This window comes from Nocardia sp. NPDC051981, assembly GCF_040680715.1.
Classification (GTDB): domain Bacteria; phylum Actinomycetota; class Actinomycetes; order Mycobacteriales; family Mycobacteriaceae; genus Nocardia.
This window is the reverse complement of sequence record NZ_JBFAXK010000001.1, coordinates 689,479-746,589: the sequence shown is the minus strand read 5'-3', so window position 1 is coordinate 746,589 and position 57,111 is coordinate 689,479. Positions and strand designations below refer to the sequence as shown.

The 57,111-nt window shown below is 67.4% G+C and carries 54 protein-coding genes (2 of these 54 cut by a window edge); 38 read left to right on the top strand and 16 right to left on the bottom strand.

Features of this window, described 5'->3' with window-relative positions; translation table 11 throughout:
- The 3 genes in view from AB0L60_RS03185 to AB0L60_RS03175 are tightly spaced (each overlapping or abutting the next) and all read right to left on the bottom strand, a layout consistent with a single transcriptional unit that may run on beyond the window.
- Positions 1-133, bottom strand: partial view of an acyl-CoA dehydrogenase family protein gene (locus AB0L60_RS03185; protein ID WP_364606319.1) — the start only. The gene continues 998 nt to the left of window position 1, outside the view; 133 of the gene's 1,131 nt are visible here — the first part of the coding sequence; its start codon is at positions 131-133; its stop codon lies beyond the left edge, outside the window.
- Positions 134-1,051 (bottom strand): enoyl-CoA hydratase, encoded by a 918-nt coding sequence (locus AB0L60_RS03180; protein WP_364606316.1) that lies wholly within the window; start codon positions 1,049-1,051, stop codon positions 134-136. It lies immediately after the preceding gene.
- A complete protein-coding gene (locus AB0L60_RS03175) occupies positions 1,048-2,595 on the bottom strand; it encodes a FadD3 family acyl-CoA ligase (RefSeq protein ID WP_364606313.1) in 1,548 nt (515 codons plus the stop codon). The genes AB0L60_RS03180 and AB0L60_RS03175 overlap by 4 nt, the downstream gene beginning before the upstream one ends.
- 71 nt (positions 2,596-2,666) lie before the next feature.
- Here AB0L60_RS03175 and AB0L60_RS03170 point away from each other — a divergent pair, with 71 nt between their 5' ends.
- The 8 genes from AB0L60_RS03170 (at position 2,667) to AB0L60_RS03135 (ending at position 11,673) form a co-directional block, all read left to right on the top strand.
- On the top strand, positions 2,667-3,887 hold the full coding sequence (locus tag AB0L60_RS03170) for an acyl-CoA dehydrogenase family protein (protein ID WP_364606757.1): 1,221 nt from the start codon (positions 2,667-2,669) through the stop codon (positions 3,885-3,887).
- Complete coding sequence (locus AB0L60_RS03165; RefSeq protein WP_364606310.1) at positions 3,884-4,678, top strand: SDR family oxidoreductase; 795 nt, start codon at positions 3,884-3,886, stop codon at positions 4,676-4,678. The genes AB0L60_RS03170 and AB0L60_RS03165 overlap by 4 nt, the downstream gene beginning before the upstream one ends.
- Before the next feature lie 366 nt (positions 4,679-5,044).
- The gene (locus AB0L60_RS03160) at positions 5,045-5,746 is read left to right on the top strand and encodes a hypothetical protein (protein WP_364606307.1); all 702 of its coding nucleotides are present in this window, start codon (positions 5,045-5,047) and stop codon (positions 5,744-5,746) included.
- Between the two features lie 47 nt (positions 5,747-5,793).
- Positions 5,794-6,402: a TetR/AcrR family transcriptional regulator gene (locus AB0L60_RS03155; protein WP_364606304.1), complete on the top strand. Its 609-nt coding sequence runs from the start codon at positions 5,794-5,796 to the stop codon at positions 6,400-6,402.
- A gap of 82 nt (positions 6,403-6,484) precedes the next feature.
- Positions 6,485-7,636, top strand: coding sequence for an acetyl-CoA C-acetyltransferase (locus AB0L60_RS03150; RefSeq protein ID WP_364606754.1), 1,152 nt, complete (start codon positions 6,485-6,487; stop codon positions 7,634-7,636).
- Between the two features lie 135 nt (positions 7,637-7,771).
- Positions 7,772-9,613 carry a multicopper oxidase domain-containing protein gene (locus AB0L60_RS03145; protein WP_364606301.1) on the top strand — a complete coding sequence of 614 codons (1,842 nt, stop codon included), beginning with the start codon at positions 7,772-7,774 and terminating at the stop codon, positions 9,611-9,613.
- Between the two features lie 67 nt (positions 9,614-9,680).
- Positions 9,681-10,088, top strand: coding sequence for a hypothetical protein (locus tag AB0L60_RS03140; protein WP_364606298.1), 408 nt, complete (start codon positions 9,681-9,683; stop codon positions 10,086-10,088).
- 205 nt (positions 10,089-10,293) lie between these two features.
- Entirely contained in the window at positions 10,294-11,673 is a 1,380-nt protein-coding gene (locus AB0L60_RS03135; RefSeq protein WP_364606294.1) for a solute carrier family 23 protein, read from the top strand.
- Here the strand turns inward: AB0L60_RS03135 and AB0L60_RS03130 are convergent.
- Positions 11,662-12,540: a metallophosphoesterase gene (locus tag AB0L60_RS03130; RefSeq protein ID WP_364606290.1), complete on the bottom strand. Its 879-nt coding sequence runs from the start codon at positions 12,538-12,540 to the stop codon at positions 11,662-11,664. The two genes, AB0L60_RS03135 and AB0L60_RS03130, sit on opposite strands and share 12 nt — an antisense overlap.
- Positions 12,541-12,625: 85 nt before the next feature.
- Here AB0L60_RS03130 and AB0L60_RS03125 point away from each other — a divergent pair, with 85 nt between their 5' ends.
- Positions 12,626-13,459 (top strand): SDR family oxidoreductase, encoded by an 834-nt coding sequence (locus tag AB0L60_RS03125; RefSeq protein WP_364606287.1) that lies wholly within the window; start codon positions 12,626-12,628, stop codon positions 13,457-13,459.
- Positions 13,460-13,560: 101 nt separating this feature from the next.
- Here AB0L60_RS03125 and AB0L60_RS03120 read toward each other — a convergent pair whose 3' ends face one another.
- Both AB0L60_RS03120 and AB0L60_RS03115 read right to left on the bottom strand, forming a co-directional pair.
- Positions 13,561-14,472 carry an SDR family oxidoreductase gene (locus AB0L60_RS03120; protein ID WP_354831218.1) on the bottom strand — a complete coding sequence of 304 codons (912 nt, stop codon included), beginning with the start codon at positions 14,470-14,472 and terminating at the stop codon, positions 13,561-13,563.
- A 28-nt stretch (positions 14,473-14,500) separates the two neighbouring features.
- Positions 14,501-15,289 carry an SDR family oxidoreductase gene (locus AB0L60_RS03115; RefSeq protein ID WP_354831648.1) on the bottom strand — a complete coding sequence of 263 codons (789 nt, stop codon included), beginning with the start codon at positions 15,287-15,289 and terminating at the stop codon, positions 14,501-14,503.
- 56 nt (positions 15,290-15,345) lie between these two features.
- Between AB0L60_RS03115 and AB0L60_RS03110 the strand changes: the two genes are divergently transcribed.
- From AB0L60_RS03110 to AB0L60_RS03080, 7 genes are all read left to right on the top strand, one after another.
- Positions 15,346-16,110 (top strand): enoyl-CoA hydratase family protein, encoded by a 765-nt coding sequence (locus tag AB0L60_RS03110; RefSeq protein WP_354831217.1) that lies wholly within the window; start codon positions 15,346-15,348, stop codon positions 16,108-16,110.
- Between the two features lie 15 nt (positions 16,111-16,125).
- Entirely contained in the window at positions 16,126-17,004 is an 879-nt protein-coding gene (locus tag AB0L60_RS03105; protein WP_354831215.1) for a CoA-transferase, read from the top strand.
- On the top strand, positions 17,004-17,762 hold the full coding sequence (locus AB0L60_RS03100) for a CoA-transferase (protein WP_364606282.1): 759 nt from the start codon (positions 17,004-17,006) through the stop codon (positions 17,760-17,762). The genes AB0L60_RS03105 and AB0L60_RS03100 overlap by 1 nt, the downstream gene beginning before the upstream one ends.
- A complete protein-coding gene (locus AB0L60_RS03095; RefSeq protein ID WP_364606279.1) occupies positions 17,759-18,838 on the top strand; it encodes a nitronate monooxygenase in 1,080 nt (359 codons plus the stop codon). Before AB0L60_RS03100 ends, AB0L60_RS03095 begins: the two co-directional genes overlap by 4 nt.
- A 574-nt stretch (positions 18,839-19,412) precedes the next feature.
- Complete coding sequence (locus tag AB0L60_RS03090) at positions 19,413-20,768, top strand: hypothetical protein (protein ID WP_364606276.1); 1,356 nt, start codon at positions 19,413-19,415, stop codon at positions 20,766-20,768.
- Positions 20,769-20,778: 10 nt separating this feature from the next.
- Entirely contained in the window at positions 20,779-21,291 is a 513-nt protein-coding gene (locus AB0L60_RS03085; RefSeq protein ID WP_354831205.1) for an ImmA/IrrE family metallo-endopeptidase, read from the top strand.
- Positions 21,292-21,310: 19 nt separating this feature from the next.
- Positions 21,311-22,342: a hypothetical protein gene (locus tag AB0L60_RS03080; protein WP_364606272.1), complete on the top strand. Its 1,032-nt coding sequence runs from the start codon at positions 21,311-21,313 to the stop codon at positions 22,340-22,342.
- 588 nt (positions 22,343-22,930) lie between these two features.
- On the opposite strand, the gene AB0L60_RS03075 is transcribed toward AB0L60_RS03080, so the two are convergent.
- Both AB0L60_RS03075 and AB0L60_RS03070 read right to left on the bottom strand, forming a co-directional pair.
- Entirely contained in the window at positions 22,931-23,347 is a 417-nt protein-coding gene (locus AB0L60_RS03075; RefSeq protein WP_011207048.1) for a helix-turn-helix domain-containing protein, read from the bottom strand.
- 358 nt (positions 23,348-23,705) lie between these two features.
- Entirely contained in the window at positions 23,706-24,872 is a 1,167-nt protein-coding gene (locus AB0L60_RS03070) for a steroid 3-ketoacyl-CoA thiolase (protein WP_364606269.1), read from the bottom strand.
- A 206-nt stretch (positions 24,873-25,078) separates the two neighbouring features.
- Between AB0L60_RS03070 and AB0L60_RS03065 the strand changes: the two genes are divergently transcribed.
- A complete protein-coding gene (locus tag AB0L60_RS03065; RefSeq protein ID WP_364606750.1) occupies positions 25,079-26,275 on the top strand; it encodes a cytochrome P450 in 1,197 nt (398 codons plus the stop codon).
- A gap of 118 nt (positions 26,276-26,393) precedes the next feature.
- Here the strand turns inward: AB0L60_RS03065 and AB0L60_RS03060 are convergent, their stop codons facing one another.
- From AB0L60_RS03060 to AB0L60_RS03045, 4 genes are read right to left on the bottom strand one after another with little or no spacing between them, the layout of a single operon-like run.
- Positions 26,394-26,810: a nuclear transport factor 2 family protein gene (locus AB0L60_RS03060; protein WP_364606266.1), complete on the bottom strand. Its 417-nt coding sequence runs from the start codon at positions 26,808-26,810 to the stop codon at positions 26,394-26,396.
- Positions 26,807-27,973 carry a thiolase domain-containing protein gene (locus AB0L60_RS03055; protein ID WP_354831192.1) on the bottom strand — a complete coding sequence of 389 codons (1,167 nt, stop codon included), beginning with the start codon at positions 27,971-27,973 and terminating at the stop codon, positions 26,807-26,809. Before AB0L60_RS03055 ends, AB0L60_RS03060 begins: the two co-directional genes overlap by 4 nt.
- Positions 27,970-29,004: a thiolase domain-containing protein gene (locus AB0L60_RS03050; RefSeq protein WP_364606261.1), complete on the bottom strand. Its 1,035-nt coding sequence runs from the start codon at positions 29,002-29,004 to the stop codon at positions 27,970-27,972. Before AB0L60_RS03050 ends, AB0L60_RS03055 begins: the two co-directional genes overlap by 4 nt.
- Before the next feature lie 17 nt (positions 29,005-29,021).
- On the bottom strand, positions 29,022-29,987 hold the full coding sequence (locus AB0L60_RS03045; protein WP_364606258.1) for an OB-fold domain-containing protein: 966 nt from the start codon (positions 29,985-29,987) through the stop codon (positions 29,022-29,024).
- 92 nt (positions 29,988-30,079) lie between these two features.
- On the opposite strand from AB0L60_RS03045, the gene AB0L60_RS03040 reads away from it, so the two are divergent.
- The 4 genes from AB0L60_RS03040 (at position 30,080) to AB0L60_RS03025 (ending at position 35,104) form a co-directional block, all read left to right on the top strand.
- Entirely contained in the window at positions 30,080-31,126 is a 1,047-nt protein-coding gene (locus AB0L60_RS03040; RefSeq protein WP_364606255.1) for an LLM class F420-dependent oxidoreductase, read from the top strand.
- 253 nt (positions 31,127-31,379) lie between these two features.
- Positions 31,380-33,029 carry an acyl-CoA synthetase gene (locus AB0L60_RS03035; RefSeq protein ID WP_364606252.1) on the top strand — a complete coding sequence of 550 codons (1,650 nt, stop codon included), beginning with the start codon at positions 31,380-31,382 and terminating at the stop codon, positions 33,027-33,029.
- A gap of 105 nt (positions 33,030-33,134) precedes the next feature.
- The gene (locus AB0L60_RS03030; protein WP_364606249.1) at positions 33,135-34,130 is read left to right on the top strand and encodes a sigma-70 family RNA polymerase sigma factor; all 996 of its coding nucleotides are present in this window, start codon (positions 33,135-33,137) and stop codon (positions 34,128-34,130) included.
- Between the two features lie 329 nt (positions 34,131-34,459).
- The gene (locus AB0L60_RS03025) at positions 34,460-35,104 is read left to right on the top strand and encodes a hypothetical protein (RefSeq protein WP_364606246.1); all 645 of its coding nucleotides are present in this window, start codon (positions 34,460-34,462) and stop codon (positions 35,102-35,104) included.
- A gap of 12 nt (positions 35,105-35,116) precedes the next feature.
- Here the strand turns inward: AB0L60_RS03025 and AB0L60_RS03020 are convergent, their stop codons facing one another.
- Both AB0L60_RS03020 and AB0L60_RS03015 read right to left on the bottom strand, forming a co-directional pair.
- On the bottom strand, positions 35,117-36,703 hold the full coding sequence (locus AB0L60_RS03020; RefSeq protein ID WP_364606243.1) for an acyl-CoA synthetase: 1,587 nt from the start codon (positions 36,701-36,703) through the stop codon (positions 35,117-35,119).
- Positions 36,704-36,772: 69 nt separating this feature from the next.
- On the bottom strand, positions 36,773-37,186 hold the full coding sequence (locus tag AB0L60_RS03015) for a VOC family protein (RefSeq protein ID WP_364606240.1): 414 nt from the start codon (positions 37,184-37,186) through the stop codon (positions 36,773-36,775).
- 94 nt (positions 37,187-37,280) lie between these two features.
- On the opposite strand from AB0L60_RS03015, the gene AB0L60_RS03010 reads away from it, so the two are divergent.
- Positions 37,281-38,477, top strand: a complete 1,197-nt coding sequence (locus tag AB0L60_RS03010; protein ID WP_364606237.1) for a glycosyltransferase — start codon at positions 37,281-37,283, stop codon at positions 38,475-38,477.
- Between the two features lie 75 nt (positions 38,478-38,552).
- On the top strand, positions 38,553-39,248 hold the full coding sequence (locus tag AB0L60_RS03005) for a maleylpyruvate isomerase family mycothiol-dependent enzyme (RefSeq protein ID WP_364606234.1): 696 nt from the start codon (positions 38,553-38,555) through the stop codon (positions 39,246-39,248).
- 123 nt (positions 39,249-39,371) lie between these two features.
- Here AB0L60_RS03005 and AB0L60_RS03000 read toward each other — a convergent pair whose 3' ends face one another.
- Both AB0L60_RS03000 and AB0L60_RS02995 read right to left on the bottom strand, forming a co-directional pair.
- A complete protein-coding gene (locus AB0L60_RS03000) occupies positions 39,372-40,499 on the bottom strand; it encodes an acyl-CoA dehydrogenase family protein (RefSeq protein WP_364606231.1) in 1,128 nt (375 codons plus the stop codon).
- Positions 40,500-40,519: 20 nt separating this feature from the next.
- Positions 40,520-41,713 carry an acyl-CoA dehydrogenase family protein gene (locus tag AB0L60_RS02995; protein WP_354831163.1) on the bottom strand — a complete coding sequence of 398 codons (1,194 nt, stop codon included), beginning with the start codon at positions 41,711-41,713 and terminating at the stop codon, positions 40,520-40,522.
- Positions 41,714-41,866: 153 nt separating this feature from the next.
- Here AB0L60_RS02995 and AB0L60_RS02990 point away from each other — a divergent pair, with 153 nt between their 5' ends.
- The 15 genes from AB0L60_RS02990 to AB0L60_RS02920 all read left to right on the top strand — a co-directional run.
- Complete coding sequence (locus tag AB0L60_RS02990) at positions 41,867-42,055, top strand: ferredoxin (RefSeq protein ID WP_040854753.1); 189 nt, start codon at positions 41,867-41,869, stop codon at positions 42,053-42,055.
- Positions 42,056-42,099: 44 nt separating this feature from the next.
- Positions 42,100-43,002, top strand: a complete 903-nt coding sequence (locus AB0L60_RS02985) for a 3-oxoacyl-ACP reductase (protein ID WP_364606228.1) — start codon at positions 42,100-42,102, stop codon at positions 43,000-43,002.
- A gap of 323 nt (positions 43,003-43,325) precedes the next feature.
- Complete coding sequence (locus AB0L60_RS02980; RefSeq protein ID WP_040854757.1) at positions 43,326-44,090, top strand: ABC transporter permease; 765 nt, start codon at positions 43,326-43,328, stop codon at positions 44,088-44,090.
- 4 nt (positions 44,091-44,094) lie between these two features.
- Positions 44,095-44,946, top strand: coding sequence for an ABC transporter permease (locus AB0L60_RS02975; RefSeq protein WP_364606226.1), 852 nt, complete (start codon positions 44,095-44,097; stop codon positions 44,944-44,946).
- 130 nt (positions 44,947-45,076) lie between these two features.
- Positions 45,077-46,210 carry an MCE family protein gene (locus tag AB0L60_RS02970; RefSeq protein WP_364606747.1) on the top strand — a complete coding sequence of 378 codons (1,134 nt, stop codon included), beginning with the start codon at positions 45,077-45,079 and terminating at the stop codon, positions 46,208-46,210.
- A gap of 23 nt (positions 46,211-46,233) precedes the next feature.
- The gene (locus AB0L60_RS02965; protein ID WP_364606223.1) at positions 46,234-47,241 is read left to right on the top strand and encodes an MCE family protein; all 1,008 of its coding nucleotides are present in this window, start codon (positions 46,234-46,236) and stop codon (positions 47,239-47,241) included.
- Positions 47,238-48,305 (top strand): MCE family protein, encoded by a 1,068-nt coding sequence (locus AB0L60_RS02960; RefSeq protein WP_364606220.1) that lies wholly within the window; start codon positions 47,238-47,240, stop codon positions 48,303-48,305. The genes AB0L60_RS02965 and AB0L60_RS02960 overlap by 4 nt, the downstream gene beginning before the upstream one ends.
- Positions 48,302-49,552 (top strand): MCE family protein, encoded by a 1,251-nt coding sequence (locus AB0L60_RS02955; protein ID WP_364606217.1) that lies wholly within the window; start codon positions 48,302-48,304, stop codon positions 49,550-49,552. The genes AB0L60_RS02960 and AB0L60_RS02955 overlap by 4 nt, the downstream gene beginning before the upstream one ends.
- Entirely contained in the window at positions 49,552-50,790 is a 1,239-nt protein-coding gene (locus tag AB0L60_RS02950; protein WP_364606214.1) for an MCE family protein, read from the top strand. The genes AB0L60_RS02955 and AB0L60_RS02950 overlap by 1 nt, the downstream gene beginning before the upstream one ends.
- Positions 50,787-52,196 carry an MlaD family protein gene (locus AB0L60_RS02945; RefSeq protein WP_364606211.1) on the top strand — a complete coding sequence of 470 codons (1,410 nt, stop codon included), beginning with the start codon at positions 50,787-50,789 and terminating at the stop codon, positions 52,194-52,196. Before AB0L60_RS02950 ends, AB0L60_RS02945 begins: the two co-directional genes overlap by 4 nt.
- Complete coding sequence (locus tag AB0L60_RS02940) at positions 52,193-53,149, top strand: hypothetical protein (protein ID WP_364606208.1); 957 nt, start codon at positions 52,193-52,195, stop codon at positions 53,147-53,149. Before AB0L60_RS02945 ends, AB0L60_RS02940 begins: the two co-directional genes overlap by 4 nt.
- Positions 53,146-53,634: a h domain protein gene (locus AB0L60_RS02935; protein WP_364606205.1), complete on the top strand. Its 489-nt coding sequence runs from the start codon at positions 53,146-53,148 to the stop codon at positions 53,632-53,634. Before AB0L60_RS02940 ends, AB0L60_RS02935 begins: the two co-directional genes overlap by 4 nt.
- A 397-nt stretch (positions 53,635-54,031) precedes the next feature.
- Positions 54,032-54,955 carry an acyltransferase domain-containing protein gene (locus tag AB0L60_RS02930; protein WP_364606202.1) on the top strand — a complete coding sequence of 308 codons (924 nt, stop codon included), beginning with the start codon at positions 54,032-54,034 and terminating at the stop codon, positions 54,953-54,955.
- Between the two features lie 3 nt (positions 54,956-54,958).
- Positions 54,959-56,185, top strand: coding sequence for a crotonyl-CoA carboxylase/reductase (gene ccrA / locus AB0L60_RS02925; RefSeq protein ID WP_364606199.1), 1,227 nt, complete (start codon positions 54,959-54,961; stop codon positions 56,183-56,185).
- Positions 56,182-57,111, top strand: partial view of a type I polyketide synthase gene (locus AB0L60_RS02920; protein WP_364606196.1) — the beginning only. Its footprint extends 4,065 nt past the window's final position; 930 of the gene's 4,995 nt are visible here — the first part of the coding sequence; it begins with the start codon at positions 56,182-56,184; its stop codon lies beyond the right edge, outside the window. Before ccrA ends, AB0L60_RS02920 begins: the two co-directional genes overlap by 4 nt.

Below are 57,111 nucleotides of genomic sequence, written 5' to 3'. Positions count from 1 at the left end.
CCCACGCGCGGTGCGCCTCGAAGCCCTCCTTGGTGTCCATGGAGGGCAGGGGAGTGGCGGGCACATTGGCCGCCAGGAACTCGCGCACCTCGGCGCGGAACTCCTCTGTCTTGGCGTCGAATTCGAGATCCACTTATTTCGCCCCGTCGTTGTTGGCGGATTCTTTTTCGCGGCCGGCGGCGGCGTCGGTCGCGGCGGCCTTCATGGACTTGGCGGTCATCCCGCCCAGCGAGTCCGCGCCGACCTCGGCATTGTGGGCGTGCGCGAAGTGGTGCAGCCCGAACACCGAGTCCATGCCGGCCCGCATGCCCATGAGGTCCTCACACTGGTTGACGGCCTTCTTGGTCAGCGCCAGCCCGAACTGCGGCATCTCCGCGATCTTGTCGGCCAGCGCGAAGGTCTCGGTCTCCAGATCCGAGCGCGGGACGACACGATTGACCATGCCCCACTCGTAAGCCTGTGCGGCGGTGAAGCGTTCGCCGGTGAACAGGATCTCCTTGGCGCGGCGCGGCCCCAGCACCCACGGGTGCGCGAAGTACTCGACGCCCGGAATACCCATGCGGACAACCGGATCGGAGAAGAACGCGTCCTCGGAGGCCACGATCATGTCGCAGGACCAGGCCAGCATGAGCGCACCGGCGATGCACGCGCCCTGCACCATGGCGATGGTCGGCTTGGGGATCTCCCGCCAGCGGCGGCACATGCCCAGGTAGACCTCGGACTCACGGGCGAAGCGCTGATCGCCGCCCGGGCGATCGGTGTGGTCCCACCACAGCGCGGCCTTGTTCTCGTACTTGATGTGGTGGTCGCGGCCCGGTGTGCCGATGTCGTGGCCCGCGCTGAAATGCTTTCCGGCGCCGCCCAGCACGATCACCTTGACCTCCGGATCCTCGACGGCCCGCACGAAGGCGGCATCGAGGGCGTAGGTCATGACCGAGTTCTGCGCATTGCGGTAGTCCGGCCGGTTCAGCGTGACGACCGCGATCGGCCCGCGCTTCTCGTAGAGGACGACCTCGCCCTCGTCCGGGATGGCACCCAGTTCCTGGCTCACGCCTTCTCCTCACGTAGTTGCCGCTTGAGAACCTTTCCTGCGGCGTTGTAGGGCAGCTCGTCGCGGAATTCCACGTACTTGGGCACCTTGAAGTTGGCCAGCTGCGCCTTGGCGTAGGCCTGCACGTCCTCGGCGGTCAGCTCCGAGCCGGACCGGCGCACCACGAACACCTTGCCGACCTCGCCCATGCGCTCGTCCGGCACGCCGATGACCGCGGTCTCGGCGACACCCTCGAGCCGGGCCATGGTCTGTTCCACCTCGGCGGGATACACATTGAAGCCGCCGGAGATGTACATGTCCTTGAGCCGGTCGGTGACCTTCATGTAGCCGCGGTCGTCGATGACGGCGACGTCACCGGTGTGCAGCCAGCCGTCGGCGTCGATGGTTGCGGCCGTGGCCTGCGGATCGTCGAGGTAGCCGCGCATCACCTGGTCGCTGCGCAGCAGCAGTTCGCCATTGTCGGCGAGCTTCATCTCGAAGCCCTCGATGGTGCGCCCGCAGGTAGTGGCGATGGTCTCGCTGGAGTCCTCGGGCCGGCACATTGTGCCGAACCCGCCGGATTCGGTCTGCCCGTACGCGGTCAGCACCACCTCGAAATCGAGTTCGCTGCGCATTCTTTCGATGAGCACGACCGGCACGGTGGCCGCGCCGGTGACCGCGACGCGCAGGCTGGACAGGTCCGCCCCGTCGCGCTCCGGGTGATCGAGGATGGTCTGGTGGATGGTCGGCGGACCGGTCAGCACGGTGATGCGCTCGCCCTGGATGAGCCGCATGGTCTCCCGCACGTCGAACACGGCCTGCGGAATCATGGCCGCCCCGGTGACCAGGCTGGCGATGATGCCCGCCTTGTACCCGAAGCTGTGGAAGAACGGCGGCACGATCAGATAGCGGTCGGTGTGGTTCAGCGTCGCGCAGTCGGCCCAGGCCCGGGCGCTGCTCAGCACCTGGTGGTGCGCGATGAGCACGCCCTTGCTGCGCCCGGTGGTGCCGGAGGTGAACAGGATGTCCGAAAGATCGTTCGGCGATACCGATTCCGCGCGGGCGATGACCTGCTCGAGGCTCACCGCCTCGGCCACCTTGCCCAGTTCCGACCAGACGATGGCGTCCTCGACGGGGGCCTCGCCCTCGACAGGGATCACGATGGTGGTCTCGATGCCCAGTTCCGGTGCGGCGGTCCGCAGTTCGGTCAGCCGGTCGCGCCCCAGGAATTCGCCCGTGATGAACAGCGCCTTGGCATGCACCCGGGACAGCACATCCGCCGCCTCGGCGGCCACGTACCGGGTATTGAGCGGAACGATCGCCGCACCCACGTAGTGGCTCGCCAGCACCGCGGTCACCCAGTGATGCGTGTTGGGCGCCCAGATGCCGATGCGGTCGCCGCGCTGAATGCCGCGCGCCATCAGCGCACGTGCGGTCTCACGCACCGAGTCCAGCAGTTGCGACCAGCTCAGTCGCACGGCACCGTCGCCGACCGCGGGCGCGTCACCGTAGGCATGCGCGGCCGCGTGCAGGGCGAGCGGTGTGGTCTGCGGAGGAGATGTCACAGGGCTTCCTCGCTGTCCGGGAATGGGTCTAACAAAGCAAGTGCTTGGTAGGTTACTCTACCGACGTGAGCATGATCCAGACCCCCGAACCGGCCAGCGGGATTGAGCCCCCCGAGGACGCCGAATTCCGTGCTGAGGTGCGTGAATGGCTGGCCGAGAACCTGAACGGCCAGTTCCGCGAGCTGCGCGGTCTGGGTGGTCCCGGGCGCGAGCACGAGGCCTTCGAGGAGCGGCTCGAATGGGATCGCGCCCTCGCCGCCGCCGGCCTGACCTGCCTGGGCTGGCCCAAGGAGTGGGGCGGCCGCGACGCGACCCTGCGCCAGCAGGTCATCTTCCATGAGGAATACGCCAAAGCCGATGCCCCGAGCCGGGTTTCGCACCTCGGCGAGGAACTGCTCGGCCCCACGGTCATCGCCTTCGGCACCGAGGAGCAGAAGAAGCGTTTCCTGCCGGGCATCCGCAATGTCACCGAGCTGTGGTGCCAGGGCTATTCGGAGCCGGGCGCGGGCTCGGACCTGGCCGCCGTCACCACCTCCGCCCAGCTCGAGGGCGACGAATGGGTGATCAACGGCCAGAAGATCTGGACCTCGCTGGCGCACCTGTCCGACTGGTGCTTCGTGGTCGCCCGCACCGAGAAGGGCTCGACCCGCCACCACGGCCTGTCCTACCTGCTCGTCCCCATGAAGCAGCCGGGCGTCGAGGTGCGGCCCATCATCCAGCTCACCGGGACCGCGGAATTCAACGAGGTCTTCTTCGACAATGCCCGCACCGCCGCCGATCTGGTGGTCGGGCAGCCCGGCGACGGCTGGAAGGTCGCCATGGGCACGCTCACCTTCGAGCGCGGCATCTCGACCGTCGGCCAGCAGATCCGCTACGCGCGCGAACTCGCCGACCTCGAGGCGGTGGCCCGGGAGAACGGGGCGATCGAGAACCCGGTTCTCGCAGACCGTTTCGACAAGGCGTGGGTCGGCCTGCGGGTGCTGCGCGCGCACGTGCTGCGCACCCTGGAGTCCGGCCACGACGGAGCCTCCGTGGATGCCCGCACCGCTGCCGGGCAGGCCTCGGTGACCAAGCTGCTGTGGGCCAATTGGCATCGCGGCCTGGGCGAACTGGCCATGGACGTGCTCGGCGCGCCCGGCCTGATCGCCGACGGCCCGGGCGACGACCTCAATGCCTGGCAGCGCATGTTCCTCTTCACCCGTGCGGACACCATCTACGGCGGTTCGAACGAAGTGCAGCGCAATATCATCTCCGAGCGCGTGCTCGGACTTCCCCGAGAGGCTCGACCGTGACCGATTTGTCCACCGCTCCCGAAATCACCCCCGGCCACAACCTGCTCGCGGGCAAGATCGCGGTGGTGACCGCCGCCGCGGGCACCGGCATCGGTTCGGCCACCGCGCGCCGCCTGCTGTCCGAGGGCGCGGACGTGGTGATCTCCGACTGGCACGAGCGTCGCCTGAAGGAGACCGAGCAGGCGCTGCAGGCCGAATTCCCGGACCGCCGAATCGCTTCCGTGCCCTGTGACGTCAGCTCGACCGAGCAGGTGGACGCGCTGGTCGCCGGTGCCGTCGCGGCGCTGGGCCGGATCGACATCATGGTCAACAATGCGGGCCTCGGTGGTGAGGTGCCGGTCGTGGACATGACCGACGAGCAGTGGGACAAGGTCCTCGACATCACGCTGAACGGGACTTTCCGCGCAACTCGGGCGGTGCTCAAGTACTTCCGCGAGGCCGGCCACCGCGGCGTCATCGTCAACAATGCCTCGGTCCTGGGCTGGCGCGCCCAGCACGGCCAGGCCCACTACGCCGCCGCCAAGGCCGGCGTCATGGCGCTGACCCGCTGCAGCGCGGTCGAGGCCGCCGAGTTCGGCGTGCGCATCAACGCGGTGGCCCCCTCCATCGCCCGCCACGCCTTCCTGGACAAGGTCACCTCGGCCGACCTGCTCGACCGCCTGGCCGCGGGCGAGGCCTTCGGCCGCGCCGCCGAGCCGTGGGAGGTGGCCGCCACCATCGCCATGCTCGCCAGCGACTACACCACCTACCTGACCGGCGAGGTGGTCTCCATTTCCAGCCAGCGCGCTTGACCGATATCCGATTCACTCGGAAAATTCTCCGGCCCGCCTGAAAACAGGCGGGCCGGATGTTTTTGCCAATTCTTGAATGCTCCGTCGATTGGTTCGTGGCGCGTCTCGTTCTGGACTGAGCGGAGGGAGGGAGGAACGAGACCTTCAGCGCCGCGACCGCCTCTACCTCCCTGCGGCTTGCCCGGAGCGGAGCGGAGGGCAAATTGCAGGGAGGTGGAGCGGAGGGCAAATTGCACCGAAAAATGGCTGGCGCGTCGAGGGTGTGGTTGTGCAATCCTGGTTTAGGCCGGTACCGCTAGTCGAAGGGCACGACCCATGGGTCCGGATCGCCGACAACATGCAGCCCCAGCACAGGCCCACGAGGAATTGGAACTCGAGCTGGTGCGTGAGGTCGTCCTAGCGCGCCGAAGACTCGACAATGTCGTTCTGGCCGCACTGACTTTGGGTGCGGAATTACTGGATCACGACTCCGAGTGCGCCACCGCGACGCGGGCGGCGCAGATTCTGGAACAACACGCCGTGGACGAAACCGACGTGACACGCGACCCTCGTGGCGCGTTGCGGCGGGACATGGTTCGTGATCGTGAGCGCGCCCGCCGCATCGGCCTGTCCCGGATCGGTTTTTCGGACAGCGAGGCGGATCGGCGTCGCCGCAAAAGGACGGCCCTGCTCTGCGAGGTCCGGGCGGATCTGCTGGAGGTGGTGCGCAACTGCCGCCGCCTGCGCTACGACCATGCCGCCTTCACCGACGGTATCGCGCAGGGATTATGCGCTGCCACAGACAAATTGGTGGTGGGCGCCGATATGGAGACCTATCGGGCCTGGCAGCGCGGGATGGTCCTCAAGCTCATCGAGGAACCCGGCCGCGACGGCATACCGCCGCGGGTCATGGCCACCGTGGACGCCGGGCCGGGCCGGGAGCCGCTGACCGTCGAATGGGACAGTCCCGAACGGCGGTTGGCGCTGGTGGCGCGGATGGCGCGGGCGGGGGTGTCACCCGTGATCATCTGCGATCGCCTGCTGGCCGACCTGTCGGTCTCGTCGCCGCTGCGGTATTCGATGCGCTGAACGGGAGGCAGGTGGACCAAGCAAATGCTTGGTTGTATATTGACGGGGTGACCCAACCTGACCCCTCCAAATCAGCACGTCGCACCGAGCTGCTCGGCCTGGCCGCGAATCTGTTCGCGGAACGGGGCCTGCGCGCCACCACGGTTCGTGACATTGCCGACGCGGCGGGGATTCTATCCGGGAGTCTCTACCACCACTTCGATTCCAAAGAAGCCATGGTGGACGAAATCCTGCGCGGGTTCCTCGACGACCTCTTCGGTCGCTACCGCGAAATCGTGGCGGCCGGCATCCCCGCCCGCGACACGCTGGAAGCCCTGGTCATCGCTTCCTACGAATCCTTCGACCAGTTCCACGCGGCCGTCGCCATCTACCAGGCCGAGGCCAAACGACTCAGCGGCACACCGCGATTCGACTACATCGCGAAATACAACAGCGAGTTCCGTGAGCTCTGGCACCAGGTGCTGACCAACGGCGTCGCCGACGGCAGCTTCCGGCCCGAGATGGACATCGAACTGGCCTACCGGTTCCTGCGCGACACCGTCTGGGTGTCGGTGCGCTGGTACCAGCCCGGCGGCCGGATCACCGTCGACAACCTCGCCAAGCAGTACCTGACCATCGTGCTCGACGGGCTCACCAGTCCCGAAAAGCGCACATAACCAACTCGCAGCGACAACTTCACCGCAGCAGCAGTCAGTAGGAGTTCCCATGTCAGCACCGTCCCGCCGTCAGTATTCGCCGATGCGTGAGGCGTATGTGATCGACGCCGTGCGCACGCCGGTCGGCAAGCGTGGCGGCTCACTGGCCGCCGTGCACCCGGCCGATCTGGGCGCCGCCGCCATCAAGGGGCTCATCGAGCGCACCAGCCTGGACCCGGCCGCGGTGGACGACGTGGTGTTCGGCTGCTGCGACACCATCGGCCCGCAGGCCGGAAACATCGCGCGCACCTCGTGGCTGGCCGCGGGCTACCCCGAGTCGGTGCCGGGCGTGACGGTGGACCGGCAGTGCGGGTCCTCGCAGCAGGCCATCACCTTCGGCGCCCAGGCCATCATGTCCGGCACCGCCGAGGTGATCGTGGCCGGCGGCGTGCAGAACATGAGCGCCATCCCGATCTCCGCGGCCATGCTGGCCGGGCAGGCCTACGGCTTCGACTCGCCGTTCGTCGGCGCGCAGGGCTGGGACCACCGCTACGGCACCGGTGAAGTGTCGCAGTTCAATTCGGCCACCATGATCGCCGAGAAGTGGGACATCTCCCGCCGCGATATGGAGGAGTGGGCGCTGCGCAGCAACGACCGCGCCCGCAAGGCCATCGTGGACGGCAAGTTCGACCGCGAGATCGTGCCGGTGGGCGACTTCTGGATCGACGAGTGCCCGCGCGAGACCACCCTGGAGAAGATGGCCGGGCTGCAGCCGCTCGCCGAGGGCAGCCGCATCACCGCGGCCCTGGCCAGCCAGATCTCCGACGGCTCCAGCGCCACCCTGCTGGCCTCGGACTGGGCGGTCCAGGAGTACGGGCTCACCCCGCGGGCGCGCATCCACCACGTGAGCGCGCGCGGCGCGGACCCGATCTACATGCTGACCGCGCCCATCCCGGCCACCAGGTGGGCCCTGGAGAAGACCGGTCTGACCATCGACGACATGGACGTCATCGAGATCAACGAGGCCTTCGCCTCGGTGGTGCTGGCCTGGATCAAGGAGACCGGCGCCAACCCCGACAAGGTCAATGTCAACGGCGGCGCCATCGCGCTGGGCCACCCGCTGGGCGCGACCGGCGCCAAGCTGTTCGCCTCCCTGCTCAACGAGCTGGAGCGGGTGAACGGCCGCTACGGTCTGCTCACCATCTGTGAGGGCGGCGGCACCGCCAACGTCACCATCATCGAGCGCCTGGGCTAATCCAGATACAGCGTTTCGGAAGCGGCACACCGAGTTTCGCGGCGCGGAGAGGCGGAGCCGCGCCGCTTTCGTATCCCGGGCCTGGCAATGTCCGCTATCGTCGGACGACAGACCGGTTGAAGGCGTAATTCCGGGGTGGGGACTGTGATGGAGGAGTACCTGCCGAGAAGAGGTTTCCTCCTGGGGGCCTTCGGTTTAGCGGGCATGGGCTACATGGCCGCTGCGGCCGCCGATCCGGTCCCCCTGCCCCCGCCGCCCGTGCCGCTGCCCCCGCTGCCCCCGCCGACGTTCACGCCGTTCAACTACCATTCGCCCGCGTTGCAGCCGTTCGTCGACGACCTGCCCATTCCCGAAACACGGCGGGCTGCAGGGGAGTTGGCGGCCATCTCGGGAACCCATCGCTATCACCGGGAACTGCCGGAGACCCGCAGTTGGGGCTTCGGGCAGCCGGTGCTCGGGCCGAACCTGGAGGCGCATCGGGATCAGGTGGCGCGTATCGGTTTTCGCAATGAGCTGGGCACCCATGTGCTGGCCCAGCATGTAGACCTGACCATGCACGGCGTCACCGAGCTGGATCGCACCGATCCGCGCTTCACCGTGCACCTGCACGGCGGCGCGAATTCCCCCGACTCCGATGGACATCCGCTCATCGGCTGGCGCAATGGCGGCGGGCCCAGCTTCGCGTACGGCAACCGGCAGGAGGCCGCGACCCTCTGGTACCACGACCACGCCATGGGGATCGCCAGGTTGAACATCCAGGCGGGGCTGGCCGGAATGTATTACCTGCGGGACGAATTCGACACCGGCCGCGACGACAACCCGATCGGGCTGCCCAGCGGCGAGTTCGAGATCTCGCTCATCGTGCAGGACCGGACCTTCAATGCCGACGGCAGCCTGCAACCCATGGTGGCCACCTATATTCCCCAGGGCTACAACCAATCCGGGCAGCTGGGGGACGTGTGCTGCGTGAACGGGGTGGTGTGGCCGCGGCTCGAGGTGCGGCGCACCGTGTACCGGTTCCGGCTGCTCAACGGCTCCAACTCGCGGCCCTACATCTTCGAGTTCTCCACCGGCATGCTGTTCTTCGCGATCGGCGGGGATCTGGGCCTGCTGGACCGGCCTGTGCCGACACCGTCGATCCGGGTGAGCCCCGGTGAACGGGTGGACCTGCTCGTCGATTTCAGTAGCCTCGGGGACGGCGAGACCGTCGACCTGATCAATACCGCCCAAAACGATTTCGGCAATGCCGTGTTCATGGCCCCCGAGCTGCGGCCCATCATGCGCTTCACCGGCGCGGGCGACGGTCCGGCCCACGACATCCCGCGACTGCTGCGGGGCGGCCCCGGCCTGCCGGACCCGCTGGAGCCCACCTACGGGCCGGGCTCGGTGCGCACGGTGACGCTGCTCGGCCTCAATGACGATTCCCGGGCCGCGGCGGTCTTCCCGACCATGATGTCGCTGAACAATCTGCCCTTCCTGAGCTCGGACATCGACACCGCGCGGGCCGGGACGGTGGAACAGTGGGACATTGTCAACACCACCCCGTTCGACCACCCCATCCACCTGCACCTGGCCCGGATGCGGGTGATCGGCCGCCAGCCCATGCTCACCTCGGCCTACTTCCTCGCCAACTACCCGCCGGCGTTCGGTACCCGCTGGGCGCCCTCGGCCGACGGGTTCGCCATCGGGCCCCAGCAGGGGCCGCCGCCCTGGGAGGCCGGGTGGAAGGACACCATCGAGTGCCCGACCGACACCATCACCCGGATTCTGGTGAATTGGCCGTCGGTCGAGGAGCTCGGCTTCGATCCCGAGGCGGTGGTCCCGGTGCCGCCCGACGCGGAGGCCATGGCGCCCACCGGTGCCGGCATGGCGGGCGGGATGGCGGACACCCCGGAGATCCACGGCTATGTGTGGCACTGCCACAACCTCGACCATGCCGACCACGACATGATGCAGCAGATTCGCGTCCAGCCCTGAACTCCACAGGGTGCGCGAAGTTGCCTGGATGCCACGGCATTTCGGCCGCGATTCCTACACTGCGTGCATGTCGAGATCGGTGGAGGGCCGGTTCGAGGAGATAGCCCGCAAGGCCCGGCGGGTACAGGACGCCATCGACGGCGTGCGGGCTCGCGCCGACGTGGACGGGGTGCGGATCGTGGTCGCACCGGACGGTCGCATCACCGCCCTGGAGCTACCGGATTCGCGGCTGGCACAGGTGATTTCGCGTGCTCACGAACAGGCGCTCGCGCACGCGCTCGACTGCGCCGATCGCCTGCGAGGTGAACTCACCGCCGATCCCGCGGTGGCGACCGCTTGGCGTCTGTTGATGCGACCGGTCCCGGAGTCGCCGAAAACTGCCGCGCCGCACGATAATTCGACCGCGTCGCAAGTGGATGCCCCGAACCCGTACGCCCTGCCCGCCGCCGTCCGGCGCCGATACGGCCTGCCCTGAACCGGTCGGCGGCCCCGCGTGCCGGGAGGGTTTGCGGGACATTGCCCGGAGGTGTGAGGACGGCCCACCGGGCGTGCCGCGCGGGCTGGCGCAGCACCGGCCGGGCTCCGCGGGCCCGGCGGGGAGCGCGCCGCGAGCTGGGGGTTTGCTCGGATTAGGATGGCCGCGGACTTGTTTCGGGCCTCAGGGAGAAAGCGGGCGGTTCATGGATCTGGGTGTCCGCTGGAAGGTGCACGGCGACGGGCGCTCGCCCGCGCCGGGGGCGGTGGTGCGGCCGGACGAGCGGCTGTCGTGGCCGCGCACCCTCGGGCTGGGCGCGCAACACGTGGTGGCCATGTTCGGCGCGAGTTTCGTTGCGCCCGTGCTGATGGGGCTCGATCCCAACCTCGCCATCATGATGTCGGGCGTCGCGACCGTGCTGTTCCTGCTCTCGACTCGCGGCCGGGTGCCCAGCTATCTGGGCTGCTCGCTGTCGTTCGTGGGTGTGGCCGCCGTGATCCGGGCGCAGGGCGGCAGTAGCGCGACGGTGACCGGCGCCTGCCTGGTGGTGGGCGCAGCGCTGTTCCTGATCGGCCTGGCCGTGCAGCGGTTCGGCGCGCGCATCATTCACGCCGCCATGCCTCCGGTGGTGACCGGCGCGGTGGTCATGCTCATCGGCTTCAACCTGGCCCCGGTCACCGCCTCGACCTACTGGCCGCAGGATCAGTGGACCGCGCTGCTGGTCATGCTGTTCACCGGGCTGGCCGTGGTGGGCCTGCGCGGATTCTTCGCGCGCATCGCGATCTTCCTGGGCCTGGTGTTCGGGTACGGGCTCTCATGGGTGCTGGATCGGGTGTTCGGGCAGATCCATTCGGCCGACGGCAGCGGCAAGGTCACCGATCACTGGCGGCTGGATCTGTCCGGTGTGGCCAAGGCGGATTGGCTCGGCCTGCCCAGCTTCCACGCCCCGTCCCTCCAGTGGTCGGCGGTGCTGGTGGCACTGCCGGTGGTGATCGCGCTGGTCGCCGAGAACGCCGGGCACGTGAAGGCGGTCGGCGAGATGACCGGCGCCAACCTGGACGACAAGCTCGGCACCGCCATCGCCGCCGACGGCGCGGCCTCCATGCTGTCCACCGCGGTCGGCGGCCCGCCCAACACCACCTACTCGGAGAACATCGGCGTCATGGCCGCCACCCGGGTGTACTCCACGGCCGCCTACTGGGCCGCCGCGTTCTTCGCGCTGCTGTTCGGCCTGTGCCCCAAGTTCGGGGCCATCGTCGCGGCCATTCCGGGCGGGGTGCTGGGCGGGATCACCGTCATCCTGTACGGCATGATCGGCCTGCTGGGCGCGCAGATCTGGACCAATGCCAGGGTCGATCTCCGCAATCCGCTGAACCTGGTGCCCGCCGCCGCGGGCCTGATCATCGGCATCGGGAATGTGAGCATGAAGTTCACCAGCAACTTCACCCTGAGCGGCATCGCCCTGGGCACCCTGGTCGTCATCACCGGCTATCACGTGCTGCGCGTCTTCGCGCCCGCGCACTTCAAGGGGGAGGAGCCGCTGCTCGACGAGGGCACCTCCTCCTACGACGAATCAGGCAGGTAGCGAACGGGGTTCGGCCGCGGCCGGTCCGTCCGCCCGCTCTCCGGCGTAGGGCAGCTGCAGCACGTACCAGGAGTGTTCGGACGAATACTGCAGGTATTGCGAGGCTTCCGGGTCGCAGGCCAGCCCTTCGATCCGGGTCCACTGCCCGTCACCGGAGGCGATGGTGTCGGTGTAGCGGACGTGCAGGTGGCCGTGGAACAGCACGCTGGGCCGCAGCGTCCGCATCACCCGCTGGATGCGGTCCTGGTTGGGATAGCACTCGTCCTTGTCCTTGCGATTCCACTTCGGCTGCGAGGCCCGCGGTTTGTCGTGGGTGAGCAGCACGTCCACCGGTGAGCTGTCGGCATCGAGCAGGCCAGTCAGCTCGGCGTCGGTCATCTCCTCCTCCGGAAACCACAGCATGCCCGCGGTCTGCGGCCGCTTCGAGGAGCCGTAGCCGCGCCGTTTGGCGGCCTGCTCGGCCTTGCGGGCCTCCCGGGCCAGCCGCCGGCCCTTGTCGGTGGAGCGGGCCCCGCCGAAGGCGGCGAAGCTGGTGCCCTCCCAGGTCCAGCGGTGCCCGCGCGGGGCGTACCGGAGGTGCTTGCGGCACATCAGGAATCCCTCGTCATCGGGATGCTCGTCGTAGAGTTCGTGCAGCAGCGAGCTCTTGTCGTGATTCCCGTCCAGGAAGTACACGGTGACCCCGGCGCGCTTGGCCGCCCTGTTCACCGCGTCGAAGTATCGCCGTCCCGAGTGCATGTGCTCCCACGCCCCGAAGTCCCCCACCGCGAACACTCGCTCGCAGTCATTCCGCGCCGCGACCCGTATCAATGCCAGCGCATGCGCGGTGTTCCCGTGCAGGTCTCCGGCGATCAGGACATTCCCCATCGCCACATGGTGGCACCCCCGTCCCCGCACGGCATCCGCAATTCCCGGACGCCGATTCCGGCCCGCCCGAATTACGCTGACCTCCATGAACTCTGTGTTGGTTACCGGCGCGGCGCGCGGCATCGGCAAGGCCGTCTGCCTGCGTCTGGCGCAGCAGAACTGGCAGGTCTACGCCGGCGTCCGCAAGCTCTCCGACGGTGAGGCGCTGGTCGCGGCGGATTCCCGCATCACTCCGGTCGTCCTCGATGTCACGAATCCGGACCACATCGCCGCCCTCGACGAGGTGTTGCCCGCCGACCTGACGGCCGTGGTCAACAATGCGGGCATCGTCGCCGACGGTCCCGTCGAGCTCCTCGATCTGGACACCCTCCGCAACCAGTTCGAGGTCAATGTCTTCGGTGCGGTCGCGGTCACCCAGGCCGTCCTGCCGCGCCTGCGCGCCACCCGCGGCCGCGTGGTCTTCATCTCCTCGCTGTCCGGCCGCATCTCCACCCCCGGGACCGGCGCCTACAACTCCTCCAAGTTCGCCCTCGAGGGCCTGGTCGACGCTCTCCGGGTGGAGCTGCGCCCCTGGGGAATCCACACGTCCCTGATCGAGCCGGGCCCGATCGCCACCGACCTCTGGTTCGGCGCGACCGACATGGTCGACACCACCACCGCCCACCTCACCGATGCCCAGCGCGAGCTCTACAGCGCCCACCTCGCGGGCCTGCGCAAGATGTCCCAGCAGGTCCCGAAGATCGCCGCCCCCGTCGACTCGGTCGTCAACGAGGTCGAAAAGGCTCTCACCGCGAAGCGCCCCAGGGCCCGCTACATCCCGGGCCTCGCCGGAAAGATCCAGGTGGTGGTCACCTCACTCACCCCGACCCCGATCCTGGACACCCTCTTCGCCCTGGTCTCCGGCATCCGCCGGCGCTGACATCCCTACCTGTTCGGACCCGGAGACCGTGTGCTGATATGACAACCGCCGGTGCCCCATGATCGGGGCACCGGCGGTGAAAAAGCCTCGAGCGGTGCAAATTACGCGCCGTAGACGGGCTCCGGGGTGGTGGCCTTGGACAGCAGGTCGCGTACGACCGGGCCCAGCTCGGCCGGCTCCCAGCGGGCGCCGCGGTCGATGGAGACGCCGTGGCGCCAGCCGTCTGCGACGGTCACCTTGCCGCCCTCGACCTCGAACATGCGGCCGGTGACACCGGCGGAATCGGCGCTGCCCAGCCAGACCACCAGCGGCGAGACGTTTTCCGGGGCCATGGCGTCGAAGCCGTCCTCGGGGGCGGCCATCATGTCGGCGAAGACCGTCTCGGTCATGCGGGTGCGGGCCGCCGGGGCGATGGCGTTGACGGTGATGCCGTAGCGCGCGAATTCGGCCGACGCGGTGAGGGTCAGGCCCGCGATGCCGGACTTGGCGGCGGAGTAGTTGCCCTGGCCGACTGAGCCGAGCAGGCCCGCGCCGGAGCTGGTGTTGATGATGCGGGCCTCGGGGGTGCGACCGGCCTTGGCCTCGTTGCGCCAGTACTCGGCGGCGTGCCGCATGGGCGCGAAGTGGCCCTTGAGGTGCACCTTGATGACCGCGTCCCACTCGTCCTCGCCGAGGTTGACCAGCATCCGGTCGCGGACGATGCCGGCATTGTTGACCAGCACGTCCAGGCGGCCGAAGGTGTCGACGGCGGTCTGGATCAGGCGGCGCGCGCCCTCCCAGTCGGAGATGTCGTCGCCGTTCACGATGGCCTCGCCGCCGAGCGCCTTGATCTCCTCGACGACCTGTGCGGCCGGGGAGTCCGGGCTGGGCGCGCCGTCGAGCTCGGCGCCGAGGTCGTTCACGACCACCTTCGCGCCGGCGGCGGCGAAGGCGAGGGCGTGGGCACGGCCGATGCCACGACCGGCGCCGGTCACGATGACGACGCGGCCGTCGCAGATCTTGTTGTCGGTCATATCGATTACCTCTTCGTGTTCGATCGGTCTAGTGGCCCGAGACGGCGGGGACGTCTGCGGTGGATGCTTCGAGGAAGGCGGGCTTCTCGCCACCGCCGTGCACCAGCAGCGCGCTGCCGGTGACGTATGCGGCCAGGGGCGAGGCCAGGAACGCGGCGGTGCGACCGATGTCCTCGGGCGTCGCCATGCGCTGCATGGGAACCGTTCGGCTCACCGAGGCGATGCCCTCCTCGTCGCCGTAGTGCAGGTGCGAGGACTCGGTGTTGACCAGGCCGCAGATGACGGAGTTCATCCGCACCTTCGGAGCCCACTCCACCGCGAGCGACGAAACCAGGCTGTCCACACCGGCTTTGGCCGCACCGTAGGCCGCCGTGCCCGGGGAGGGCCGATGCCCGGAGACGCTGGAGATCATCACGATCGATCCACCCGTCTCCTGCTTCTGCATGACCTCGTTGGCCACCTGTGAAACCAGCAGCGGCGCCAGCAGATTCAGCTGCACGATCTTGGCGTGGAAGTTGGCGCTGGCGTCGGCGGCCAGGGCGAAGGGCGCGCCACCGGCATTGTTCACCACGGTGTCGAGCCGCCCGTACTTCGCGACGATGGCCTCGATCAGCCCGCGCACCGAATCCGGGTCGCGCACATCGCACGGCAGGAAGTCGATACCGCGGCCATTGCTCTCGACGGGGGTGTCGCCGGGCCGTCGCGCGCAGGCCACCACGGTCGCGCCCGCGTCCAGGAAGACCCGGCTGATGCCGGCGCCGACGCCGCGCACGCCGCCGGTGACCAAGACGACCGAGCCGGACAGGTTTACTTCGATTCCCACCGTGATAACCTACCAAGCACTTGCTTGTTTTGCCAACGATGGGACATTCGATGGGGATCAACCGTCACACCGAAACCGAGGGCGTCGAAGTCGTCACTGTCGACTACCCGCCGGTCAACGCGCTGCCTTCCGACGGCTGGTTCGCCCTGGCCGACGCCGTCACCCAGGCCGGCCGCAACCCGGAGACCCGGGTCGTCGTGCTGCGGGCCGAGGGCCGCGGCTTCAACGCCGGCGTGGATATCAAGGAGATGAACGCGGACACCGGGCACACCGCCCTGATCCGCGCCAACCACGGCTGCTTCGCCGCCTTCGCCGCGATCTACGACTGCGAGGTCCCGGTCGTCACCGCCGTGAACGGCTTCTGCCTCGGCGGCGGCATCGGCCTGGTCGGCAACTCCGACGTCATCGTCGCCTCCGACGACGCGACCTTCGGCCTCCCCGAGGTCGACCGCGGCGCGCTCGGTGCGGCCACCCACCTGGCGCGACTGGTCCCCCAGCACCTGATGCGGACCATGTTCTACACCGCGGGCACCCTCACCGCGCAGCAGCTGCACCACTACGGCTCGGTCTTCAAGGTGGTGCCGCGCGCCGAACTCGACGCCGCCGCCATGGAGGTCGCCAAGAACATCGCCAACAAGGACGGCCGCGTCATCCGCGCCGCCAAGAAGGCGCTCAACGGCATCGACGTGCAGGATGTGCACCGCTCCTACCGCTTCGAGCAGGGCTTCACCATGGAGCTGAACCTCGCGGGCGTGGCCGACGAGATCCGGGCGCGCTTCGACGACGACCTGGCCGCTCAGAAAAAAGCAAAGTAGAAGGGGCGAAACACTATGCGCGACAAGCGAATGAGCCTCGACGAGGTCGTCGGCGAGCTCCGCAGCGGCATGACCATCGGCATCGGCGGCTGGGGTTCCCGGCGCAAGCCGATGGCCTTCGTGCGCGCCCTGCTGCGTTCGGACATCACCGATCTGACCGTCGTCACCTACGGCGGCCCGGATCTGGGCCTGCTGTGCTCGGCGGGCAAGGTGCGCAAGGCCTACTACGGCTTCGTGTCCCTGGACTCCGCGCCGTTCTACGACCCGTGGTTCGCCAAGGCCCGCACCGAGGGTGCGATCACCGTGCGCGAGATGGACGAGGGCATGGTCAAGTGCGGTCTGCAGGCCGCCGCGGCCCGCCTGCCGTTCCTGCCCATCCGCGCCGGATTGGGTTCTGCCGTCATCGATTTCTGGGAGGGCGAGCTCGAGACCGTCCAGTCCCCGTACGCTGATGCCGACGGCCGCCGCGAAACCCTCGTCGCCATGCCCGCTCTGAACCTGGATGCCGCCTTCGTGCACCTGGACCTGGGTGACAAGCACGGCAATGCCGCCTACACCGGCGTCGATCCGTACATGGACGACCTGTACCTGCTCTCCGCCGAGAAGCGCTACCTGTCGGTGGACCGTCTCATCGAGACCGAGGAACTGGTGAAAGCCGTTCCGACGCAGGCCCTCATCCTCAACCGCATGATGGTCGACGGGGTGGTCGAGGCCCCCGGCGGCGCGCACTTCACCTTCTCCGGCAGCTACGGCCGCGACGAGAAGTTCCAGCGCCACTATGTCGAGGCCGCCAAGACGCCCGAGTCGTGGGCCGAGTTCAAGGCTCGCTACCTGGACGTGTCCGAGGCCGAATATCAGGCCGCCGTCAAGGCTTTCGCCGAGGAGCAGAAGTAATGACAGACACCACCACGATCACTCGGGCCGAGATCTGCGTCGTCGCCGCCGCCGAGATCTTCCGGGGCGCGGGCGAGATCATGGCCTCGCCCATGTCCACCGTCACCACCATCGGCGCGCGGCTGGCACGGCTCACCTTCGAGCCGGACCTGCTGCTGTCCGACGGTGAGGCGCTGTTCTTCGCCGAGATCCCGCCGATCGGCGGCAAGGCGCCCATCGAGGGCTGGATTCCGTTCTCGAAGGTCTTCGATGTGGTGAATTCCGGTCGCCGCCATGTGGTCATGGGCGCCAACCAGATCGACAGGTACGGCAACCAGAACCTGTCCGCGTTCGGTCCGCTGCAGCAGCCGACCCGGCAGATGTTCGGTGTGCGCGGCGCGCCGGGCAACACCATCAACCACGCCACCAGCTACTTCGTGCCCAAGCACAATAGGCGGGTGTTCGTCGACCAGGTCGACATCGTCTCCGGAATCGGTTACGACAAGGTGGATTCCGAGAATCCGGCCTACCGCTTCCACCACCTGCACCGGGTGGTCTCGAACCTGGGCGTGTTCGACTTCAACGGCCCGGACCACACCCTGCGCGCGCTGTCGCTGCACCCGGGTGTGACCGCCGACGAGGTCGCGGAGAACACCTCGTTCGAGATCGCGGGGCTGGCCGAGGCGGGCGAGACCCGTTTGCCCACCGAGGAAGAGCTCACCATCATCCGGACCGTGCTGGACCCCAAGGGCTTCCGTGAGAAGGAAGTGACGGCATGACCGCGCAACGGCTCAAGACGCCGCTGACCGAACTGGTCGGCATCGAGCACCCGATCGTGCAGACCGGCATGGGCTGGGTCGCCGGTCCGGGCCTGGTCGCGGCCACCGCGAACGCGGGCGGCCTCGGCATCCTCGCCTCGGCGACCATGACCCTCGACGAACTCGAGGTGGCCATCGCCAAGACGAAGGCCAAGACCGACAAGCCCTTCGGCGTGAACATCCGCGCCGACCTGTCCGACGCGCCCGACCGCATCGACATGATGATCCGCGACGGCGTGAAGGTGGCCTCCTTCGCGCTGGCTCCCAAGAAGGAGCTCATCGCCAAGCTCAAGGACAACGGCGTGGTCGTCATGCCGTCCATCGGCGCGGCCAAGCACGCGGTCAAGGTCGCCTCCTGGGGCGCGGACGCGGTGATCGTGCAGGGCGGTGAGGGCGGTGGCCACACCGGTTCCGTCGCGACCACATTGCTGCTGCCGTCCGTCCTCGACGCGGTCGACATCCCGGTGGTCGCCGGTGGCGGTTTCTTCGACGGCCGCGGCCTGGCCGCCGCGCTGTCCTACGGCGCGGCCGGCGTCGCCATGGGCACCCGCTTCCTGCTCACCCAGGACTCGAGCGTCCCGGACTCGGTCAAGCAGGAGTACCTCAAGCGCGGACTGCAGGACACCGTCGTCTCCAAGAAGGTCGACGGCATGCCGCACCGCGTCCTGAACACCGAACTGGTGGACAAGCTGGAGCACTCCAGCGGCCTGCGCGGACTCACCGCCGCCGTCTCGAACGCCGTCAAGTTCAAGAGCATGACCGGCATGAAGTGGTCGACCATGATCAAGGACGGCATCGGCATGCGGAAGCAGAAGGGCCTCACCTGGTCCCAGGTCATCATGGCCGCCAACACCCCGATGCTGCTGAAAGCCGGTCTGGTGGAGGGCAACACCCACGCGGGTGTGCTCGCCTCCGGCCAGGCCGCGGGCATCATCGACGATCTGCCCACGGTGCAGGACCTCATCGACCGCATCATCACCGAGGCCATCGAGCGCATCGACAGCCTCAACACCTACCGCGTCACCACCACCGCCTGACGCGTCCCCGAACGTGCGCGGCCACCACAGCCCGACCGCGCACCCGGATCCGGCCAACCCTCGGATCCTCGCGCGCGCCCATCCGGCGCGCGCCGAGCCGTCCCCGGAACCTCTCGCCCGGGGGCGGCTTCGCGCGTTTTGCCGACCCATGACGCAACGTTGAGGCGCCTTGTGCGGATCCATGCCGGGTCGGCCAGGGCACCTGTGAGTTAGCTGCTTTTTGCCTGATTTGTCAGCTTTATTGCGGGGTTTCAGACCTCACAGTCGTGCTGTTCCGACGGTGAGATCCGGCCCGAAGGGCCTGGCCCGGGCCAATTGGCCTGGGACGCTGGTGATGTTGGGTACGTGGGGTGTCGTGCAGGCGTACGGTTTGTGAGCCCCCCTAATGCAATCGGGGACTTGCGCGGATTGCCATAGTGACCGGTACGATGGCCGCGTTCCGCAACGGTTCGGCAATCGGGGCGACAGTGTGAGCTCGAGACCTGTCCCGATCCGCCTGGTGCGGATCGGGATTCCGTGCCTCTGGTGCGGAGGAAGCCAAGCGCGCGGTATCTGATGAGGGGATGGCTGTCGCATGATCGTCGATCGTGCAATGCGCCTGGTGGCAGTGATCGCAGCTGTCACCGGTTCGGCGCTGCTCGCGCCCGCGGTTGCCGATGCGCAGCCGGGGGGCATCCCGCTCGATCCCGTACCCGCGGGCCAGGATCCGACCCTGCCCGCGCCCGGCGGTTCGCAACCGCAGGCGCCCGCCGTCACGCCACCTCGGGCAATCGATGCCACTCGTCCGCGGCCCGTGACCCCGGTGGCCGGGCCGCAGGATCTGCTGTCCATACTGCTCGCGCTCGGAACCGGCTCGGCCGGTGTCGGTTCCGCCGGTGTGGGCTCGGCCGCGGTCGGTTCGGCCGGACTGGGCACCGTGCTGGGCGGTACCGGCTCCGCGGCCCTGGGCGCCGGGTCTGCCGTAACCGGTTCCGCCGGTGCGGGATTGGGTTCGGCCGTCGCCGGTACCGGGTCGGCCGGAGCGGCCACCGGTTCGGCCGCGCTCGGAACCGGTTCCGCCGCTGTCGGATCCGCTGGCCTCGGCACCGCGGGCGTGCTCGGCCTGGGTTCGGCGGGCGTCGGCTCCGCGGGCGTGGGCACCGGTTCCGCGCTGCTGGGTCTGCTGCTCGGCACCGGTTCGGCCGCAACAGGTTCGGCCGCGGTGGGCTCGGCCGCAACGGGTTCGGCCGGGCTGGCCGCGTTGTGCACAGGTTCGGCCGCGGTCGGTTCCGCCGGAATCGGTTCCGCCGGTGTGGGTTCCGCGGTCGGTGCGCTCACCGGTCTGGGCTCGGCCGGCTCCGGTGCGGGTTCGGCCGCGACGGGCTCGGGTGTCGGTTCGGCCGGAGCGGGTTCGGCCGCGGGTTCGGCCGCGACGGGCTCGGGTGTCGGTTCGGCCGGAGCGGGTTCCGCCGCGGGTTCGGCCGATCTCGGTTCGGCTGCGGTGGGTTCGGCGGGGCTCGGTTCGGCGGGGCTCGGTTCCGCCGCGGTCTGCGCCTCGCCGCTGCTGCTGTTGCTCATCCCGCCGCCCGCCGCACCCGCGGTGCCGCCGGTGCCGCTGGAGATTCCGCAGCCCCCGGCCGTGCCGCAGTTGCCCGCCGTGGTGGCCCCGGCGGCCGCGCTGCCCGAGCCGGAGATCGCACCTGCCGCGCCACCGGCTCCGCCGCTCCCCGCGCCGGCGCCCGCTCCCGTTCTGGCCCAGCCGAATCCGGATGTGAAGCCGACCTCGAACAACACCCCGCTGCCGCCGTGGAAGCCGCTGTCGGTGATCGGCGGGCTGATCGCCATGGCGCTGGTGGGCACCGGCTCGGGCGCGGTGAGCTTCCAGAGCGCGGCCGCGGCCCAGGCACGCGTCGATGCCGCGCGCGCTGCTTTCTTCGGACCGAGGGTATGAGGAGACCGCGATGACCGGGAGCAAGGCTCATAGCATCGGGTCCTACCGCCGGGTGGCCGCCGCGGTGGACGCGGTGTGCGCGGTGGCCGCCGATTTCGACGCCACCGACCTGGACGAGGTGGTGCTCGCCATCTCGGCGGAGCGGCGGCGGATCATCGAGATCGCCAGTGCCCAACTGGGTCCGGGCGTGTGCGGCCAGCGCCGCAGCTATCCGGACCGGGATGTGATCGTGCTGGCGCAGTCGCTGCCCAGTCGTGAGCACACCCTGGCCCACGAGCTGGGGCACATCGTCTTCGACCATCCGGGTGAGGCGGCGACCGAGGTGGTGCTGGAGGCCAGCGACGATCTCATCGCCTACATGCTCAGCCAGCGCGCGCATCAGAAGGCCATCGATCTGGGCGACGACGAGCAATGCGAGTGGGAGGCAGAGACTTTCGCCAGCATGCTCATGACCCGCCTGCGGGTGTTCAACAGCCGGGGCGCGGGCGTCTCGGTCCTTCGATTCGATGAGGCGTTGGGATGACCGAGTCAGGGGATGCGGCATGACCTTCTGGGTGACGGCCATGCTGGTGTGGATGGCCTCGGGTGCACGCGTCGGGCGCGTGCTGGTGAAACCGGCGACCACCGCGCGGGTCGCGATCATGATCGCGGTGGCCGCGGTGGCGCTGGCGGTGACCGTCGGCGTGCCGGAAATCGGTCTGGCCGTTGACCATTCGGCGCCGGGTGGCGTGCACGGTCAGTGGCTGGGCGACCGGGTGGTCACCGCGGCGTGGATCATGTTCGCGACCGCCACCTCGGTGGTGGCGGCCGCGGCGTGGCCGGTGGTGTCGCGTCGCAATCTGCGTCAGATCGGCATGATGATCTACGCCGGCGGTGCGGTCGCCATGATTCTCACGCTGCTCTGGTCGTTGACCTTCGGCTGGGTGATCGTGCTGCTGGAGTGTGTGTTCATCGTGATTACCGGTGTGCGCAACCTGGATTGGACCACGCTGGGCCGCGGCATCGCGCTCTACACCACCGGTACCGCGGTGGTCGGTGTGCTGGCGGCGATGTCGATTCGCCGCCAGGCGCGCGACGAGCCGATGCCGAAGCCCGGCGACGAGGGCTGGTTCTGGCCGATGTGGCAGATCGCGGCCATGCTCATCGCCGTCGGCGCGGTGTGGATCGTGATCGAGCTGTGGTGGCGAGCCCGGTTGCTGCTCAAGCAGATTCACACCCTGCACCGGGTGCTGATCGCGCGCTTCCCGGAGGTGGTGGCGCACGAGCAGACCGGATCGGGCACGCAGCTCAGGGCTTCCGATCAGGTCGCGCAGATCATGGACGCGCTCTATCTGCAGTCCGGTGGCGGGGTGGAGCTGGCCGCGGCGGGGGCGCCGCCGGTCTCGGTGGCCGAGCGCGCGCAGCGGGTGGCCGAGTGGTCGCGGAATCCGTTCGGCGAGGTGGTGATCGACGGTCGGTGGATCTCGCCGCCGGCGGGGGTCAGTCCGCGTGGCTGGGTGCAGGCCATCGCCCGCGCCTACGACGCGACGGCGGTCGCGTCACCGAGCACGATTCAGGGCTCCGCGCAACGGTAGTCATTACTTTTCCATTACTATTCGGCGGATCTGCGCATTACCCCTCGGTGGGGCGCCGAACTTGATCACGCGGAGATCACTGGCTCAATTGCGATCTTGTCGCAAATGCGCAAGTCCCGTACCGCGCGCGATTGCCAAGGGCGTGGCATTCCGGCGGGCCCTGCACGATGAGACTTCGTATCCGAGGTTTCGTCTCATCGAACCCGTCGTGCGCAGTACGGGACTTTGCTTGTCAGTAGATGTTGTCACTCTTGCTTGTCACGGATGATGCATTGGGGGCCGAAACATCCACAGTGCACAAAACGACATAGTGCACAAAACAACTCATTAGACCGACCGGACTCGCCCAGTTGGTGTTATGCCAGGTTTGTGCATACTGCACCAGCGCAGGGGTCTACGCCACATGGCCTCAGCACGCTGAGACCGGTGCAACATCCTTCACTCGAACCGAATGGTTCGGCGGGTCACCGGCACTGCCCTGCAAGCAGTGCCGGTGACCCGCCCATGTCCAGTCCGGAGCAAGCCCTGTAACAAACCAACACAGTGCGGCCTCCGAGTTAGCCGCACTGTGTTGCTCTGTGGCAGCGCCTATTCCGTGCCGTCCGGAGGAATTTCGGGCAGTCCTTCGCTTGCCCGCAACTTCTCCGCCATAGAGGTGAGGAGGTTCTGAGATTCTTCGGACAGGTCGAACGCCCTACTCGACAGACGACGGAGTCCGTAGCCCTGCAGCTGGGACAGCAGCTCGAGATCGTGATCGATCTTCGCCGCGTAGATGTCGTTGAAGAAGTAGTCCGGCTTGACCTTGAAGAACTTTGCCAACGCTGCCACCGTCTCATCCGACGGGTTCGTGCGCTGTCCCGACCGCAACTGCGACAGATACGGTTTCGAGATCGGATGGCCGGATGCCGTCAAGGCGGCCGCCACCTCTGCGTTCGTGTGCGGCTTACGCCCCGGGGGATGCACGGTTTCGAACAGCTTGTTCAGCCGCGCCGCGAAATCAGCCATTGTGAGCCGCCCAATTCCCTTCGCTGTACTAACAGTCGTTATCTCGGATACGTATCATTGATATTAGCGGCTCAGTAACTGAAAACCTACGCCTGATTCGCGATTTCCTTGAAGCTTCTAGGCGGTCATCCGCTTCACCCGCTGTGGCTTGGGCGTTTGCGGGCTAACCCTACGGTTCTTGCCGAGCGCTTAAGAGCCCCGGTTCTGGCCCGTCGCGAGGCTCTTCCCGGACGGGCCACGGGTAGCCATAAGATAGCTGCCGTCTCATCTTCCTGGCTGTGCCGCAGATCGTGTGGCGTACGCCACGTTTTGCGGTCAGCAGGATGAACGTTCAACCTGGCCGAAAATCATTGAGGGACTAGATCCGTTCGATGATCGTGCCCGTCGCGAGGGCGCCGCCGCAGCACATCAGGACCATGGCGGTGGTCTTGTCCGAGCGCTCCAGCTCGTGCAAAGCCGTTGTGATCAAGCGGGATCCGGTGCTGCCGACCGGGTGGCCGAGCGCGATGGCGCCGCCATTGACGTTGACGCGATCGAAATCCGGCTTGTGCACCGAGGCCCACGACAGCACCACGGACGCGAAAGCCTCGTTGATCTCGAACAAGTCGATGTCGGAGATGCTCATGCCGCTGCGCTCGAGCAGTCGCTCGCACGCCTGCACCGGACCATCCAGGTGGAATTCGGGCTCGCCGCCCACCAGGCACTGCGCCACGATGCGGGCGCGCGGGCGCAATCCCTCACGCTGCGCGGCCTTTTCGTCCATGAGCAGCACCGCGGCCGCGCCGTCGGAGATCTGCGAGGAGGTGCCAGCGGTGTGAATTCCGCCCTCCAGCACCGGCTTCAGCTTCGCCAGGCCCTCGCGGGTGGTCTCGCGCAGACCCTGGTCGCGGCTGATGTCGGCGAACTCGCCGGTGAGGTTGCCCTCCTTGTCGACCTGCGGCGCGTTCTTGATGGTCAGCACCTCGCGGTCGAAGCGGCCCTCTGCCCACGCCTGCGCGGCCAGTCGCTGCGAGCGCTCGCCCAGCTCGTCGACATCGTCGCGAGTGATGCCGCGCCGCTTGGCGATTCGCTCGGCGGCCTCGAACTGGTTGGGCATGTCGATGTTCCAGGACGCGGGCCGGCGCGGCCCGGCGTGCGTTCCGACGTTGGCGCCCAACGGAACATGGCTCATGGACTCGATGCCGCAGGCCATGCCGACCTCGATGGCGCCGGTGGAGATGAGACCGGCCACCAGCCCCGCGGCCTGCTGCGCCGAACCGCACTGGTTGTCGATGGTGACCGCACCGGTCTGCCACGGCAGCCCGGCGTGCAGCCAGGCGGTGCGGGTGACGTTGTTGCCCTGCTCGCCGACCTGCATGACGCAGCCGCCGACGACCTGTTCGACCAGCGCCGGATTCAGTTCCGCGCGCTCGAGCACGCCCTGCTGTGCCGCGCCCAGCAGCTCGGCGGCGTGCAGGCCGGCCAGCCAGCCATTGCGCTTGCCGATGGGCGTGCGGGCGGCCTCGACGATGACGGGAGTACCCATGTCTTTCCTTCCGGATTAGAACTGCAACGAGTTCACAACCAGTAACGTAAGTCTGTTCCGGACCATTACCTAGTCCCTTCTCTTGTTTTACCTCCTGTGCTTCAATATCGGTAGAACGTGTTTCAGTTGGTCAAAGGAGACTGCTGGTGGTCGACACTGCAGCCCGGCCCAATGTGCCGGATGGATTCGATGTCACCGACCCGGAGATGTGGGCGCACCGGGTCCCGGTCGAAGAACTCGCCGAACTGCGCCGCACCGCCCCCATCTGGTGGAACCCCAAGTCGCCGGAGGTCGGGGGCTTCACCGACGACGGCTTCTGGGTGCTCACCAAGCATGCCGACGTCAAGACCGTCTCGCGGCGCGACGACGTGTTCTCCACCTATGAGAACACCGCCATCCCGCGGTTCCAGGACGACATCACGCGCGAGCAGATCGATCTGCAGCGCTTCGTCCTGCTGAACAAGGACGCCCCGGAGCACACCAAGCTCCGCAAGATCATCTCCAAGGGCTTCACCCCGCGCGTCATCAACGGCCTGCGGGCCGAGCTGACCGCCCGGGCCGAGGCCATCGTGAAGGCCGCCGCCGACGCCGGCACCGGTGACTTCGTGGAGCAGGTGGCCGCCGAGCTGCCGCTGCAGGCCATCGCCGAACTGATCGGCGTGCCGCAGGAAGACCGCATGAAGCTGTTCAAGTGGTCCAACGACATGACCAGCTACGACGATCCGGACAGCGACGCCGACCCGGTGGTCGCCTCCACCGAGATCCTCGGCTACTCGTACCAAATGGCCGAGGCCCGCCGGGCCTGCCCGGCCGACGATATCGTCACCCAGCTCATCAATGCCGACATGGACGGCGAGGCGCTGCTGCCGGAGGAATTCGGCTTCTTCGTCATGATGCTGGCCGTCGCGGGCAACGAGACCACCCGCAATGCCACCACGCACGGCATGATCGCGTTCATGGAGAACCCGGACCAGTGGGAGCTCTTCAAGAAGGAGCGGCCCAAGACCGCCGCCGACGAGATCATCCGCTGGGCCACCCCGGTCAGCTCGTTCCAGCGCACCGCGCTCGAGGACGTTGAGGTCAGTGGCGTGCAGATCAAGAAGGGTCAGCGGGTCGTGCTGTCCTACCGCTCGGCCAACTTCGACGAGGAGGTGTTCGAGGATCCGTACACCTTCAATATCCTGCGTGATCCGAACCCGCACCTGTCCTTCGGCGGCACCGGCGCGCACTTCTGCATCGGCGCGAACCTGGCCCGGCTCGAGATCGAGATCATCTTCAATGCCATCGCCGACCACATGCCCGACATCTCCAAGCTCGGAGATCCGCGACGGCTGCAGTCCGGCTGGCTCAATGGCATCAAGGAATTCCAGGTCGACTACCAGACCTGCCCCGTGAAGCACTGAGCCGCAGATGATTTGATCCGCCCCGTTCCCCCTCTCACTCCTCGGGGCGGAGAAAAAGGAAGCGGGCGACTGGAGGAATCCAGTCGCCCGCTTCGTCTTTTGTATGCCGGCCGGGGGTCTAGGCCTTCTTCATCGTCGACATGGCGCGCTCGGTCTCCCAAAAGGCGCGCAGGGCAAGGATTTTCCCGTCCTCGTCGACCTTGTAGGTGAAGACGCCTTCCGCGTCGACGATATGACCGCTCATGGTGGTGCGGATGCGGCCCGTGTAGGCCACCTCACGACCGCAGGCGAAGGAGTCGTCGAAGAGGAACTCGATGGACTCGGTGGGGGCAATCGCCTTGTCCCAGAAGGCCGCGATGGCTTCCGCGCCGCGGTGCCCGACGCCCTCGGGATCGAAGAAGGACGGCCCGATGGGGTCCTCCACGATCCCGTCGGCGGCGAACAGCGCCAACCAGGCCTGCTTGTTCTTCGCCCGCACCGCGGCCTGCGACGCCGTGCCCGCTACCCGGGCCGGGTGTTCGGTCGTGGTGGTCACGGCTGCTCACTCCCGACGACCCACATCGAGAAGTACTGCGAGCCACCGCCGTACGCGTGGCCGTAGGCCTTGCGGGCGTTCTCCACCTGGTAGTCGCCGGCCCGGCCCATGACCTGCTTGGCGGCCTCGGCGAAGCGGATCATGCCGGAGGCGCCGATCGGGTTGGAGGAGAGCACGCCGCCGGAGGGGTTGACCGGCAGCTTCCCGCCGATGGCGGTCTCCCCGGCGTCGGTGAGCTTCCAGCCCTCGCCCTCGGGCATGAAGCCCAGGTTCTCCAGCCACATGGGCTCGAACCACGAGAAGGGGACATAGATCTCGGCCGCGTCGATCTCCTCGAGCGGGTTGGTGATCCCGGCCTGCTTCCACAGCGCCTTGGCGGCTTCCTGACCGGCCTTGGGGTTGACCTGGTCGCGGCCGGCGTAGGCGAGCGGTTCGGTGCGCATGGCGGTGCCGTGCACCCAGGCCACCTTCTTGCCCTGTGCCTCCACGGCCTTGCCGGACGCCTCGTCACCGATCACGATGGCGCAGGCGCCGTCCGAGGACGGGCAGGTCTCGTCGAAACGAATGGGGTCCCAGAGCATTTGGGAGGACATCACCGATTCCAGGGTGATGTCGGGCTGGTGCAGATGCGCGAACGGATTGCGCGCGCCGTTGCGGCGGTCCTTCACCGCGACCATGGCGCCCACGTGCAGCGGGGCGTTGGAGCGGCGGATGTAGGCGCGCACGTGCGGGGCGAAGTAGCCGCCCGCGCCCGCGCCGACCGGCATGGTGAACGGCACCGGATTCGACAGCGCCCACATGGCGTTGGACTCCGACTGCTTCTCCCACGCGATGGCCAGCACCTTGCCGTACACGCCGGCCTGCACCTGGTTGGCCGCGACGATCGCGGTCGAGCCGCCCACCGAACCGGCGGTGTGCACTCGGAGCAGCGGTTTTCCGGTGGCGCCCAGGGCATCCGCGAGGAACAGCTCCGGCATCATGGAGCCCTCGAAGAAGTCGGGGGCCTTGCCGACCACCACGGCGTCGATATCGGCCATGGTCAGGCCGGAGTCCACCAGGGCGCGGTCGATGGCCTCGCGGACCATGCCCCCCATGGATACATCCGACCGTTTGGTCACGTGATGGGTTTGTCCGGTGCCGAGCACCGCGGCGGGGAAAGTCATCGTGCCTCCAGGGTGGCAACCAGGTTCTGCTGCAGCGCGGGCCCCGAACTGGCATGGGCCAGTGCGCGATTCGCGGTGCCGTTGATGATTTCGGTGGCGGCGAAGCCGATGCGCTCGAGGCCCGCGGCGAACATCGGATTGCCCGACAGCGGACCGCCGGACGGATTGATCCGGGTGGTGCCGTTCAGGCCGATGGCCTGCTTCAGGATCAGCTCCTCGTGGCTGAACTGCGCGTGCAGCTCGGCGATGTCGAAGCCGCTCGCGTCGCCGCCGGTGAGGGCGTCGGCCGCCTTCTTGGCCGAGGCCGAGACCGTCAGGTCGCGCGCACCCAGCACCGGGGTGTCGATGTAGTGGGCCATTCCGGTCAGCCAGGCCGGACGCTCGCACAGCTCGCGGGCGCGATCGCCCACGGCCAGCACGATGGCGGCCGCGCCGTCGGTGATGGGCGCGATGTCATGGGCGCGGAAGGGATCGGCGACCTTCGGCGCGGCCAGCAGCTTTTCGGCGTCGGAGCCGGTGCTGCGCGCGGCCACCGCGGCCATGTCCGCCTCGGTCCAGCGGCCCGCGTCCAGGCCCGCGCGGGCCTGCAGGCCGGCGATGGACACCGAGTCCGGCCACAGCGGCGCGACCAGGTACGGGTCGGTCTGCAGGGTGAGGATCTGGCGGAGGGTACCGGCCGAGGCCTTGCCGAAGCCGTACACCAGGGCCGTCTCGGCCTGCCCGGAGCGCAGTTTCACCCACGCCTCGTACAGCGCCCAGGCGGCGTCCATCTCCACGTGCGACTCGTTGATCGGCGGCACCGCGCCGATGGAGTCGATGGCCGAGATGAACGAGAAGGCGCGTCCGGCAAGGTAATCCGAGGAACCGGAGCACCAGAAGCCGATGTCGGAGACCCCGATGCCGAGCTTGGCGTAGAGCTCCTGGAAGCAGGGCGCGAGCATCTCGACGCCATTGGTGGTGCCGAAGGTCTCCGGCACGTGCGGCGCGTGCGCGAAGCCCACGACCGCGATGTCAGTTGCCTTGTGGTTCAAGGTGGTTCAGCGCCTCTCTACAGGTGGTGCGCGAAGCTGTCGTAGTCGGCGTCGGGTTCGCCGGTGGGCCGGAAGTGGTCGATATTGGCCATGGACAGGCCCCACTCCTCGCGCGGCTTCCACACCGCCTCCACTCGCATACCCATCCGGACCTCGCTCGCCTCGACGCCGAGCACCAGGTGCAGGAAGGGGATGTCGGCGCCGTCGAGCAGCACGTAGGCCGCCACGTACGGGGGCTTGAGGCGCTGGCCCATGAACGGCACGTTCACGATGCAGAAGGTGGTCACGATGCCCTTGTCGGACACCTCGACGTAGTCGTCGGTCGGCGAGCCGTCGCGCGGGTCGGCGCCGCGCGGCGGGAAGTACACCTTGCCGTCCATCCGGGCGCGGGCGCCGAGCAGGCGGCCCTCCATGAGCGCCTTCAGGAAGACGGCTTCCTGCGGGGCGGCGGTGTGCTTGATGGAGAAGTCGACCGGGGTCACGATGCCGGTCACCGGTTCGAGGTCGCTCGCGGAATCGGCCGGGGCCGTGGAGGTCTCACCCGGTTCGAAGGCCGCGATGTCGTGGATGTCGCCGGTGCGCTCGGCGGCCCAGCGTGCCCGCACCCGCATCCCGGTGGCGATGTCGGCCGGGGAGGCCACATCCACCGCGTGCAGGATGGCGGTGTCCGCGCCGTCCAGCTTGATCAGCGCGTAGGCGAAGGGCCGGTCGAAGGGCTGGCCGGGCAGCGGCTCGGCCACCCACGACCAGGTCTGGACGGTGCCGACGTCGGACACGTCGACGAACTCCGACAGCGCCTCGCCGGTGGCCGGATCGAATTCCGCGGGCGGCACGATCACGCGCCCATCGGAACCCCGCACCCCGACGACCTTGCCGGATCGCAGTTCCGTGAGGAAGCGACCGATGATCGGACCGGTGGAGCGGGTGTAGTCGAATTGCATCCGCAGCGGTGCGGACAGTATTTCGGTGTTCCCCAGAGTCACGAGATCGAGTAGAACAGGTTCTAGTGACGGTGGCAAGAGTACGGGCTGCGGGCCTGGCGACCAGCCCCGGATGTTCTAGGAAGGACATGAAAATGCGCTTTGGTTTGCAGCTGGGATATTGGGGCGCGCAGCCGCCCGTCAATCACCGGGAACTGGTGCTGGCCGCGGAGGAGACCGGCTTCGACGCCATCTTCACCGCGGAGTCCTGGGGATCGGACGCCTTCACGCCCCTGGCGTGGTACGGCTCGGACACCAGCCGGGTCCGGCTGGGCACCTCCGTCGTGCAGATGTCGGCGCGCACCCCGACCGCGACCGCCATGGCCGCGCTGACCCTCGACCACCTCAGCGGCGGCCGGCACATCCTCGGACTCGGCGTCTCCGGTCCGCAGGTGGTGGAGGGCTGGTACGGGCAGCCGTTCGCCAAGCCGCTGGCCCGCACCCGCGAGTACGTCTCGATCGTGCGGCAGGTGCTGGCCCGCGAGGGGAAGGTGACCAGTGCGGGCCCGCACTACCCGCTGCCGTACTCCGGATCGGGCGCAACGGGATTCGGCAAGCCGCTCAAGCCCATCACCCACCCGCTGCGCGCGGACCTGCCGATCTGGCTCGGCGCGGAGGGTCCCAAGAACGTGGCGCTGACCGCGGAGATCGCGGACGGCTGGCTGGCCATCTACTACACGCCGCGGCTGGCCGACATGTACAACGAGTGGCTCGACGAGGGGTTCTCGCGCCCGGGCGCGCGGCGCTCGCGTGAGGACTTCGAGATCGCCGCCACCGCGCAGGTGATCCTGACCGACGACCCCAGGGCCGAACTGGATCGGCTGCGCCCGTTCATGGCGCTCTACATCGGCGGCATGGGCGCCGAGGAACTCAACTTCCACGCCGAGGTGTACCGGCGCATGGGCTATGGCGAGCAGGTGGACGAGATCACCCGGCTGTTCCGCACCGGCCGCAAGGAGGAGGCCGCGGCGGTCGTGCCCGACGAGCTGATCCTCGACACCACCATCATCGGCAACGAGGCGCAGGTGCGTGAGCAGCTGAAGGTATGGGAGCAGGCCGGCGTCACCATGATGCTCGTGGGTGTCCGCGACCTGGCGCAGTTCGAGGCGCTGCGTCCGCTGATCGAGTCGCAGGGGCATTGAGTCGGTCGCAGGGACACTGATTCGGTCGCGGGGATACCGATTCGGTCGTAGAACTAGTTCCAGAAATCCGGCCTCGTAGAAGCGCTTCGCGGCCGGTTGGAAAGGGCGCGCCCCGGTGGGTGGGTCGCGCCCTTTCGCATCTGTTCCAATTCGGCGTAAGTCGCCGTAGGGTGTGACGGGGGGCACATCCAGTCACTGACCAAAGCCGAATCTGTGGCTTGTCACACACAAGAACACGTTCTATTTTGAAGCAGTGAGCTACAACATTGCGGACCTTGTCGAGCACACCATCGACCTCATGCCGGAACGTGTCGCGCTGGTTGACGACGCTCGTTCGGTGACCTACGCCGAGCTCGAGGACCGAGCCAACCGGCTGGCGCACTACCTGCAGGATCAGGGTGTGCAGCCGGGTGACAAGGTCGGCGTGTACTCGCGCAACACCATTGAGGCCGTGGAGGCCATGGTGGCCATCTTCAAGGCGCGGGCAGTCATGATCAACGTGAACTACCGCTACGTCGAGAACGAGTTGCAGTACATCTTCGAGAACTCGGACATGGTCGCGCTCATTCACGAGCGGCGGTACAGCGACAAGGTGGCCAATGTGCTGCCGAACGTGCCGAAGATCAAGGCGGTCGTCACCGTCGAGGACGGCACCGACCTGCCGCTGCCCCCGACCGCGGTGGAATACGAAGCGGCGCTGGCCGGCTCGCGCGGCGAGCGCGATTTCGGCGAGCGTTCCTCCGACGACATCATGATGATCTACACCGGCGGTACCACCGGCATGCCCAAGGGCGTCATGTGGCGGCAGGAGGACTGGTGGCGCGTCCTCGGCGGCGGCATCAACTTCTACACCGGTGAATTCATCCAGGACGAGTGGGAGCAGTCCAAGGGCGGCGCGAGCGGCAACTCGCCGATGGTGCGCTATCCGATTCCGCCGCTGATCCACGGCGGCGCGTTCACCGCGACCCTGCACAGCCTGTTCGACGGCGGCAAGGCCGTCATGCTGCCGGAGTTCAGCGGACACGGTGTGTGGCAGGCGATTCAGCGGCACGGTGTCAACATGATCTTCATTACCGGCGATGCCATGGCCCGTCCGATGCTGGACGCGCTGGCCGAGGGCAATGCGGAAACCGGTGAGGCGTACCAGCATTCGAGCCTGTGGGTGCTGGCCAGCAGCGCGGCGCTGTTCTCGCCCGCACTGAAGGACCAGTTCATCGAGAACTTCCCGAACGCGCTCATCACCGACTCCATCGGCTCCTCGGAGACCGGCTTCGGCGGTCTGGCCGTGGCGGCCAAGGGCGCCACGCACACCGGCGGCCCGCGGGTGAAGATCGACGGCTCCACCAAGGTGATCGACGAGGACGGCAACGAGGTCGCGCCCGGCTCCGGCCAGGTCGGCATGCTGGCGCGGACCGGCAACATCCCGCTCGGCTACTACAACGACCCGGTCAAGACCGCCGAAACCTTCAAGGTGTTCAACGGCGTTCGCTACTCCATCCCCGGCGACTTCGCCCGCGTCGAGGAGGACGGCACCGTCACCATGCTGGGCCGCGGCTCGGTGTCGATCAACTCCGGCGGCGAGAAGATCTACCCCGAAGAGGTCGAGGGCGCGCTCAAGGCACACCCGGAGATCTTCGACGCGCTCGTGGTCGGCGTGCCGGACGAGCGCTGGGGCCAGCGGGTGGTCGCGGTCGTGCAGTGCCGCGGCGGCGCCCGCCCGACGCTGGAGGAGCTGCGCCCGACCCTGGTCAAGGAGATCTCCTCCTACAAGATGCCGCGCAGCCTGTGGTTCGTGGACGAGATCAAGCGCTCGCCCGCGGGCAAGCCGGACTACAAGTGGGCCAAGGCGCAGACCGAGGCCCGCGAGGCCGATCACCACGCCCAGGCCTCGAACACCAAGTAACGCGGCTCAGCTCGTGGTGTGTGCCGGTGCCCGTCTGCGATCGCAGACGGGCACCAGCCTTTTCGCGGGTGTTTCTTGTCGGTGGGCTGTGCGACGCTGTCTGTCATGAGCGAGAAGGTGGCCGGCACCGTTTCCGACGATGTACTGCGGTCTTTCGAGGGGCATCGGCGGGAGCTGTGCGCCTACGCGTATCGAATGCTCGGGTCCTCGTTCGAAGCCGAGGACGCGGTGCAGGAGACCTTCACGCGGGCGTGGAAGTCCTACGACTCCTTCGAGGGCCGGTCCAGTCTGCGGTCCTGGTTGTACAAGATCACCACCAATGTCTGTCTGGACATGGTGGACGGTCCGCAACGCCGCGCCAGACCCATGGATCTCAACGGTCCCTCGACCCCCGATTCGCAGCTGCCCGCGCCGGAGCCGGATTACGTGTGGGTGGAACCGATTCCGAACGCCCTCGCCTTCGGCGCCGATCCGGCCGAGGCCGCCAGCACGAAGGACACGCTGCGCCTGGCCTTCGTCGCGGCGGTGCAGCATCTGCCGGCCAGTCAGCGCGCCATCCTGATCATGCGCGAGGTGCTGCGCTTCTCGGCGGGCGAGACCGCCGACATGCTCAATGTCTCCCCGGCCTCGGTGAACAGCGCCCTGCAGCGGGCCCGCGCCACCATGTCGAAGGTGCAGGAGACGGCCACGGTCTCGGACCCCTTCGACGAGAGCAACGAGCAGCAGCGCAAACTCGTCGACGATTTCGTCAAGGCCTTCGAGGCCTACGACATGGACGCCCTCACCGACCTGCTGAAAGCCGATGTGGCCCTGTCCATGCCGCCGTTCTCGCTGTGGATCTCCGGTCCCGAGAACGTGGCCGCCTTCATGCTCGGCACCGGCCACGCGTGCCGCGACTCCCGCCTGGTCCCGCTGGCCGGCGCCAACGGGCTACCCGCCTTCGGCCACTACAAGCCGAGTGACGAGCCCGGCCGCTGGATCCCGTGGTCCATCACCACTCTCGAACTCGACGGTGACCGCATCTCCGGTCTCACCTTCTTCCTCGACACCGAGAAGCTCTTCCCGCTGTTCGGCCTGCCCATGGAGTTGGGCTCGAACTAGGGCGGGCTTGTCACGCCGTCGCCGCGCTCCGGTGGACCGGCTTGGCGCGCAACCTCCGTCGAAAGACGGAGGACATCGGTGGCCGTCGCTGATCGCCGTTGATCGGAGGCTCCGCACGAACTAGCCGGTTCCCCTACCCTCACGGTCGGCGCCACCACCGGTCAAGATCGGCGACTCACCCGTTTTGGGTCACACCCAGCGCGTGCAGTCCATCCGGAACACTGATACCTCGGCGGTGCCCGGGTCGCGGACCACGGCGGTGTGTTCGCTGAACCCGCCGGCCGGGAATCGAAATATGCTCTCCCACAGGTGCTCACGAGAGGTGCGTGATGACGGTAGAGCTGCACGCGGACGAGCTGTGGGCGGAGAATCTGCGCCGCATGCTGGTGGGGGTGCGTCACGAGGTCGTCATGGCCATCGCCCGCCCCGTCCGCCCGGAGACCGAATATGGCTCGGAGGATACGGTTTTCCGGCAGCTGCACGCCGCCGGCAAGCAGGTCCGGCTGCTGTTGTCGGCCGCCTATGTGGGCGCGCGCGGACGGCAGTCGGTGCTACGGCAGTTCGCGGTCGGCTCGCAGATCCGGGTCACCGACACCGACTTCTGCAATGTGCTGATCGTCGATCGCGAGCGGGCGGCGCTGTGGTCGGCCGCGCCCGGGCAGCAACCGCGCGGCCTGCTGGTGGCCGAACCGGCGCTGCTGGGCGTGGTGCACCAATTCGCCGTCCGCACCTGGCATTCCGCGCGTCAGCTCCGTGATCATCTGGAGCTGGGGGAGCGCGGGCTGGACGCGGTGGCACTCGCGGTGATCGAGCAGCTGCACGCCGGAGCGAAGGACGAGACGGCGGCGCGGGCGCTGGGGGTGTCCCTGCGCACCTACCGCCGCTATGTCGCGCAGCTGATGGCCCGCTTCGAGGTCAGCACCCGATTCCAGCTCGGGGTACGGGTGCGTGACCTCGGGCTGTTGAGCAGCTGACCGCACACCCGGTCAGTGGGGACTGCGCATCCCTTCGGCATGCTCGGCCGCATACCGCTTGGCGGCGGGATAATTCGCCTTGCCGCTGGGCTGCCGCATGACCTCGTCGACCAGCCAATACCCCCGGGGTGCTTTGTATCCCGCGATCCTGCTGCGCAGGTGCGCGTCGAGCTCACCGAGCGCGAGCGAGGCTCCCGGCCGCGGCTGCACCACCGCTGCCACGGCCTGTCCGAAGCGATCGTGCGGAATGCCGATCACCAGGGCGTCGAAGACCTCCGGATGGGATTTGAGAGCGGTCTCGACCTCTTCCGGGAACACCTTCTCGCCGCCGGTGTTGATGCACTCCGAGCCGCGCCCGAGCAGGGTGACGGTGCCGTCGGCCTCGTAGCGCGCGTAGTCGCCCGGCGCCACATAGCGTTTGCCGTTCACCTCGGCGAAGATCGACCGCGTCTTCTCGGGATCCTTGTAATACCCGAGCGGCACGTGCCCGGTCCGCGCCATCCGGCCCACCGCGCCCGGCCGGGGTTCGACCAGGTTGCCGTCGTCGTCGAGCAGGACGGCCTGCGCACTGAACTTCACCCGCGGGCCCTGTGTGTGGTCGGAATCCTTGGTGACCACGGACAATCCGGTGCTGCCACTCTCCGAGGAGCCGATCACGTCGGTGATGAACAGGTTCGGGAAGGTGTCGAGGTACTGCTGTTTGAGCGAATGCGAGAACAGCGCGGCGTGGCTGCTGAACGCCCACAGGGACGAAACCTCGTAGTGCCCTTCGTGATACGCCTCCAGCAGCGGTTTGGCCATGGCATCACCGACCACGGTGAGCACATTGACCCGGTGCCGCTCGACTACCCGCCACACCTCGTGCGCATCGAACTGTGGCACGAAGACCACGGTGCCACCGGAGTTCAGGGCGATGAAGGCCGCCCACTGCGCGGCGCCGTGGATGAGAGGCGAGAGCGGGGCCATGACCATTCCGGTCGGCGCGGACTTCGCAGAGGCGGCCAATTCCCATTCGTCCGAGACATACTCACCGGTCACATGATTGATGCCGCCGCCGAGCGTCCGCCAGACGTCCTCGTGCCGCCACATCACGCCCTTGGGCATGCCGGTGGTGCCGCCGGTGTAGAGGATGTACAGGTCCTCGCCGCTGCGCGGACCGAAATCGCGGTCCGGCGACTGCGCGGCCAGCGCCGCGTCGTAGTCGGGTCCGATCGCGAGCACCTCGGTCACGGACGGCACCGCAGCCAGGACCTCGGCGACGATGGCGCCGTACTGCGCCTCGTGGACAAGGGCTTTCAGATCCGCGTTCTCGACGATGTAGCGCACCTCGTCGGCCACGTAGCGATAGTTGACGCACACCGACACCGCCCGCAGTTTGTAGGTCGCGAGCATCGTTTCCAGCGCCTCGGCCGAATTGCGTGAGTACACGCCGACGTGATCGCCCGCGCCGATGCCGCGGGCGGCCAGGTGGTGCGCGAGCCGGTTGGCCCGCTCGTCCAGTTCGCGGTAGGTGAATTGCCGGTCGGCGCAGATCAGGGCGATCCGCTCCGGGACCGCGTCGACGGCGTGCTCGAACAGGTCTGCAACATTGAAAGCCATGGGTTCACCCTGGTTCGCACCCGGGTGAACCGACACTTCATCGGATGGCAGGAAGCTGCCGATCGGCGGTCAGGCGGGGTAGGCCATGTGGAAGGGCTCCCACTGGTGGCCGTCGAGGTCGAGGAAGGTACGGCTGTACATGCCCACCTCGGCTTCCTGGGCGCGGCGGTCGGGGCTGAGTTCTTCGGTGCCGCCGGCCTGGAGGGCCGCTTCGACGAGGCTGTCCACTTCGTGGGGGCTGGACAGCGCCAGGGCGTAGACACCGTTGACGGTGCCGCGGGTGTCGCCGAGGGGGCGGGTGCCGAAGGTGGTGAAGAAGTCGTAGGTCAGCAGCATGACGCAGATGTTGTCGTCGACCACGATGCAGGCGGCATTGCCGTCGGTGAAGTCCTGGTTCACCTTCCAGCCCACGGCCTCGTAGAAGCGCTTGGACCGGTCCAGGTCGGCGACGGGCAGATTGATGAAGATCATCTTGCTCGGCATGGCGGGTCGATCCCTCTCATTCGATGTACTGATGGGGACGAAGCGGGTGCGGAAAACTCATCGGTCGTGCAAGAGTGACTGAGGGAGGTGCCCGATGACTCACAGCTACCTGGTCGCCCTCACCGGAAGCGGCGGAACGGTTCCACCGGAGCTGGGTGTGGTGCGGCGTCTGGTGCGGCGTGGCCATCGGGTGACGGTGCTGGCGGAGGAATCGCTTACCGGCCCGGTGACGGCCACGGGCGCGCGGCTGCGCCCGCGCGCGGGGGCCGGATTCGCCCGCGACACCGCCGACGAAATCGATGCCGAGCGACCCGATCTGGTGCTGGCCTCCTTCTTCGCCTTCGGGGCCATGGTCGCGGCGCAGGCCTGTGAGGTGCCCTTCTCGGTGCTCATCCCCGGCATCTACCCGCTGCCAGTGGAGGGTGGCCCGCCGCCGGGTTCCGGCTTCGGCAAGGCGCACGGGCCACTGGGCCGGTTGCGCGACCGGGTGGTGGGCTCGCTGGTGCAGCGGCGCTGGGACGAGGAACTGCTCCCGAAGCTCAATGCCCTGCGCGCGGATTTCGGGCTGGAGCGGCTGGCCCACTATCAGGATCAGGCGCGGCTGGCGCGCCGGCAGCTGGTGCTGTCCAGTGCGGCGTTCGACTTCCCGGGGCAGGGGCCCGACGGGGTGCGCTGGGTCGGCCCGATCCTCGACGAGCCGGATTGGGTCGAGGGCGCCACGTGGACGCAGACCGACGGCGGCGACCCGCTCGTCCTGGTCGCGCTGTCCACCACCTTTCAACGCCAAACCGATTGCCTGCAGCGCATTTCCGACGCCCTGGGCCAGCTCCCGGTGCGCGGCGTCATCACCACCGGCCCCGCCGTCGACCCGGACGAGCTGCGCGCCCCGCCGAACGTGACAGTGCTGCGCGCCGCCGGGCACCGCGAAATCATGCGGCATGCCAGCCTGGTCGTCACCCACGGCGGCCACGGCACCCTGATGAAGTCCTTCGCCGCCGACCTCCCGGTCGTGGTCCTGCCGCACGGCCGCGACAATGCCGACAATGCCGCGCGCGTCCGCGCCCACCATGCCGGAATCACGGTGCCGCGCACCGCGACCCCGCAGCGCATCGCCCGCGCGATCCGCCACGTCCTGCGCACCCCGGCCCACTACCGGGCCGCGGCCGAACTGGGCCGCGCCATCCGCCACGACGCGCGCGGCGAGGCCCTGCTGTACGAACTGGAACCGTCGACGGATCATCACGACCCGGTGGGTGAGCGCATCTCCTCCGTCCGTGGATTCGAATCCTGATGTTCGGCCGGATTTCGCGTTCGACCGGCCGCATATGGCTGGCAGGCCGGGTTTTCGCTGGTTAGCGTGAGCCGCATGGATTTCGTGGCCATTTTGCGCGAGAAATTGAGCGAGCTCGGAGAGCTGATCACGCCGGGGGCCGATCTGGCCGCACCGGTTCAAAGTTGCGGGGATTGGACCTTCTACGACCTGGTCGACCATGTCGGCCAGGGCAATCTGTGGGTGGTCACCGGCATCCGGGAGGGCCGCGGCGACTATCAGGGCGAACCCGCTCCGAAGGATCCCGTCGAGCTGCGGGCCTGGTACGACGAGACCACGCAGGCCCTGCTCGAGGCGGTGTCGGTCGCCCCGGAGACCCCGGCCTGGACCTTCACCAAGCTGCTGCCGCGCACGGTCGGGTTCTGGCAGCGCCGCCGCGCCCAGGAGACCCTCATGCACGTGTGGGACGGCAAGAACGCGCTCGGCATCGCGGAGGAATTCGATCCGGCGCAGGCCGCCGACGGCATCGCGGAGGTCTTCGAACTGTTCGCGCCGCGCATGATTCAGCGTGGGCTGGCGAGCGAGCCCGAGGTGGCGATCAGGGTCCGCGCCGCCGATACCGGTGAGAGCTGGACCTATGGCCCGGGCACCCCGGTCGCCGAAATCTCCGGCACCGCTTCGGATCTGCTGCTGGCGCTGTGGCAGCGCAAGCCCGCTAACGATGCGGCGCTGACCTGGCAGGGCAATTGGGCGGCGGGGGAGCGGGTGCTCGCCGGTCCGCTGGTGCCGTAAACCGTTCCCGGACAAAGAAAAACGGCGAGGTGGTGGCCGGTATGGGAGCCACCGCCTCGCCGTCGGCCGCAGTGCAGGGTTCGGCCGAGTCTCCGGGAGTTGGTACCGAGTCTCCGAGAGTTGTTACTGCACAGCGTCGGTCAGCAGCGACCCTAGTGCGCGCAGGTGGTCGGTCGCGCCGCCGAGGGCGAACTCGTTGTGCTTGGCGGCGGTGAAGTACTGGTTCACGATGTGATCGCGGTCGATACCGACACCACCGTGCACGTGCACCACGGTGTGGGCGACGCGGTGGCCCGCCTCGGCGGCCCAGAACTTGGCGGTGTGGACCTCGGCCGCGGCGGGCAGGCCCTCGGCCAGCCGCCAGGCCGCCTGCTGCACGGCCAGGCGCACGCCCTGGACGTCGATGTAGGCGTCGGCCAGGCGCTGGGCCACGGCCTGGAAGCTGCCGATCTTGCGATTGAACTGCTCGCGCTCCCGGGCGTAGTCGGCGACCAGTTCCAGGCCCTTCTCGACCACGCCGAGCTGGGTGGCGGCCAGGCCGAGCCAGGCGCGCTCCAGCAGCCAGGTCAGGATCTCGGCGCCCTGGTCGACGGTGCCCACCAGCTCGGCGGGGGTGCCGGCGAATTCGACCTCGGCCTCGGGGGAGCGGTCGGTGACGATCTGGTCCTCGACGCGCACCGAGGCGTGCGACGGGTCGACCAGGAAGACCGCGGGGGAGCCGTCGACGCTGGCGGACACCAGGATTCGCGCCGCCTGGCGGGCGAAGGGCACCGTGGTCTTGAGACCGGTCAGCTGCCAGCCGTCGCCCGCCATCGCGGTGGTGACCGGGCTGGTGAGCTCCCAGTTGCGCTCCTCGCTCAGCGCGGCGGTGAGGATGACCTCGCCCCGCGCGGCCTGGGCGGCCAGCTCGCGTTGGGCCGTGGAGCCGAACTGCGCGAGCGCGCCGGCGCCGAGCACGATCGACCACAGATACGGCACGGGCGCGACGGACTTGCCGATCTCGCGCAGGATGGCGGTCTGCTCCAGCACGCCGAAGTCGCTGCCGCCCACCGTCTCCGGCAGGGCCGCGGCCAGCACGCCGGTCTCGGCGAGCGAACTCCACAGCGATTCGTCGAAGCGCACGGTCGGGTTGCCCGACGCGTCGGTGTTGCGGTCGAGCTCACGCAGTCGGTCGGCGGTGACCAGCTTGCCGGTGACCTCGGCGGTGAGGCGGGCGAGATCCTGCTGCGCCTCGGTGAGGGTGAAATCCATGATGGTTACCTTGGTTTCGATTAGCGCGCGGCGGCGGGCTGCTTGAGGGCGGTCATGGCGATGATGTCGCGCTGCACCTCGTTGGTGCCGCCGCCGAAGGTGAGGATCAGGCAGGCGCGGTGCATGCGCTCCAGGCGACCCCGCAGCTGCGAGCCCGCCGAGTCCTGGCGCAGGTAGGCCTGCGGGCCGAGGATCTCCATCAGCGCGCGGTAGGACTCGGTGGCCAGTTCGGTGCCGTACACCTTGGTGGCGGAGGCGTCCCAGGGGCGCGGGGCGGCATCGCCGCCGGCGTCGGCGCGCGAGGCGATCTCCCAGTTGGTCAGCTTCAGGTACTCGACCTTGGCGTGGATACGGGCCAGGCTGATCTGGACCCATTCCTGGTCGATGACCCGGGCGCCATTGGCGGTCTTGGTGTTGCGCGCCCACTCGGTCACCTGCGCGACGGCCAGGGCCAGCGGGGCGGACGAGGTCAGCGCGACGCGCTCGTGGTTGAGCTGGTTGGTGACCAGCGCCCAGCCGCCGTTCTCCGGGCCCACCATGTCGGAGTGCTTGACCCGCACGTCCTGGTAGTAGGTGGCGCTGGTGTCGGGCCCGGCCATGGTGTGCACCGGCGTCCAGGAGAAGCCCTCTGCCGTGGTCGGCATGATGAACATCGAGATGCCCTTGTGCTTCTTGGCGTTCGGGTCGGTGCGGGCGGCGAGCCACACGTAGTCGGCGTAGGCGATGAGGGAGGTCCACATCTTCTGGCCGTTGATGATCCAGTCGTCGCCGTCGCGGACCGCGGAGGTGCGCAGCGAGGCCAGGTCGGTGCCGGCGCCCGGCTCGGAGTAGCCGATGGCGAAGTGCAGCTGGCCGGCGGCGATCTTGGGGAGGAAGAACTTCTTCTGCTCCTCGGTGCCGTAGTGCATGATCGTCGGCGCCACCGAGTTGATGGTCAGAAACGGCACCGGGGCGCCGGCGATGGCGGCCTCGTCGGTGAAGATCAGCTGATCCATGGTGGAACGGTCCTGGCCGCCGTACTCCTTGGGCCAGCCGAGGGCGAGCCAGCCGTCGCGGCCCATCTCCTCGACCACCTCGCGGTAGACATTGCCCTCGCCGTACTCTCCGGTCTGCGCCGAAAGCGCTTGCCGCCGTTCGGGAGTGATGAGGCGGGTGAAATAGTCACGCAGCTCGGCACGCAGCTGTTCCTGTTGCGGCGTGTAGGCGATACGCATAGCAGTACCTCTAGCCTTCGTTTCTCGGTTCAGCCGATCATCGCACGCAAGTGAAACATGTTCCAGTATTCGTTCCGGTTAGGGCTACTTTGCTGTTCTGACCACGGGTCCGCTTGTTAGGCTCGGGAAGAACCTGTGGTTAAGGAGAGAACTATGAAGGTGATCGTCGATTTCGATCAGTGCGAAGCCAACGGAATCTGCGTCGGAATCGCCCCTGACGTCTTCGATCTCGATGACGATGACAATCTGCACGTCAACGAGGCCGAGGTCACCGAGGCCAACCGTCGCGATATCGAGTCCGCCGTGGCCCAGTGCCCCAAGGCGGCATTGAAGCTGGTCTGAGCGCACGCTTGCCCGTCGGGTGGAACACGTTCTAGAGTCGGCCGGTGAGCGATTCTGATGTAAGTCTTTCGGGCCGGGTTGCCATCGTCACCGGCGCGGGCGCCGGGCTGGGCCGGGCCGAAGCCCTCGAGCTGGCCCGGGCCGGCGCGTCGGTCATCGTCAACGACCTTGCCGAGAACGACGCGGTGAGCGCAACCCTCGCCGACATCCGGGCGCTGGGCGTCAAGGCGGAGTTCGTGGGCGGCAGTATCGCCGAGCGCGCGACGGCCGACGCCTTGATCCGCACCGCCGAGGAGACCTTCGGAGGGCTGGACATCGTGGTGAACAATGCCGGGATCACCCGGGACAAGATGTTGTTCAACATGTCCGACGAGGATTTCGACGCGGTCGTCGCGGTCCACCTGCGCGGGCATTTCCTTTTGACCCGCAATGCGGCCGCCTTCTGGCGTGGCAAGTACAAGGAGACGGGTGCTCCCGTTTATGGGCGCATCATCAACACCTCTTCGGAGGCCGGTCTGCTCGGCCCGGCCGGACAGGCGAATTACGGTGCGGCCAAGGCCGGCATCACCGCGCTGACGCTCTCGGCCGCACGGGCGCTGGAGTCGGTCGGCGTGCGCGCCAATGCCATCGCGCCGCGGGCGCGGACGGCCATGACCGAGAAGGTCTTCTCCGCGGCTCCCGACCAGGGTCCGGACCCGCTCTCGCCCGATCACGTCGCGCGGCTGGTGGCCTACCTGGCCTCGCCGGCGGCCGAGGCGATCAGCGGTCAGCTGTTCGTCGTCTACGGCCCGATGGTGGCCCTGATGGCGGCTCCGGTGGTGGAGCAGCGCTTCGACGCCGAGGGCGAGTGGACCCGCGAGGGCCTGGCCGCGACCCTGGGCGGCTATTTCTCCGAACGCGGTTCGGACGCTACGTTTTCCGCCTCCTCGCTGAAGGATCTGGGCTGAGACTGGCCTCGGTGTCCCCGTCCGGGGGTCGTGGTTCCTGAAGACACGGCCCGGCCCCCGGCGCCTGCGGTTGATCACGAGATCGATCGTTGGTAAGAAAAGGGACAACTCTGTGTGTCGCCTCACAATGCGGCATACCTGTGGTGGTTAGGCTGACGTGAACCTGTTCTCAAAACTGGACGCCAGTTCAGAAAGATGACCTGTTCAAAACCGTCGAAACCTTCCCGAACCGTATGAGAACGTGTTCTAATCTTCGAGCGGGACCGAGATCACATTCAGATCTCGGTTGCTATAGCTAGGCAGGGGCAGGAGGAATAGCGGGAATGAATGAAGTCCTTGCCGTACCGCTGCGGGCGGTCGGAGGGTTCTTCGAACTCGCCGGTGCGGTCGCTCGCGCCGCGGTACGGCCCCCGTTCCAGCGACGGGAATTCATCGATCAGTCCTGGTTCATAGCCCGGGTATCCATCTTCCCCACCCTGATGGTGGCAATTCCGTTCACCGTGCTGGTGAGCTTCACCCTCAACATCCTGCTGCGGGAGATCGGTGCGGCCGACCTCTCCGGCGCGGGCGCCGCCTTCGGCACCATCACCCAGATCGGCCCCATGGTCACGGTGCTCATCGTGGCCGGCGCGGGCGCGACCGCCATTTGCGCGGACCTGGGCGCGCGCACCATTCGCGAAGAGATCGACGCCATGAAGGTGCTCGGCATCGACCCGATTCAGCGCCTGGTGGTTCCGCGCGTGCTGGCCTCGATGTTCGTGGCCTTCCTGCTCAATGGCCTGGTGTCCACCATCGGCATCCTGGGCGGGTTCCTGTTCTCGGTCTACCTGCAGGGTGTGAACCCCGGCGCCTTCGTCAACGGCCTCACCCTGCTGACCCACCTGCCGGAGCTTGTCATCTCCGAGGTGAAGGCCATGCTGTTCGGACTCGTCGCCGGACTGGTCGCCTGTTATCTGGGCCTGAACGTGAAGGGCGGTCCCAAGAGCGTCGGCGACGCCGTCAACCAGACCGTCGTCTTCGCCTTCATGGCGCTGTTCGTCATCAACGTCGTGGTCACCGCCGTTGGCATCAAGTTCACGGCGCGGTGATCAGATGGCGTTCGTGATCCAGTCTCGTTTTCCCAAGGTGACCAAGCGTTTTCAGCGCTTCACCGAGGCCCTCGATTCGGTCGGCAAGCACGCGGTGTTCTATGCGCGGTCGATCGGCTCGGTGCCCAAGGCGCTGGTGCACTACCGCACCGAGACCATCCGGCTGATCGCCGAGATCTCAATGGGCACAGGCGCTTTGGCCGTCATCGGCGGCACCGTCGTGATCGTCGGGTTCCTGACCCTGGCCGCCGGTGGCACCATCGCCGTGCAGGGTTACAGCTCGCTCGGCAATATCGGTGTCGAAGCCCTGACCGGCTTCTTCGCCGCGTTCATCAACGTTCGCATTGCGGCCCCGGTCATTTCGGGTATCGGCCTGGCGGCGACGCTGGGTGCCGGTACCACGGCACAATTGGGCGCCATGCGCGTCTCCGAAGAGATCGACGCCCTCGAGGTGATGGCCATCCGGCCGGTTCCCTTCCTGGTGGGCACTCGCATGCTGGCGGGCATCATCGCCATCATCCCCCTGTACTCACTGGCGGTCATCGCCTCGTTCATCGCCTCGCGCTTCGCGACCGTGGTGATCTACGGCCAGTCGGCCGGTGTGTACGACCACTACTTCTCGACGTTCCTGATCCCCAGCGACATCCTCTGGTCCTTCGCGCAGGCGATCTTCATGGCCATGGCGGTCATGCTGATCCACACCTACTACGGCTATCACGCCGCAGGCGGACCGGTCGGCGTCGGCGTGGCGGTAGGTAATGCGGTGCGGGCCTCGCTGATCGCGGTCGTCATGGTGACGCTGCTGATGTCGCTGGCCATCTACGGCACCTCCGGCAATTTCCATCTCTCCGGGTAGGGGCGGGACGACACACATGGTCCAACAACAGCGCGGAATGGCGAGCCCGATCGGCTCGCCGTTCGTCGAGAAACCGAAGCCGAAACGCTATCTCGAACAGGGGTGGGTCATTCGGCTGGCCGGCGTGGGCATGGTGCTCGGCCTGGCCGCTGCCGTCGCGATCTGCCTGGTGATGTTCGCGGGCGGGTTCGAAGACAAGGTCAAGGTCACGGTCACCGCACCGCGGGCCGGACTGGTCATGGACAAGGATGCCAAGGTCAAGATCCGCGGGGTCGAGATCGGGCGGGTCACCAACATCACCGACAGCGCCGACGGGGCGCGCATCGAACTGGCGATGGACCCGGACAAGCTGAAGATGGTGCCCGCCAACGCCACCGTGGACATCAACTCCACGACGGTCTTCGGTGCCAAGTACGTCAACTTCATCGAACCGAAGGTCCCCTCCTCCGACTCGCTGAAGGCGGGCTCGGTGGTGCAGGCGGGCGCGGTGACGGTCGAATTCAACACGCTCTTCCAGCATTTGAACGATCTGCTGGCGAAGGTGCAGCCGGAGAAGCTCAATGCGACGCTGACCGCGCTGGGCACCGCGCTGCAGGGTCGTGGCGACAAGCTGGGCCAGCTCATGGTCGACAGCGATCAGCTCCTCAAGGACATCAACCCGAGCCTGGCCGATCTGCAGCGTGATCTGCAGACCTCGGTCGGCGTGACCAACCTCTACGCCGACACCGCGCCGGATCTGTTGCGCACCACCGGGAATATGACGGTCACAGGCGGCACCATCGTCGATGAGAAGGACAACTTCGACAAGGTGCTGCTGAACCTGGTCGGCCTGGCCAACGACACCGGCGGCGTGCTCTCGGACAACCAGAAGGCGCTGGTCGACACCCTCGGCGTGCTGCGCCCGACCACCGAACTGCTCAACGAGTACAACCCGGCCCTGTACTGCCTGGTCGTCGGCGCGGCCAATGCGCTGCCGGACGGCAACCGCATCTTCGGTGGCGACGGGCCGTGGGTGACCCTGAACGCCGGCTTCATGGGCGGCGGCACCCCTTACTCGTACCCGAAGGATCTGCCGAAGGTGAACGCCACCGGTGGCCCGCACTGCGAGAACATCCTCGACCGAGTGCCGGGCAGCCACTCCAACTACCTCGTCACCGACACCTCCGAGGGTGAGGTGTGGACACCGGCGATGGATACCCACCTCAATGGCCCCAAGGTGTTCCAGATCCTGTTCGCCGGACTTCCGGGGGTGCCGAACCCATGAGGCTCAAAGTACATTCGAGCAGCGTGAAATTGGGGATCTTCACCCTGATCATGGTGCTGGTCCTGGCCGCGCTGGGCATCGTCTTCAGTCAGATGCGCTTCGCCCGTTCGACCGGCTACCACGCGATCTTCACCAGTGCGGCCGGGATGCTGCCCGGCTCGAAGGTGCGCATCGCGGGTGTGCCGGTGGGCTCCGTGAGCCGGGTCTATGTCGGCAAGGACCATCTGGCCCATGTCGACTTCGACATCGACAACCAGTACCACGTGTATTCCGGCACCCAGGCGGCCGTACGTTACGAAAACCTCGTCGGCGACCGCTATCTGGAGCTGATGGACGGTCCGGGCACGGCCCAGCCGTTGCGCAAGGGCGCCACCATCGGGATCGACAGGACCAAGCCGGCGCTCGATCTGGATCTGCTGCTCGGCGGGTTCAAGCCGCTGCTGCGCGGCCTCAACCCGCAGCAGGTGAACGATCTGACCGGGGCGCTGCTGCAGGTGTTCCAGGGACAGGGCGGCACGCTGGTCGCACTGCTGAACAGCGGCGGCTCGTTCAGCAAGACCCTGGCCGATCGGGATGCCTTGATCGGCAGCGTGATCGAGAACCTGAAGACGGTGCTCGGCACCATCGACCAGCGCAACGCGGATTTCGGGACCACCCTGAACGAATTGCAGCGCCTGGTCAGCGGTCTGGCGGCCGACAAGGATCCGATCGGCGACGCACTGCCCCGATTGGCCGGGGCCACCGGCGATCTCACCAGTCTCCTGCAGCAGGTCCGCCCGGATCTGAAGGCGAACGTCGAACAGCTCGGCAAGCTGTCGCAGAACCTGGACGACCGCAGGGACGACGTGCAGTACGTGCTGGACCTGCTGCCGGACACCTACAAGAAGCTGATCCGCATCGGCTCCTACGGCTCGTTCATGAACATGTACGTCTGCGGTACGGCCGTCATCGTCGACGGACCTGACGGCCAGCATCAGACGCGCCTCGTCGCGCCCGGCGGTCAGTCCACCGGAAGGTGCTCGGACAAATGAATCAACAGCGCTCACCCCTGATCGATATCGGGGTCACGGGCATCGTGCTGGCGGTGACGATCTGCCTCACCGCCCTGCAGTTCGACCGGTTGCCCTTCATCCGCTCGGGCGCGGAGTTCACGGCCTACTTCGCCGACGCCGGCGGGCTGCTGCCCGGCGACCAGGTGCAGGTGGCCGGCGTGAAGTCCGGCCGGGTCGAGAATGTCGCGCTGGACGGCGCCAAGGTCAAGGTGCGGTTCACCCTCGACGAGGCGATCGTGCTGGGCACCAAGACCACCGCGGCCATCAAGACCAATACGGTGCTGGGCCGCAAGTCCCTCGAGGTGGTGCCGACCGGTGACGGCGCACTGCGGCAGGATCAGCCGATCCCGTTGGAGCGCACCACGTCTCCGTACTCGCTCACCGACGCGCTCGGTGATCTGGCGACCACGGTGAAGGGCCTCGACACCGACCAGGTCAACAAGACCCTGGACACCCTGTCGGACGCGTTCACCGATACGCCCGGACCGCTGCGGTCGGCGCTCGACGGCGTCACCCAGCTCTCGCGCAGCCTGAACAACCGCGACAAGGCGCTCACCGAGCTGCTCTCGCACGCCCAGAACGTCACCAAGGTGCTGGGTGATCGTGCGACACAGATCAATTCACTGCTGGTCGACGGCAACAGCCTGCTCGGTGAGCTGGATGCCCGCCGCGCGGCGCTGAGCCAGCTGATCGTGTACATCAATGGTCTCGCCCAGCAGCTCACCGGCTTCGTCAACGACAACGAGGCGCAGCTGAAACCGACGCTGGACAAGCTGAATTCGGTGCTGAAGCTGTTGCAGGACAACAGGGACAACCTCGGCAAGGCGGTCGACGAACTCGGACCGTTCGAGGCCGCGCTCGGTGAACAGGTCGGCAGTGGGCCGTACTTCCAGGCGTACCTGTCCAATGGATCGAGTCCGGCCCTACAGGTGCTGGTCGACGCCATGGTCTGGCCTCAGCATCTGCCCGACTCGCTCCAGAAGGAACTCACCGACAACGGGGCCCTCACGACCTCGATCATCCCGAAGGAGCCGGAGCGTTGAACGCAATTCGCAAGCTGCCCCGGTGGACCCGGATCGCCGCGGCGGCCCTGGTGGTCGCACTGGCCGGGTGGCTGGTCTACGGGCTGGTCTCCGACATCGGCAAGAAGCACATCACGGCCTACTTCCCCTCGACCAACGGTCTGTATGCCGGTGACGAGATCCGCGTGCTCGGTGTGAAGGTCGGCAAGATCGACTCCATCGATCCGGGCAAGGACCGGGTGACGGTGAAGATGACCGTCGACCGCGGCATCGATCTGCCCGCCGATGCCAAGGCCGTGATCATTTCGCCGTCGCTGGTGTCCGCGCGCTTCATCCAACTCGCGCCCGCCTACACCGGCGGACAGAAGATGGCCGACGGCGCGTCGATTCCGGTGGAGCACACCGCAGTTCCGGTGGAATGGGATGACATCAAGGCCGAACTGACCAAGCTGTCCACCGCGCTCGGCCCGATCGGTGAGGACAAGCAGGGCTCTTTCGGCCGGGTCATCAATACCGCCGCCGACAACCTCGGCAATGGCAATGCCCAGGCCTTCCGCGACACCCTGAAAGAGCTGTCCAGCACGCTGAATACGCTCTCCGACGGCCGCACCGACCTGTTCGGCACCATTCGCAATCTGCAGCAGTTCGTCGACGTACTGTCCAAGTCCAATGATCAGATCGTGCAGTTCGGCGGTCGGCTGGCTTCCGTCTCCTCGGTACTGGCCGGGGTCTCCACCGATCTCGGTTCGGGGCTGGACAATCTCGATTCCGCTGTCGCCGACGTGAAGCGGTTCCTCGACGAGCGCGGCGGTGCGCTGACCGAAAGCGTGCAGCGACTGGCCGACGCCACCCAGGTACTCGCGGACAAGAGGCCCGAACTGGAGCGGATCATGCACTCCGCGCCGACCGCGCTGGTGAACTTCTATCAGCTCTACAAGCCGGCGCAGGGCACAATCGCAGGCGCCCTCGCCGCGCCGAATTTCGCAAACCCGTTCGCCTTCCTGTGCGGTGCGGTCGAAGCCAACGCGACCAATGATTCCCAGCACAGCGCCGATCTGTGCAAGCAGTATCTGGCGCCCATCGTCCAATCGCTGATGATGAACTACCCACCGGTGATCCTGAATCCGGCGACGCAGCAGAACGTGTTCCCCAACCAGCTCACCTACAGCCCGCCCGATTTGGCCAACCAGGTACCCGCGCCCGACGCCGCACCGGTGGCGTCGCCCAAGTCCCTGACCGATCTGCTCATTCCCGGAGGTGGACGATGATGAGCCGCCGCAGGATTCGCCTCGCGGGCGCGGCGATCAGCCTGGTCGCGGTGCTCGGTGTGAGCGGCTGCGAGTGGGACGGCCTGAACTCGGTGTCCATGCCCGGTGCGGTCGGCACCGGGGAGGGCTCGTGGCAGGTGGACATCCAGATGCCGAATGTGACCACGCTGACCCGCAATTCGCCGGTCATGGTGAACGACGTGCCCGTGGGCACGGTCACCGGCATCAAGGTCGAGAACTGGCACGCGCTGGTTACCGTCTCCTTGGAGAAGGGAATCGCTCTGCCCGCCAACGCCATCGCGCGTATCGGGCAGACCAGTCTGCTGGGCAGCAACCACGTGGAGTTGTCCGCGCCGACGAATGAACCTGCGCAGGGCCGGCTGAAGGCCGGGGACGTGATCCCGCTCGAGCGGGCCGGGGCCTACCCGACCACCGAGCAGACGCTGTCCTCACTCTCGGTGGTGCTCAACGGCGGTGGCATCTCCCAGGTGGAGACCATCACCAAGGAACTCGACGCGACCTTCAAGGGCCGTACCGACGCCATCCGCGACCTGCTGCCGCAACTGAATCAGCTGACCGGCACGCTGGACAAGCAGACGAACGACATCATCGCGGCCATGAGCGGTCTGGACCGGTTCGCCGGGGTGCTGTCGCAGCAGAAGGACGACGTCGCCGACGCCGTGACCAAGATCCACCCGGCGTTGACGGTGCTGGCCGATCGCCGCGAGAACATCACCAAAACCTTGACGGCACTGGGCGGTCTGAGCGATACCGTGCAGCAGATCATCGACCAGGGCGGCGGCAACCTGAAGGCCGACCTGGCCAACCTGGAGCCGGCACTGCAGTCGCTGGCCGCCACCGGCGGCAAGCTCGCGGATTCGCTGCAGTGGCTGCTGACCTTCCCCTTCCCGATCAAGAACATCGACAAGGTCATCAAGGGCGACTACATGAACCTGTTCATGACGGTCGATCTCACTGCCGCCCGGCTGGATTCGAACTTCCTGACCGGTACTCCGCTGGGCGGCACCTTCGGTGGCGCCCAGGCCACCCTCGGCGAGGGGACGCATCCCGCTCCGCCGCAGGGTAAGGGCGATCCGCTGACGGATCCGCTGAAGCCGTCGGCCCAGAACCCCACGCCGGCTCCGACGCCGAGTATCGCTGGGCTGCCGCCTATTCCGGGCCTGCCGGCCATTCCGGGACTCACCGTGCCCGCGCAGCAAGGGGCTGACGGAAAGTGAAACTGACCAAGTTCGTCAAGGTTCAGCTGGCCATCTTCACGGTGCTGACCGTGATCGGCCTGACCGTCATGGGCGGCAACTATGTGAAGCTGCCTGCCATGTTCGGCATCGGAAGATACGGCGTCACAGTGCAATTGGACGCCACCGGCGGCCTGTACCAGACCGCCAACGTGGCCTACCGCGGCACCAATGTCGGCAAGGTGGAGGAGGTCCGGCTCACCCCGGCCGGGGTGGACGCCAAGCTGTCCATCGACAGCGACTACAAGATCCCCGCCGATGTGCAGGCCTACGTGAAGAGCGTCTCGGCGGTCGGTGAGCAGTATGTCGACCTGGTCCCGCCGGATGCCCCCACCAGTGGCAATCTGCACGACGGCTCGGTGATCCCGGTGGAGCGCACCAAGCTGCCGCAAGACGTCGGCGCCATGCTCGACCAGGCCGACCGGCTGCTGTCCACGGTCGCAGACACCAAGCTGCAGGAGGTCATCAACGACGCCTTCGTCGCCTTCAACGGTGCCGGGCCGGATCTGCAGCGATTCATCGACTCCGCGTCCCTGCTGGTGCAGGAGGCCAAGAACAACACCGATCAGACCAAAGATCTGCTGGACAAGATCGGCCCGCTGCTCGACACCCAGAACCAGTCCGCCGACTCCATCCGCGGCTGGACCAAGGACCTTGCCACACTCACCGACCAACTGCGCCAGCATGATCCGTCGCTGCGTGCCGTGCTGCAGCAGACGCCGTCCACGGTGCAGAAGGTGAACAAGACCTTCCAGGATCTGAAGCCGACCCTGCCGATCATGCTCGCCAACCTGCTCAGCGTCGGACAGGTCTCGCTCAAGTATCACGCCGGGCTCGAGCAGATCCTGGTCGTCTACCCGCCGCTGCTCGCGTCGCTGCTCACCGCCATCCGCGGGCCGGTCCAGAACGGTGCCATGGTCGACTTCATGCTGGGCTTCGAGGATCCGCCGGGCTGCACCACCGGCTTCCTGCCGCCCAGTCAGCGGCGTTCGCCCGCCGATCTCAGCCCGATCGACACTCCCGACAACCTGTATTGCAAGGTGCCGCAGAACGCGAAGGAAGCCGTCCGCGGAATCCGCAATACGCCCTGTGTCGATGTGCCGGGTAAGCGGGCTCCGACTCCGGCTCTGTGCCACGACCCGGATGGCTATGTGCCCGAAGGCGACAACCCGCCGTTCGGCGATCCCAAGCCGGTGGACAACAACGGTCAGCCGCTCGATAAGCTGCTCGGTAACCAGAAAGCCCCATTCATCGGGCATTCGGACCCGAGCACCGGCACCTTCGTCGGACCTGACGGTCACGTGTACCGTCAGGGGGACGTCAATGCAGATGGTTCAACTAAGGTCCCGTCGAGTTGGCAACAGCTGCTTCAGGAGCCACCGCGATGAGCGATAACCCAGCAAATCGAAACCGCACTCGGCGGCGTGTCGTCCGGCAGGCGGGCCCGCCCGTCGAGGACGACCGCACCGGCATCGAGGTTCGGGAGGCGGCGCTCGGCGCCGCGAGTCCGGAAACAACTGCCGCTGAGCCGAATGCGGTTGCCGATGCTGGGGTGCCGGCCGAGACCGCCGCGTCGAAGCCGGTGCAGACCGAGAAGTCGACGTCGGCGGAGCCCGCGGTGTCGAAGCCCGCCGCGGCTTCGACGTCGACGTCGGCCGAGGACACTGAGTCGAAGACCGCGGAGACCGCAGAGTCGAAGCCCGCGAAGGCCGCTGACCCGATCGACGCCGAATCCGCCGACACGGAGCCGGAAATCGTGGTCGGATCCGGATTGGTCGACGATGAGCCTGTCGAGGACGCGGCCGAATCCGAGGACGGCGAGCCGGACTCGCGGCTGCGCAGGATCTACGTCTCGCTCGGGCGACTGGGTTCGGTGGCCGCGGTGGTGGCCCTGGTGTCCGTGCTCGTGCTGATCGGTTCGGGTGGCCTGTTCTTCTACCACCAGCACCGGGCCGACGCGCTGCGCGACCGGCGCGCCGAATACGTGCAGGTGGCCAAGCAGGCGTACCTGGACATGGTCACCGTCAAGAGCGACACTGCCGATCAGGACATCGACCGTCTGCTCTCGGTCGCCGGCGGTGGTCTGAAGGACGAGTACGCGACCAACAAGGACGAGTACAAGAAGCTGTTCGAGCAATTGAAGGTGCAGTCCTCCGGCAAGGTCATCTCCGCGGCGATCGAACGCGATGACAAGGACTCGGCCATCGTCCTGCTGCTTGCGCAGCAGACGGTCTCCAATGTCGCCTCCAACGGGCCCATGCAGAAGGACTACCGCTTCCGGGTGACCGTCACCCGGAAGGGCGACTCCGTGACCGCCTCGTCGATGGAGTTGGTGCCGTGAAGCTCACCGTGCGTTCGATCGTCATCGCCGCCGCCGGCATCCTGCTCGTGGCAGCCGTCGTAGTCGGCTCGCTGGTCGGGGACCGATTCTGGTCCGAGCGGCAGGCCGAGCAGAACCGTTCCTCCGCAACCGCTTTCGCGGCGGACACGGTGGAGTCGCTGTTCACCTACAACTACGATTCCGCCGAGAAGGACCTGCCGGCCGTCGCCGACAAACTGACCAGCGACTACCGGGACTCCTACCTGAAGGTGATCCACGAGCAGGCCATTCCGGCGGCCAAGGAGAAGAAGCTCTCCGTTCAGACCACGGTTCAGGCGACCGGCGTGATCACGACCACCCGTGACCGCGCCACCGTCCTCGTCATCGCGGATCAGCGATTCTCGAGCGCCGATACGCCGCAGGACACGCTCATGAGCGATCGGCTGCAGGTGGAACTCACCAAGCAGAGCGGGCACTGGCTCATTTCGGACGTCAAGCCGATCTAGGTCACCGGCTCGAACCGAGCCGAGTCGATATCGGGCGCGCAGCCCCGGGCACTCCCGGGGCTGCGCGCTTTTTTCGGCAATGTGTACAGGGACGGCGTCTCGAAGTGCATTGAGTGACAGCAACTTTCGGAATTCTCCGCCTTGACACCTTCTGGAACCAGTTCTAGATTTGGAAGTGCGTCCCACACGGGCGGGGCGCGGCACAGCGCTGATGCGCAATGGGGTATCGGGGGTTTCACGGTAGGAATCACGAAAGATGTTTCTTTCGTGTTCTTTTCGCTGCTGCTTCCTTCGAGGAGCTCGCGCGCATGGGCGGGAACTGTTACGCAACCGAATTTCTACGGTTGACAAAGGGGGGAATTTCGCGACCCTTCGTCGGCTGGAAAGGGTCCGCGGTGTGACTACTTCTTATCTGCTCGGGGGACATATCCCACTGACCGATTCCTCGGTGCGGGAATTCTATGACCGGTACCTGGAAATTCGCCGCTCGTACGAGGAGACCGCCGAATGGACCGGGGTTTCCGTCCCGGAACTGCTGGAGGGCGGCCGGCACACCGAACGCGAATTGCTGCACGCCTTCGATGGGTTGCGTCAGGCGGCGCTGGTCCTGGGGCTGCACGATGTGCTGGCGGCACGCGGTGTCCACCCGGACGCGGTCGGCGGGATCAGCCTGGGGGGACTGCTCAGTGCCTGCCTGGCGGGCGCCGTCGATCGGCGTGAGCTCTTCGAGATGCTGCACTATCATCGGCTGGTCCCGCCACAGCCGGCCGGCACCCGGGCGCAGGGAATGGCCGTGGCCGCCTTGCGATTCGGTGACGATCCCGAGGACTACTACGGCGAGCGGCGGCCCGGGGTGTACCTGGCCGCGGACTACGACGCCGCCTACGGCGGGGATGTGCACGTCATCGTGCTGTCGGGGTATGTCGACGCGCTCGAGGAGCTGGTGGCCCAGCACCCGCGCCGGATGCAGATGCTGGACGAGTATCCCGGCGCCTTCCACAGTCCGCTCGCGCAGTACGCGACCGACTTCATGGCGCCGCACATCGCCGGAATGACCTTCCGGGATCCGAAGATCACCCTGTTCTCGCCGCACGTCGCCGGCGCGGTGACCACGGCCGACGAGGTTCGAGACTTCTTCCTGTACAACCACGTCCGGCCGGTGGGCGTCAAACCGCTGATGACCGAGGTCGAGCGGATCGGCACCACCGCGGTGGTCGGGCTCGGGCCGGGGCTGCCGCAGAGTCTCGTGGTGGAGCCGTTGACGATGACATTGATTCTCACGCCCGGCGAACTGGATGAGGCCGCGGAAGCGCTGAGGTGAACGGTGAAGAAGTCGCTGTACGAGCTCGGCGAGCTGCCTCCGGTCGGGTACGTCCCGCGGAAGATGCTGGCCTCGGTCATCCGCCCCGATCGCTACGGCGAACCGATCGACGCCTTTCGTGAGGAAATCGTCGATGTCCCGGGGATCGGGCCGAACGAGGTGCTCGTCTATGTCATGGCCGCCGGGATCAATTTCAACAATGTCTGGGCGGCTCGGGGTAAACCGCTCGATGTGATCGCGGCGCGCCGGAAGCGCGGTGCGGCCGAGGATTTCCACATCGGCGGTTCGGAAGGCTCTGGAATCGTCTGGGCGGTCGGCGACCGGGTGGACCACGTCGCCGTCGGTGATTCGGTCGTCCTGTCCTCGTGCCTCTGGGACGAATCGGCACACGATATCCGGATGGGCGCGGACCCGATGACATCGTCGAGTCAAAGTGTCTGGGGATACGAGGAGAATTTCGGATCCTTCGCCCAATTCACGGTGGTGCAGGACTATCAGTGCCATCCCAAACCGGCACGGTTGTCCTGGGCCGAAGCCGCGGCCTTCATATTGACGGGCGCGACCGCGTATCGCCAATTGCTGGGGTGGCATCCGAATGTGGTGCGGCCCGGCGATCCGGTCCTGATCTGGGGCGGCGCCGGCGGACTCGGTTCCATGGCCATCCAGATCGCCCGGGCCTACGGCGGGCAGCCGGTCGCGGTGGTCTCCAGCGCGGAGCGTGCGACGTACTGTGCGAAACTGGGGGCCGTCGGTGCGGTCGACCGGCGCGAATTCTCCCATTGGGGAAGGCTTCCCGACATCGGCGACGAGACCGCGATGGCGGCCTGGTTCGGGGAAGTGCGGCGTTTCGGCGCCAGATATTGGGAAGCGCTCGGTGCGAAGCGGGCACCGCGGATAGTCCTCGAGCATTCGGGGCAGGACACCATCCCGACGTCGATCTACCTGTGCGACAACGCGGGCATGGTCGTCATCTGCGGCGGGACCACCGGATACAACGCGGATATCGACCTGCGATACCTGTGGATGCGCCAGAAACGTTTGCAGGGATCACATTTCGCGAACCTGCAGCAGTGCCGGGCCATCACCGAGCTGGTGTCGACCGGCGATATCGATCCGTGCCTGTCGCAGGTCGGTGCGTTCGCCGACATCGGAAAGATGCATCAGTTGATGTGTGACAACGAGCAGCCGCCCGGAAATATGGCGGTGCTGGTCAACGGGGGGCCGTCGTGACAGATCAAGTTCTTGCCGAAGACCCGATCGCCGTGGTCGGAATGGCATGCCGACTGCCCGGCGGCATCGATTCGCCGGAATCGTTGTGGCGCAGTCTGATCGAAACAAGAGATGCCGCTGCAGAGGTCGTCGGAGAACCGGACGGATTCGATCCGGAGTTCTTCGACATCAGCCCGCCCGACGCCGAGGCCATGGACCCGCGCCTGCGGCTGGTGCTCGAAACAGGCTGGCAGGCATTGGAGTACGCCGGAATCGACCCGGCAACGCTGCGGGACAGCGACACCGGCGTCTACGTCGGCGCCCCGGGTGGCGATTACGGCCGCGTCGCGACCATCCTGGGCTTCCGCGGCCCTGCGCTGAGCATCGACACGTCGGGCTCGGCCGCACTGGTCGCCGTGCATCTCGCGGTGCGGGCCATCGCGGCGGGCGAGTGTTCGCTCGCCCTGGTCGGCGGGGCCGGCGGTCCGCACGAGGGGGTCGCGGTCCTGGTCCTGGCGCGAGTGTCCGAGGCCCACCGCCGTGGTTGCCAGGTGCTCGCCGTGCTGCGCGGCTCCGCGGTCAAGCATGAGGGTGCCGCAGGGCCCGGCGCGCAGGAGGGTTTGATCCGGGCCGCCCTGGCCGATGCTGAACTCGCGGCCGCCGACATCGATGTCGCCAGTGGACCCGAAACCAACGCTGCGGCAGCGGGACTCGCGGGCGTACTCACGATGATTCAGGCTGTCCGGCACGGGCTCGTGCCACCCACCGTGGCTGTCGCCCCGGCCGTCCCGTGGCCGGAACACGACCGCCCGCGCCGGGCGGCGGTGTCGGCGTTCGGGGCGAGCGGTACCAACGCCCGTGTCATCCTCGAGCAGGCCCCGCCCGAGCCCCCGCTCACGCCGATCGATCCCACCCGGCGGGTGCCCCTGACTGTGTGGCCGTTCTCC

What these genes read in the sequence shown, in the direction of transcription:
- AB0L60_RS03170 (WP_364606757.1), top strand. Translation starts at nt 2,667, where the DNA reads ATGATCCAGACCCCCGAACCGGCCAGCGGGATTGAGCCCCCCGAGGAC.
- AB0L60_RS03150 (WP_364606754.1), top strand. Translation starts at nt 6,485, where the DNA reads ATGCGTGAGGCGTATGTGATCGACGCCGTGCGCACGCCGGTCGGCAAG.
- AB0L60_RS03140 (WP_364606298.1), top strand. Translation starts at nt 9,681, where the DNA reads ATGTCGAGATCGGTGGAGGGCCGGTTCGAGGAGATAGCCCGCAAGGCC.
- AB0L60_RS03135 (WP_364606294.1), top strand. Translation starts at nt 10,294, where the DNA reads ATGGATCTGGGTGTCCGCTGGAAGGTGCACGGCGACGGGCGCTCGCCC.
- AB0L60_RS03130 (WP_364606290.1), bottom strand. Translation starts at nt 12,540, where the DNA reads ATGGGGAATGTCCTGATCGCCGGAGACCTGCACGGGAACACCGCGCAT.
- AB0L60_RS03125 (WP_364606287.1), top strand. Translation starts at nt 12,626, where the DNA reads ATGAACTCTGTGTTGGTTACCGGCGCGGCGCGCGGCATCGGCAAGGCC.
- AB0L60_RS03120 (WP_354831218.1), bottom strand. Translation starts at nt 14,472, where the DNA reads ATGACCGACAACAAGATCTGCGACGGCCGCGTCGTCATCGTGACCGGC.
- AB0L60_RS03110 (WP_354831217.1), top strand. Translation starts at nt 15,346, where the DNA reads ATGGGGATCAACCGTCACACCGAAACCGAGGGCGTCGAAGTCGTCACT.
- AB0L60_RS03105 (WP_354831215.1), top strand. Translation starts at nt 16,126, where the DNA reads ATGCGCGACAAGCGAATGAGCCTCGACGAGGTCGTCGGCGAGCTCCGC.
- AB0L60_RS03100 (WP_364606282.1), top strand. Translation starts at nt 17,004, where the DNA reads ATGACAGACACCACCACGATCACTCGGGCCGAGATCTGCGTCGTCGCC.
- AB0L60_RS03095 (WP_364606279.1), top strand. Translation starts at nt 17,759, where the DNA reads ATGACCGCGCAACGGCTCAAGACGCCGCTGACCGAACTGGTCGGCATC.
- AB0L60_RS03090 (WP_364606276.1), top strand. Translation starts at nt 19,413, where the DNA reads ATGATCGTCGATCGTGCAATGCGCCTGGTGGCAGTGATCGCAGCTGTC.
- AB0L60_RS03085 (WP_354831205.1), top strand. Translation starts at nt 20,779, where the DNA reads ATGACCGGGAGCAAGGCTCATAGCATCGGGTCCTACCGCCGGGTGGCC.
- AB0L60_RS03080 (WP_364606272.1), top strand. Translation starts at nt 21,311, where the DNA reads ATGACCTTCTGGGTGACGGCCATGCTGGTGTGGATGGCCTCGGGTGCA.
- AB0L60_RS03075 (WP_011207048.1), bottom strand. Translation starts at nt 23,347, where the DNA reads ATGGCTGATTTCGCGGCGCGGCTGAACAAGCTGTTCGAAACCGTGCAT.
- AB0L60_RS03070 (WP_364606269.1), bottom strand. Translation starts at nt 24,872, where the DNA reads ATGGGTACTCCCGTCATCGTCGAGGCCGCCCGCACGCCCATCGGCAAG.
- AB0L60_RS03065 (WP_364606750.1), top strand. Translation starts at nt 25,079, where the DNA reads ATGTGGGCGCACCGGGTCCCGGTCGAAGAACTCGCCGAACTGCGCCGC.
- AB0L60_RS03055 (WP_354831192.1), bottom strand. Translation starts at nt 27,973, where the DNA reads ATGACTTTCCCCGCCGCGGTGCTCGGCACCGGACAAACCCATCACGTG.
- AB0L60_RS03040 (WP_364606255.1), top strand. Translation starts at nt 30,080, where the DNA reads ATGCGCTTTGGTTTGCAGCTGGGATATTGGGGCGCGCAGCCGCCCGTC.
- AB0L60_RS03030 (WP_364606249.1), top strand. Translation starts at nt 33,135, where the DNA reads ATGAGCGAGAAGGTGGCCGGCACCGTTTCCGACGATGTACTGCGGTCT.
- AB0L60_RS03025 (WP_364606246.1), top strand. Translation starts at nt 34,460, where the DNA reads ATGACGGTAGAGCTGCACGCGGACGAGCTGTGGGCGGAGAATCTGCGC.
- AB0L60_RS03020 (WP_364606243.1), bottom strand. Translation starts at nt 36,703, where the DNA reads ATGGCTTTCAATGTTGCAGACCTGTTCGAGCACGCCGTCGACGCGGTC.
- AB0L60_RS03015 (WP_364606240.1), bottom strand. Translation starts at nt 37,186, where the DNA reads ATGCCGAGCAAGATGATCTTCATCAATCTGCCCGTCGCCGACCTGGAC.
- AB0L60_RS03010 (WP_364606237.1), top strand. Translation starts at nt 37,281, where the DNA reads ATGACTCACAGCTACCTGGTCGCCCTCACCGGAAGCGGCGGAACGGTT.
- AB0L60_RS03005 (WP_364606234.1), top strand. Translation starts at nt 38,553, where the DNA reads ATGGATTTCGTGGCCATTTTGCGCGAGAAATTGAGCGAGCTCGGAGAG.
- AB0L60_RS03000 (WP_364606231.1), bottom strand. Translation starts at nt 40,499, where the DNA reads ATGGATTTCACCCTCACCGAGGCGCAGCAGGATCTCGCCCGCCTCACC.
- AB0L60_RS02995 (WP_354831163.1), bottom strand. Translation starts at nt 41,713, where the DNA reads ATGCGTATCGCCTACACGCCGCAACAGGAACAGCTGCGTGCCGAGCTG.
- AB0L60_RS02990 (WP_040854753.1), top strand. Translation starts at nt 41,867, where the DNA reads ATGAAGGTGATCGTCGATTTCGATCAGTGCGAAGCCAACGGAATCTGC.
- AB0L60_RS02980 (WP_040854757.1), top strand. Translation starts at nt 43,326, where the DNA reads ATGAATGAAGTCCTTGCCGTACCGCTGCGGGCGGTCGGAGGGTTCTTC.
- AB0L60_RS02975 (WP_364606226.1), top strand. Translation starts at nt 44,095, where the DNA reads ATGGCGTTCGTGATCCAGTCTCGTTTTCCCAAGGTGACCAAGCGTTTT.
- AB0L60_RS02970 (WP_364606747.1), top strand. Translation starts at nt 45,077, where the DNA reads ATGGTGCTCGGCCTGGCCGCTGCCGTCGCGATCTGCCTGGTGATGTTC.
- AB0L60_RS02960 (WP_364606220.1), top strand. Translation starts at nt 47,238, where the DNA reads ATGAATCAACAGCGCTCACCCCTGATCGATATCGGGGTCACGGGCATC.
- AB0L60_RS02950 (WP_364606214.1), top strand. Translation starts at nt 49,552, where the DNA reads ATGAGCCGCCGCAGGATTCGCCTCGCGGGCGCGGCGATCAGCCTGGTC.
- AB0L60_RS02940 (WP_364606208.1), top strand. Translation starts at nt 52,193, where the DNA reads ATGAGCGATAACCCAGCAAATCGAAACCGCACTCGGCGGCGTGTCGTC.